Source organism: Gallibacter sp. Marseille-QA0791 (assembly GCF_965119705.1).
Taxonomy (GTDB): Bacteria; Bacillota; Clostridia; order Peptostreptococcales; family Anaerovoracaceae; genus Lentihominibacter; species Lentihominibacter excrementipullorum.
On sequence record NZ_CBCPMH010000001.1, the window covers coordinates 287246 to 344916 of the forward strand.

Annotated in this window: 54 protein-coding genes and 1 CRISPR repeat array (2 of these 55 running past the window's edge); of the genes, 49 read left to right on the plus strand and 5 right to left on the minus strand. The window is 46.7% G+C overall.

Translation table 11 applies throughout. From position 1 onward, the window contains the following. The 4 genes from clpX to hpt form a co-directional block, all read left to right on the plus strand. Positions 1–313 carry the 3' end of an ATP-dependent Clp protease ATP-binding subunit ClpX gene (clpX, locus tag ACQY69_RS01410; protein ID WP_428257996.1) on the plus strand. Its footprint begins 977 nt before the window's first position, so only the last 313 of its 1290 coding nucleotides appear in the window; the start codon falls outside the window, past its left edge; the stop codon is at positions 311–313. A 67-nt stretch (positions 314–380) separates the two neighbouring features. Beyond that, the gene (gene lon, locus ACQY69_RS01415; protein ID WP_428257998.1) at positions 381–2831 is read left to right on the plus strand and encodes an endopeptidase La; all 2451 of its coding nucleotides are present in this window, start codon (positions 381–383) and stop codon (positions 2829–2831) included. Continuing rightward, positions 2812–3399 (plus strand): ribosome biogenesis GTP-binding protein YihA/YsxC, encoded by a 588-nt coding sequence (yihA, locus tag ACQY69_RS01420; protein WP_428257999.1) that lies wholly within the window; start codon positions 2812–2814, stop codon positions 3397–3399. Before lon ends, yihA begins: the two co-directional genes overlap by 20 nt. A 6-nt stretch (positions 3400–3405) precedes the next feature. Next, positions 3406–4296 (plus strand): hypoxanthine phosphoribosyltransferase, encoded by an 891-nt coding sequence (hpt, locus tag ACQY69_RS01425; protein WP_428258001.1) that lies wholly within the window; start codon positions 3406–3408, stop codon positions 4294–4296. A gap of 445 nt (positions 4297–4741) precedes the next feature. Here the strand turns inward: hpt and ACQY69_RS01430 are convergent, their stop codons facing one another. Beyond that, complete coding sequence (locus tag ACQY69_RS01430) at positions 4742–5233, minus strand: stage V sporulation T C-terminal domain-containing protein (protein WP_428258002.1); 492 nt, start codon at positions 5231–5233, stop codon at positions 4742–4744. Between the two features lie 176 nt (positions 5234–5409). On the opposite strand from ACQY69_RS01430, the gene cls reads away from it, so the two are divergent. From cls to ACQY69_RS01460, 6 genes are all read left to right on the plus strand, one after another. Beyond that, entirely contained in the window at positions 5410–6960 is a 1551-nt protein-coding gene (gene cls, locus ACQY69_RS01435; RefSeq protein WP_428258004.1) for a cardiolipin synthase, read from the plus strand. Between the two features lie 60 nt (positions 6961–7020). Next, on the plus strand, positions 7021–8310 hold the full coding sequence (locus ACQY69_RS01440) for an amidohydrolase (protein WP_428258006.1): 1290 nt from the start codon (positions 7021–7023) through the stop codon (positions 8308–8310). A 2-nt stretch (positions 8311–8312) separates the two neighbouring features. Next, positions 8313–9941 carry a putative polysaccharide biosynthesis protein gene (locus ACQY69_RS01445; protein WP_428258007.1) on the plus strand — a complete coding sequence of 543 codons (1629 nt, stop codon included), beginning with the start codon at positions 8313–8315 and terminating at the stop codon, positions 9939–9941. A 180-nt stretch (positions 9942–10121) separates the two neighbouring features. After that, positions 10122–10400: an HU family DNA-binding protein gene (locus ACQY69_RS01450; protein WP_428258009.1), complete on the plus strand. Its 279-nt coding sequence runs from the start codon at positions 10122–10124 to the stop codon at positions 10398–10400. A gap of 95 nt (positions 10401–10495) precedes the next feature. Continuing rightward, positions 10496–10738 (plus strand): RNA-binding S4 domain-containing protein, encoded by a 243-nt coding sequence (locus ACQY69_RS01455; RefSeq protein WP_428260988.1) that lies wholly within the window; start codon positions 10496–10498, stop codon positions 10736–10738. 73 nt (positions 10739–10811) lie between these two features. Then, positions 10812–11258, plus strand: coding sequence for a PaaI family thioesterase (locus ACQY69_RS01460; RefSeq protein WP_428258011.1), 447 nt, complete (start codon positions 10812–10814; stop codon positions 11256–11258). A gap of 9 nt (positions 11259–11267) precedes the next feature. Here the strand turns inward: ACQY69_RS01460 and ACQY69_RS01465 are convergent, their stop codons facing one another. Beyond that, on the minus strand, positions 11268–12653 hold the full coding sequence (locus ACQY69_RS01465) for a hypothetical protein (protein ID WP_428258013.1): 1386 nt from the start codon (positions 12651–12653) through the stop codon (positions 11268–11270). A 122-nt stretch (positions 12654–12775) separates the two neighbouring features. Here ACQY69_RS01465 and ACQY69_RS01470 point away from each other — a divergent pair, with 122 nt between their 5' ends. The 4 genes from ACQY69_RS01470 (at position 12776) to rpmB (ending at position 16845) form a co-directional block, all read left to right on the plus strand. After that, positions 12776–13309, plus strand: coding sequence for a GNAT family N-acetyltransferase (locus ACQY69_RS01470; protein ID WP_428258015.1), 534 nt, complete (start codon positions 12776–12778; stop codon positions 13307–13309). Between the two features lie 259 nt (positions 13310–13568). Continuing rightward, a complete protein-coding gene (locus tag ACQY69_RS01475; RefSeq protein ID WP_428258016.1) occupies positions 13569–15926 on the plus strand; it encodes an anaerobic ribonucleoside triphosphate reductase in 2358 nt (785 codons plus the stop codon). After that, positions 15923–16456 (plus strand): anaerobic ribonucleoside-triphosphate reductase activating protein, encoded by a 534-nt coding sequence (gene nrdG / locus ACQY69_RS01480; RefSeq protein WP_428258017.1) that lies wholly within the window; start codon positions 15923–15925, stop codon positions 16454–16456. The genes ACQY69_RS01475 and nrdG overlap by 4 nt, the downstream gene beginning before the upstream one ends. 197 nt (positions 16457–16653) lie before the next feature. Further along, positions 16654–16845 (plus strand): 50S ribosomal protein L28, encoded by a 192-nt coding sequence (rpmB, locus tag ACQY69_RS01485; RefSeq protein WP_428258019.1) that lies wholly within the window; start codon positions 16654–16656, stop codon positions 16843–16845. Positions 16846–16883: 38 nt separating this feature from the next. On the opposite strand, the gene ACQY69_RS01490 is transcribed toward rpmB, so the two are convergent. Continuing rightward, positions 16884–17090 (minus strand): hypothetical protein, encoded by a 207-nt coding sequence (locus ACQY69_RS01490; RefSeq protein WP_428258020.1) that lies wholly within the window; start codon positions 17088–17090, stop codon positions 16884–16886. A 94-nt stretch (positions 17091–17184) separates the two neighbouring features. Between ACQY69_RS01490 and ACQY69_RS01495 the strand changes: the two genes are divergently transcribed. From ACQY69_RS01495 to ACQY69_RS01555, 13 genes are all read left to right on the plus strand, one after another. Then, positions 17185–17586 (plus strand): Asp23/Gls24 family envelope stress response protein, encoded by a 402-nt coding sequence (locus ACQY69_RS01495; protein ID WP_428258022.1) that lies wholly within the window; start codon positions 17185–17187, stop codon positions 17584–17586. Further along, positions 17587–19626 (plus strand): ATP-dependent DNA helicase RecG, encoded by a 2040-nt coding sequence (gene recG, locus ACQY69_RS01500; RefSeq protein ID WP_428258023.1) that lies wholly within the window; start codon positions 17587–17589, stop codon positions 19624–19626. A gap of 88 nt (positions 19627–19714) precedes the next feature. Next, positions 19715–19915 (plus strand): small, acid-soluble spore protein, alpha/beta type, encoded by a 201-nt coding sequence (locus ACQY69_RS01505; RefSeq protein ID WP_428258025.1) that lies wholly within the window; start codon positions 19715–19717, stop codon positions 19913–19915. Between the two features lie 139 nt (positions 19916–20054). Further along, complete coding sequence (rsmD, locus tag ACQY69_RS01510) at positions 20055–20591, plus strand: 16S rRNA (guanine(966)-N(2))-methyltransferase RsmD (RefSeq protein ID WP_428258026.1); 537 nt, start codon at positions 20055–20057, stop codon at positions 20589–20591. 53 nt (positions 20592–20644) lie between these two features. Further along, positions 20645–21133 (plus strand): pantetheine-phosphate adenylyltransferase, encoded by a 489-nt coding sequence (gene coaD / locus ACQY69_RS01515; protein WP_428258028.1) that lies wholly within the window; start codon positions 20645–20647, stop codon positions 21131–21133. 9 nt (positions 21134–21142) lie between these two features. Beyond that, entirely contained in the window at positions 21143–21712 is a 570-nt protein-coding gene (locus tag ACQY69_RS01520; protein WP_428258030.1) for a hypothetical protein, read from the plus strand. A gap of 57 nt (positions 21713–21769) precedes the next feature. Continuing rightward, the gene (locus tag ACQY69_RS01525; RefSeq protein WP_428258032.1) at positions 21770–22699 is read left to right on the plus strand and encodes a hypothetical protein; all 930 of its coding nucleotides are present in this window, start codon (positions 21770–21772) and stop codon (positions 22697–22699) included. 7 nt (positions 22700–22706) lie between these two features. Then, positions 22707–23912, plus strand: coding sequence for a nucleotidyltransferase (locus ACQY69_RS01530; protein WP_428258034.1), 1206 nt, complete (start codon positions 22707–22709; stop codon positions 23910–23912). A 112-nt stretch (positions 23913–24024) separates the two neighbouring features. After that, positions 24025–25227, plus strand: coding sequence for an acetate/propionate family kinase (locus ACQY69_RS01535; protein WP_428258036.1), 1203 nt, complete (start codon positions 24025–24027; stop codon positions 25225–25227). Positions 25228–25433: 206 nt separating this feature from the next. Continuing rightward, entirely contained in the window at positions 25434–25619 is a 186-nt protein-coding gene (rpmF, locus tag ACQY69_RS01540) for a 50S ribosomal protein L32 (protein WP_428258038.1), read from the plus strand. Positions 25620–25731: 112 nt separating this feature from the next. Further along, complete coding sequence (locus tag ACQY69_RS01545; RefSeq protein ID WP_428258039.1) at positions 25732–26073, plus strand: arsenate reductase family protein; 342 nt, start codon at positions 25732–25734, stop codon at positions 26071–26073. A gap of 3 nt (positions 26074–26076) precedes the next feature. Beyond that, on the plus strand, positions 26077–27057 hold the full coding sequence (locus ACQY69_RS01550) for a DMT family transporter (RefSeq protein WP_428258041.1): 981 nt from the start codon (positions 26077–26079) through the stop codon (positions 27055–27057). A gap of 568 nt (positions 27058–27625) precedes the next feature. Beyond that, the gene (locus tag ACQY69_RS01555) at positions 27626–30289 is read left to right on the plus strand and encodes a cation-translocating P-type ATPase (RefSeq protein WP_428258042.1); all 2664 of its coding nucleotides are present in this window, start codon (positions 27626–27628) and stop codon (positions 30287–30289) included. Between the two features lie 323 nt (positions 30290–30612). Here ACQY69_RS01555 and ACQY69_RS01560 read toward each other — a convergent pair whose 3' ends face one another. Further along, complete coding sequence (locus tag ACQY69_RS01560; protein ID WP_428258044.1) at positions 30613–31620, minus strand: aspartate-semialdehyde dehydrogenase; 1008 nt, start codon at positions 31618–31620, stop codon at positions 30613–30615. 264 nt (positions 31621–31884) lie between these two features. Here ACQY69_RS01560 and uppP point away from each other — a divergent pair, with 264 nt between their 5' ends. The 6 genes from uppP (at position 31885) to recA (ending at position 40362) form a co-directional block, all read left to right on the plus strand. Next, entirely contained in the window at positions 31885–32721 is an 837-nt protein-coding gene (gene uppP, locus ACQY69_RS01565) for an undecaprenyl-diphosphatase UppP (RefSeq protein ID WP_428258046.1), read from the plus strand. A gap of 37 nt (positions 32722–32758) precedes the next feature. Further along, entirely contained in the window at positions 32759–35383 is a 2625-nt protein-coding gene (locus ACQY69_RS01570; RefSeq protein WP_428258047.1) for a DNA translocase FtsK 4TM domain-containing protein, read from the plus strand. Continuing rightward, positions 35380–36741 (plus strand): 30S ribosomal protein S12 methylthiotransferase RimO, encoded by a 1362-nt coding sequence (gene rimO, locus ACQY69_RS01575; RefSeq protein ID WP_428258049.1) that lies wholly within the window; start codon positions 35380–35382, stop codon positions 36739–36741. Before ACQY69_RS01570 ends, rimO begins: the two co-directional genes overlap by 4 nt. A gap of 1 nt (position 36742) precedes the next feature. Further along, positions 36743–37276 (plus strand): CDP-diacylglycerol--glycerol-3-phosphate 3-phosphatidyltransferase, encoded by a 534-nt coding sequence (pgsA, locus tag ACQY69_RS01580; RefSeq protein ID WP_428258051.1) that lies wholly within the window; start codon positions 36743–36745, stop codon positions 37274–37276. 11 nt (positions 37277–37287) lie between these two features. Continuing rightward, positions 37288–38517, plus strand: coding sequence for a competence/damage-inducible protein A (locus ACQY69_RS01585; RefSeq protein WP_428258053.1), 1230 nt, complete (start codon positions 37288–37290; stop codon positions 38515–38517). Between the two features lie 681 nt (positions 38518–39198). Continuing rightward, positions 39199–40362 carry a recombinase RecA gene (gene recA, locus ACQY69_RS01590; protein WP_428258055.1) on the plus strand — a complete coding sequence of 388 codons (1164 nt, stop codon included), beginning with the start codon at positions 39199–39201 and terminating at the stop codon, positions 40360–40362. A 68-nt stretch (positions 40363–40430) separates the two neighbouring features. On the opposite strand, the gene ACQY69_RS01595 is transcribed toward recA, so the two are convergent. Then, complete coding sequence (locus ACQY69_RS01595; protein WP_428258056.1) at positions 40431–40643, minus strand: helix-turn-helix domain-containing protein; 213 nt, start codon at positions 40641–40643, stop codon at positions 40431–40433. 453 nt (positions 40644–41096) lie between these two features. On the opposite strand from ACQY69_RS01595, the gene ACQY69_RS01600 reads away from it, so the two are divergent. From ACQY69_RS01600 to ACQY69_RS01675, 16 genes are all read left to right on the plus strand, one after another. Beyond that, the gene (locus ACQY69_RS01600) at positions 41097–41903 is read left to right on the plus strand and encodes an ABC transporter permease (protein ID WP_428258058.1); all 807 of its coding nucleotides are present in this window, start codon (positions 41097–41099) and stop codon (positions 41901–41903) included. Beyond that, entirely contained in the window at positions 41792–42802 is a 1011-nt protein-coding gene (locus ACQY69_RS01605; RefSeq protein ID WP_428258060.1) for an ABC transporter ATP-binding protein, read from the plus strand. Before ACQY69_RS01600 ends, ACQY69_RS01605 begins: the two co-directional genes overlap by 112 nt. Then, positions 42799–43194: a glycerol-3-phosphate cytidylyltransferase gene (tagD, locus tag ACQY69_RS01610; protein WP_428258063.1), complete on the plus strand. Its 396-nt coding sequence runs from the start codon at positions 42799–42801 to the stop codon at positions 43192–43194. The genes ACQY69_RS01605 and tagD overlap by 4 nt, the downstream gene beginning before the upstream one ends. Before the next feature lie 16 nt (positions 43195–43210). Then, positions 43211–44341 carry a CDP-glycerol glycerophosphotransferase family protein gene (locus ACQY69_RS01615; protein ID WP_428258064.1) on the plus strand — a complete coding sequence of 377 codons (1131 nt, stop codon included), beginning with the start codon at positions 43211–43213 and terminating at the stop codon, positions 44339–44341. 56 nt (positions 44342–44397) lie between these two features. After that, positions 44398–45591 (plus strand): CDP-glycerol glycerophosphotransferase family protein, encoded by a 1194-nt coding sequence (locus ACQY69_RS01620; RefSeq protein ID WP_428258066.1) that lies wholly within the window; start codon positions 44398–44400, stop codon positions 45589–45591. Further along, complete coding sequence (locus ACQY69_RS01625; RefSeq protein WP_428258067.1) at positions 45588–46340, plus strand: glycosyltransferase family 2 protein; 753 nt, start codon at positions 45588–45590, stop codon at positions 46338–46340. The genes ACQY69_RS01620 and ACQY69_RS01625 overlap by 4 nt, the downstream gene beginning before the upstream one ends. A gap of 470 nt (positions 46341–46810) precedes the next feature. Beyond that, positions 46811–47944 carry a CDP-glycerol glycerophosphotransferase family protein gene (locus ACQY69_RS01630; protein ID WP_428258069.1) on the plus strand — a complete coding sequence of 378 codons (1134 nt, stop codon included), beginning with the start codon at positions 46811–46813 and terminating at the stop codon, positions 47942–47944. Beyond that, a complete protein-coding gene (locus ACQY69_RS01635; protein WP_428258071.1) occupies positions 47941–48660 on the plus strand; it encodes a 2-C-methyl-D-erythritol 4-phosphate cytidylyltransferase in 720 nt (239 codons plus the stop codon). The genes ACQY69_RS01630 and ACQY69_RS01635 overlap by 4 nt, the downstream gene beginning before the upstream one ends. Before the next feature lie 20 nt (positions 48661–48680). Next, positions 48681–50006, plus strand: a complete 1326-nt coding sequence (locus ACQY69_RS01640) for a class II D-tagatose-bisphosphate aldolase, non-catalytic subunit (RefSeq protein WP_428258073.1) — start codon at positions 48681–48683, stop codon at positions 50004–50006. Between the two features lie 17 nt (positions 50007–50023). Then, positions 50024–51073 carry a galactitol-1-phosphate 5-dehydrogenase gene (locus tag ACQY69_RS01645; protein WP_428258075.1) on the plus strand — a complete coding sequence of 350 codons (1050 nt, stop codon included), beginning with the start codon at positions 50024–50026 and terminating at the stop codon, positions 51071–51073. A 12-nt stretch (positions 51074–51085) separates the two neighbouring features. Further along, complete coding sequence (locus ACQY69_RS01650; protein ID WP_428258077.1) at positions 51086–51889, plus strand: acyltransferase; 804 nt, start codon at positions 51086–51088, stop codon at positions 51887–51889. 320 nt (positions 51890–52209) lie between these two features. Continuing rightward, positions 52210–53103, plus strand: a complete 894-nt coding sequence (locus ACQY69_RS01655) for an immunoglobulin-like domain-containing protein (RefSeq protein WP_428258078.1) — start codon at positions 52210–52212, stop codon at positions 53101–53103. Positions 53104–53165: 62 nt separating this feature from the next. Beyond that, positions 53166–54611 (plus strand): LCP family protein, encoded by a 1446-nt coding sequence (locus ACQY69_RS01660; RefSeq protein ID WP_428258080.1) that lies wholly within the window; start codon positions 53166–53168, stop codon positions 54609–54611. A gap of 29 nt (positions 54612–54640) precedes the next feature. Then, positions 54641–55594: a hypothetical protein gene (locus ACQY69_RS01665; RefSeq protein WP_428258081.1), complete on the plus strand. Its 954-nt coding sequence runs from the start codon at positions 54641–54643 to the stop codon at positions 55592–55594. An 11-nt stretch (positions 55595–55605) separates the two neighbouring features. Beyond that, positions 55606–56088, plus strand: a complete 483-nt coding sequence (locus tag ACQY69_RS01670) for an HTH domain-containing protein (RefSeq protein WP_428258083.1) — start codon at positions 55606–55608, stop codon at positions 56086–56088. A 304-nt stretch (positions 56089–56392) separates the two neighbouring features. Beyond that, positions 56393–56950: direct repeats of the CRISPR family, unit length 31 nt; unit sequence GGAATAGCAATAACAGAAGCTGTATTTAAAT. 680 nt (positions 56951–57630) lie between these two features. Beyond that, positions 57631–57671 carry the beginning of a CRISPR-associated endoribonuclease Cas6 gene (locus ACQY69_RS01675; RefSeq protein WP_428258084.1) on the plus strand. Its footprint extends 655 nt past the window's final position, so only the first 41 of its 696 coding nucleotides appear in the window; it begins with the start codon at positions 57631–57633; the stop codon falls past the right edge of the window.

A 57671-nucleotide genomic window follows, 5' to 3' on the forward strand; every position in this document is an offset into this window, starting at 1 on the left:
CACGGAACCTAAGAACGCTCTCATCAAGCAGTATAACAAGCTGTTTTCCATGGACGGAGTCGAGCTGGAGGTGAGGGACGACGCGGTGGAGGCCATCGCGGAAAAGGCTCTTGAAAGAAAGACGGGAGCCAGAGGCCTGAGAGGCATCATGGAGAAGATCATGAACAATATAATGTACGAACTGCCGTCAAGAGACGATGTCAGCAAGTGCATAATAACCAGGGAGACCGTGGAAGCGGAGAAGGATCCCGAACTTGTGCTGGCCGAGCCTAAGCGCGCTAAAGCAAATAAAGCTACGGCAGAAACGGCGTAACAGATATGGGCGGCTTTTTAAGTCGCCTTTTGCATAAAAAGTAAAAGAAAGACGGAGGTCATATGATATGGATGACAATAAACGATCTGTTGACATAGATAACAACAAAGACGAAGAACGAATGGAAAATGATTTTTTAGACGATGAAATGATGGAGCTGCCGATGATACCGCTGCGGGGGTTATCGGTATTCCCGAACATGGTGCTCCATTTTGACATAGGGCGGGAGAAGTCTATCAACGCGCTGGAAAAGGCTATGGTGATGAACCAGCATATATTCCTGGCGTCTCAGAAGGACGACAATACGGATCTGCCTACCCCTGATGATTTCTATCACATAGGGACCGTGGGAAAGATAAAGCAGATGCTCAAGCTGCCGGGCGATTCCATCAGGGTGCTGGTGGAAGGCGTATGCAGAGGCGAGATAGAAGAGGTGATGTTCGAGGTCCCTTACTTCAAGTGCAGGATAAGAAAGATAGAGGAGCCCGTATATCCGGCTGACGATGCCGAAGCCGAGGCTCTGATGAGGACTGTACTCTCCAATTTTGACGAGTATATCAATATCAACAGGAATCTGGCTCCGGAGATATTCGCCACGGTTGTGACCATAGAAGATCCGGGCAGGATGGCTGACATGATCGCATCTCATTTGGAGATAAAGCTGGAAGACAAACAGATCCTGCTGGAGACCCTTGACCCCAAGGAGAGGCTGGAGAAGCTCAATTCCATATTGACCAAGGAGATAGAGATACTCAACATCGAACAGGATATTTCCAGCAAGGTCAAGTCTCAGATAAACAAGAATCAGCGTGAGTACTATCTGCGTGAACAGATGAGGGCTATCCAGGAAGAGCTGGGCGTAGCGGAAGACGTAGAAGACGAGGTGGCCGGCTTCATGGAAAAGCTGGATTCTCTTGAGCTGGAGGAGAAGACCAGGGACAAGGTGGAAAAGGAGATAAACAGGTTCTCCAAGATGCAGCCATCCTCGGCTGAAGCCAACGTAAGCAGGAATTACATCGAGACTATTTTATCGCTGCCGTGGAACACGGAAAGTGAAGACAATATAGATCTGAACAAGGCTGAAGAGATCCTCAACGAGGACCATTACGGCCTGGACAAGGTAAAGGAGCGAGTGCTTGAATATCTGGCCGTGATGCAGCTTTCCAGAGGACTCAAAGGCCCTATACTCTGTCTGGTGGGACCTCCGGGAGTAGGTAAGACATCCATCGCCAGAAGTATCGCCAGATCCATAGGAAGGGAATTCGTCAGGATGTCCCTGGGCGGGGTGAGAGACGAGGCCGAGATAAGAGGTCACAGGAGGACCTATATCGGAGCTATCCCGGGAAGGATAATCAACGCTATAAAGGATAGCGGGACCAAGAACCCTGTATTCCTCTTCGACGAAGTGGATAAGATAGGTGCCGACTATAAAGGCGATCCCGCGTCTGCGCTGCTGGAAGTGCTGGATCCCGAACAGAACAAGGATTTCACCGATCACTATCTGGAAGTGCCTTTCGATCTGTCAAAGGTGATGTTCATAACCACTGCCAACACTACCAGTACCATACCGAGGCCGCTGCTGGACAGGATGGAAGTCATCGAGGTCAGCGGATATACTGAGGAAGACAAGCTGAACATCGCGGAAAGGTATCTGGTGCCTAAGCAGGTGAAGGAAAATGGCCTCACCAGCAGGAACATCTCCTTCACGGAGAAGGGACTGAGGACCATAATAAATTATTATACGCGGGAATCGGGTGTGAGAAACCTGGAACGTGAGATCGGCAACCTTTGCAGGAAGGTAGCTAAAAATGTGGTCTGCGGAGAGACGAAGAAGGTCAGCATCACCGGTAAGAAAGTGGAGGAGATGCTGGGTAAGAAGAGATTCAGGTTTGATATCATAAAGGGTGAGAAGGAAGTTGGCGTGACCACCGGACTGGCATGGACTGTAGTAGGCGGAGATACTCTCTTCATAGAGACTACAGCGGTTCCCGGCAGCGGGAAGCTGGTGCTGACAGGCCAGATGGGAGATGTGATGCAGGAGTCAGCCAAAGCAGGAGTCAGCTATATAAGATCGGTAAGCAGGAAGCTGAAGATAGATGAAGACTTTTACAAGAAGTATGACTTGCATATACACATTCCTGAAGGGGCTATCCCAAAAGACGGTCCGTCAGCCGGCGTGACCATGTGCACCGCCATAATTTCCACACTTACAGGTATACCGGCAAGAAAGGATATCGCAATGACCGGTGAGATCACGCTGCGAGGCAAGGTGCTCCCGGTGGGAGGGATCAGGGAAAAGGTGATGGCCGCTCATAGGGCAGGCATCAGAAAGGTACTGCTCCCTAAGGACAACGATGTGGATATACAGGATATACCTGAGGTGGTACGAAACGATATGGAATTCGTGCTGCTGAGAAATGTAGACGATGCTCTCAGGGAAGTACTGGTGAAGGATTCCGGGAAACCTTCGAAGCGAAATGTGAAAAAGGATACAGCCAATGATGATAAAAAAAGCTGAGATAGAAGCGGTGGCTGTGAAGCCATCTCAATATCCTCAGGGAGATATGAAGGAGATAGCATTTGCCGGACGTTCCAATGTCGGCAAATCATCTCTTCTCAATTTGCTGACCGGACGCCGGAACCTGGCCAGAGTCAGCGGGAGCCCGGGGAAGACCAGGACTATAAACTTCTATCGGATAAACGATGGATTCAGGATCGTGGATCTGCCCGGGTATGGCTATGCAAAAGTGTCGAGGTCGGTCTCTGAAAGCTGGGGCGATATGATGGAGACCTATCTTGAGAAGCGTGGTAATCTGGCCTGTGTCATCCAGCTGGTGGATATCAGGCACGCCCCTTCCAGACAGGATGTGGAGATGCAGGCGTATCTGCGGCATTACGGGCTGAACGGACCTGTGGTGGCTACCAAGGCTGATAAGATCTCCGTCAATCAGCGGGCGAAGCAGATAAAGCTCATAAGACAGACGCTGGGTCTGGAGCCGGATACGGTGGTGATACCAGTGTCTTCATTGAAAAAAACAGGCCATGAAGCGCTTCTTGAGGAGATGGAAAGGATATTGAAAGGATAGCGACAGATGCAGTATTTTGGACTCAGGGTGATCATCAAGAGGATCAAGGCCATCAAGTTCATGATGGCCGACAGATCTGTGCCCAAGAGGAAGAAAGCTCTCATCGTGTTCGGTATCATTTATCTGTTCCTGCCTATTGATCTGATACCGCCCATACTCTTTCCTATCGCCTGGGTAGATGACCTGATAATCTGGCTGTGCATTCTCTGGTATCTGAGAAACGAGCTGGACAAGTATTGGATGGGAGGCAAGACAAAGGATTATTCAAAAAAATATCGGGGAAAGACTTTCGTCGACGACGTGGAATATGAAGTGAAGGAAGACGAAAAGAAAAAAGAGGAGAATAAGGGAATGGCAAATGGAACCATCGGCAGCGTGATGATAACTCAACAGCAGATAGAGGAGAGAGCAGCGGAGATAGCCAGGCAGATAGAGAAGGATTTTGAAGGTCAGCCGATATTGCTGGTAGGAATTCTCAAGGGCGCCGTCATGTGGATGGTCGATATGATGAAAAATATCCAGCTTGAGATGACTATCGACTTCATGGCGGTCAGCAGCTACGGTTCGTCCACCAGATCATCAGGTGTGGTCAAGATAGTGAAAGATCTGGATACGGGAATAGAGGGGCGGAACGTGATAATAGTCGAAGATATCGTCGATTCGGGAAGGACTCTCAGCTATCTGAAGTGTTATCTCTTCAATAAAGGCGCGAAGGCAGTGAAGATATGCACGCTGCTGGACAAGCCCGAGGGAAGGACGGTCGATATAGACGCAGACTACATAGGCTTTACGGTGGATGACAGATTTATCGTAGGCTACGGACTGGACTACGCCCAGAAGTACAGGAACCTTCCTTACATTACATATCTGGCAGAGAGCGACAGAATGATGGACTGACGAGATGATGGGATGACAGACGACATGCCGGGGAATCGCGCTTTTGACGGTGATTTCCCGGCATTTTCCATTCATGCAATCATTGAAAAAGTGAATTTACAGTATTTGGAATTTGACTTATCCTTTTTAGAAGACATTTCGACATTTTCCGTATAAGGAGGTACCGGCATTTTGCGGATTTTTTCGCTGAAATTGTACGGTGTCCACTGGTGCATAGCCAAAACAGTATAAATTCAGCGGGTTTTAGGGGGAAGAGAGGATGGATTTTTATACGGGAAAGCTGCGAAGCTCGCATTTGCAGTATAAATATCGTTGCTGAATATGGCAGATTATCCTTCCTCGCATAAGGAAAACCCTGTGTCCAACACAGGGTTCCGTGAATGCTATTAACTGAATGACATTTGTATACCTCGAGGGCTTTGAGCCTGGGACTTACGCCGGGGCTTCAGCTTTCCATCTGTTTGGCCAGAAAGCCTGCTCCCAGCTCTGCTGTCTTTATCTCCAGATCGCTCAGATCTCTGCCTTCCGGTGGCAGCACTGTCACCGAGCCGATAGGATCTCCATTGGAAAGGATAGGGATCACCACCCGGGAGGTGGTCTCATATTTGTCCTTGCTCTGTATTATATCGTCCAGGTCTGCGTCGATGGCCTTGTTTATATAGTCCTTCTGCTTGAGACCTGAAACGGCGACAAAGCGATCCGTGTCGGAGACCAGGACCGGCAGTCCCAGGATGGAAGAGGCTGATTCGGCAAAGCCTTCCGCGATTTGCCCCAGCTCGCTGATAGGAGAGTATTTCTTCAGTATTACTTCTCCTGTGGTGCCGGTATATATCTCCAGCGGATCGCCTTCGCGTATCCTCAGTACTCTCCGTATTTCCTTGGGTACCACCACCCGTCCCAGGTCGTCTATTCTCCTTACTATTCCGGTTGCTTTCATTATAACTTCCTCCGTCGTGTTTTTCGTTTTTTCTAAAAGTATTGTCTGTAAAAGCTGTTTAAATATACATGTGAAAGTCTTTGACTTTTTTCAGCGCATGAAGTAACATTTTATATAGTTATGATTTTCGAGAGATATGCGGCGCGGGCCGGGTATCGACAGGGACAGGAGAATTTATGAGAAGACTCAGAGGTCTGTGGAAGATAATATTCGGACGGACGACGATACTGGTGCTGCTGTTGTTCATCCAGGTGATGATACTCTTCGGCGGGTTCATGATACTGGACAGGCAGATATTGGTTTTCAACTACATGTGTGGTTTTCTGGCCGTCATCATACTGATGTATCTGTTGAATGTAAGGCAGAACAGCAGCTTCAAGCTGATGTGGATAATATTCATACTGGCTGTTCCGGTGGCAGGCGTTACATTTTACATATATACCAGGCTACAGCCGGGCACCAGGTTCATATCCAGGAGGGTCCGGGAGCTGGTGGAGGAAGAGAGGCCGTTTTTGCTTCCAGACAGGGCCATGATGGAAAAGGTCTATGAGACGTCAAAGCCGGAGGCAGGTCTTTTCAGATATATCCACGATAAAGGAAAATATCCGGCCTATGGCAACGCCAGCATCAAGTATTTTCCTCTGGGAGAGGATAAATTCAAGGAGATGATCTATCAATTGGAGAGGGCCAGGGATTTCATATTCCTGGAGTATTTTATCGTGGAACGGGGGCATATGTGGAACACTATCCTGGACATCCTGGTCAGAAAGGCCAGAGAAGGTGTCGAAGTCAGGTTTATGTACGACGGCACATGTACGCTGTCCCTGCTTCCGAAGAACTATAACAGGAGGATGGAAGCGCTGGGCATAAAGTGCAAGATATTTTCTCCTATGATGCCGTTTCTGGCCACACACCAGAATAACAGGGATCACAGAAAGATACTGGTGATAGATGGTCACACGGCCTTTACGGGCGGGGTGAACCTGGCGGACGAATATATCAATGAGAAAGTACGCTTCGGTCACTGGAAGGACACGGCTATCATGGTCAAGGGCAAAGCAGTCAATAACTTCACGCTGATGTTTTTGCAAATGTGGAACATCGAGGAGAAGCGGAAGGAAAATTACGGGAGATATATGTACACCGGCGAAGAACGTTACGACGCGTCCATGAGGAACGGCGGATATGTGGTGCCTTACGGTGACAGCCCTTTTGATGGTGAGAACGTAGGTGAGAACGTATATCTGGATATACTAAACACGGCTAATGAATACGTCCATATCATGACGCCTTATCTGATACTGGATGAGGAGCTGCTCAATGCCATCACCTTTGCCGCCCAGCGGGGAGTAGACGTGAAGATAATACTGCCACATATCCCTGATAAAAAATATGCGTACTGGCTGGCCAGGACTCACTATAAGGAGCTGATAACGGAAGGCGTCCGGCTTTATGAGTATACACCGGGCTTCATCCACGCCAAGGTCTTTACCAGTGATGATGAAAAGGCTGTCGTCGGGACCATAAATCTGGATTTCAGAAGTTTGTACCTGCATTTCGAGTGCGCGGCATATATATGGAAAAATCCGGTCATAGGCGATATCGAGAATGACTTCCAGATGACTCTGGAAAAATGTCAGAAGGTGACTATGGAGAACTGTAATCAATATAATATCATATACAGGATAATCGGCAGGGCGTTGAGGCTCATCGCTCCCCTCATGTAGGCGAAAGGGAAAGATCGGTCTCAGTCAGGCGGCGGATACAAAAGGAAAGAGGAGGAAGATATGCTCTTTAAGGATATAACCATATTGAATGAGGATATGGAGATAGAAGAACACAGGTATGTATCGATAACGGGAGATCATATATCATATATCGGGAATGAACCTCCCGCAGAGAGCCATGACAGGGAGATAGACGGCCGGGGCCGCCTGCTGATGAGCGGTTTCTTCAACGCTCACGCTCATTCTCCTATGACGCTGATGCGCGGGTACGGTGAAAACATGGCGCTGCAGGACTGGCTTACGAAGAAGATATTCCCTTTTGAGGATAAGCTGTATCCGCAGGCAGTATATTGGGCTACCATGCTGGCTATGGCTGAGTCGCTGAAGTTTGGCATAGTCTCCAGCAGCGACATGTATTATTTCTGCGAGGATATGGCGAAGGCCGTTATCGACAGCGGGGCAAAGGACAATATTTCCAGGTCTGTGGTCAATCCTGCGGGCATTCGGCCTGAAAGTCTGGAAAGCTTCCGGGAAATGAAGGATTTTTACCGTGAATTTCATGGCGCTGCAGAGGGAAGGATAAAAGTGGATATGAGCCTTCACGCCGAATATACATCAGATCTTGCGACTGCCGAGGCATTGGCGGATCACGCCCGCTCTCTGGGAGATGTCAACATGCAGGTCCATGTGTCGGAGACGGCGACGGAGCACCGGGAATGTCTGGAACGCCATGGACTTACTCCGGCGGCCTATCTGGAAAAGGCAGGTATATTCGACGTGCCGACAGTGGCGGCTCACTGCGTGTGGTCCACGGAGGAGGATCTGGACATATTCAGGAAGAAAGGCGTTACTGTGGCTGCCAATCCTGTCAGCAATATGAAACTGGCCAGCGGTATATGCGATGTGAAGAAGGTGCTGGAAAAAGGCGTCGATCTGGCCATCGGCACCGACAGTGTGGCCAGCAACAACAGCCTTGATTTTATCGAGGAGATAAAGACGATGATGATAGGCTGTAAGGTCGCGACAGGAGATCCTACGGCTGTATCGGCCAAAGACGCGTTGAGAGCGGCCACCGCGGGGGGAGCGAAAGCACAGGGCCGGTATGACAGCGGGTCGCTGAAAGAGGGATATAAGGCAGATGTGATAATGTTGGATATTTCAGGAGCGAATATGCATCCTGTTCACAGTCTCATCAACAATCTGGTATATTCTAGTTCAGGAAGCGATGTGGTGATGACCTTGGTGGACGGTAAAGTCCTCTGGGAAAAAGGGGAGTACACCACCATAGACATCGAGAAGACCATATACCAGGTCGAGAAGGCGACCGAAAATATACTTGAAAGGCTTTGATCATGGGTAAAAAATCACTGTTAAAAGGCGCGGCGGTCATGGCTGCCGCGGGTATCATCGTTAAACTGCTGGGAGCTGTGTTCAGGATACCGCTGGCCAATATGATAGGATCCATAGGGATGGCTAATTATTCTCCGGCATATTCGCTGTACAGTTTTCTCCTGGTGTTCGCTACGGCAGGCTTGCCCGTAGCCATTTCCAAGATGGTTTCGGAGAGGTATGCCGTAGGCCAGTTCAGGGAAGCGGAGCGTGTGTTCAGGCTTTCCAGGACGCTGATGATGATAATCGGCATCATAGGGTTCATCGTGCTGTTCTTCTGCAATGAGCTGATAGCGGAGCTGATAAACCTGCCAGGCTCGGCTCTTTCCATGAGGGCGACGGCCATAGCCTTGCTCCTGGTTCCGATAATGTCGTCATACAGAGGATATTTCCAGGGGATGCAGGAGATGAGGCCGACGGCTATATCGGAGGTTGCGGAACAGCTCTTCAGGGTGGTTTTCGGACTTCTTCTGGCTCATCTGATGCTGAGCAGTCAGTTCGAGATGCTGGGATATACAGCTGAGCAGCGAGGAGCGGCAGGAGGCTGCTTCGGAGCCAGCGCAGGCTCCATAGGAGGCCTGGCTGTCATGCTCATCGTCTACATGGTGTCCAGAAGGAAGATAAAGCTGAGGATAAAGAGAGACAGGACCCGGGAGCACGAGTCTTCCAAAACCATTCTGAAAAAGATAGCGGCAATAGCTATTCCAATAACTATCGGAGCGGCCATAATGCCTATCGTCAACCTGATAGACGCGGGTATCGTGCAGACCAGACTTCTGTCCTCGGGGTGGGACGCGACCGCTGCCGAGAGCCTTTACGGACAGCTGACGGGTTTCGCGTCGCCGGTGATACAGTTTCCGCAGGTGTTCATGACGGCCATAGTGATGAGTCTTGTGCCTATGGTCTCGGCCGCCCACAGACTGGGGAACAGAAAGGAGCTGCATGAACATATATCGCTGGGCATGCGGACGACTACCATCATAGCTTTCCCGGCAGCAGTGGGGATGTTCGTGCTGGCTGAGCCTATACTGACGCTTCTCTATTCATCTCAGAAAGCAAGCGCGATCGGGGCGGCGCCGTGTCTTCAGATTTATTCGATAGGATTCGTATTTCTGGCTATAATAACTACTATGACAGGCGCACTGCAGGGGATAGGAAAGCAGCATCTGCCTGTGATAAACCTGTGCATCGGAGTGGCGGCCAAGTTTATCGTCACATGGACGCTTACGGCAGTCCCGTTCATCAATGTGAAGGGAGCGGCCATCGGTTCGGCAACGGCATATCTGATAGCTATGATACTGGATATCATCGTTATCAGAAAGTACAGCGGTGTCAGATTCCCGGTGGGGCTTACGGTCATCAAGCCGTTGGTATCAGCTCTGGTGATGGGTGCTGTCGTGATATTGGTATATATGGGCCTCGACAGTCTCCTGGGAAGCAGCGGTACAGCTACGCTGATAGCTATATTTATCGGCGTGGTCGTATACGGTCTGATGGTTCTCAGGACGAAAACCATCAGAAGAGAGGAGCTGATGGATATCTCTTTCGGAAGAAAGATAGTATCCATATGCGACAAACTGAGATTATGGTAAGCGTGTGAAAACGTTGATATTTACACAAAAAACAGCGGTCTTTGACCTAAAACAGCTTGACAAACAACTTGAAAGATGGGAAAATAGTGCATAGGCAAAGTGCAATGGTAGTGATGCCGGGTGTCAAATGGGTATTTGGCGCAAATACATGAGGTTATTATTTTTAAGGAGGATTTATTGATGAATAAAGCGGAATTAGTAGCTGCAGTTGCAGAAAAGACTGGTTTTACAAAGAAAGACGCCGAATTGGCTGTTAATGCTTTCGTTTCAAGCGTAGAAAACTCTCTGGTAAAGGGCGAGAAGGTACAGCTCATAGGATTCGGAACCTTCGAGGTTCGTCAGAGAAAAGCAAGACAGGGAAGAAATCCTAGAAAACCGGGAGAAGTCATCAAGATCGCTGCTTCAAAAGCTCCTGTATTCAAGGCTGGCAAGGCTCTGAAGGATGCTGTGAACAAATAAGCGGCGGACAACGATAAAGAATGGAAAACAAAGGGTAACTCGTTTACCCTTTTCTTTTTTAGCGGAGGACGATGAAGAGCGGGAGAGGAGGATATATGAGGATAGATAAATTCCTGAAGAACTCCCGGATAATCAAGCGGCGTACCGTCGCCAAGGAAGCGTGCGAACAAGGCAGGATAACGGTGAACGGGAAGGTCGCCAAACCGGGGAATGAGGTGGACACGGGCGACGATATATATATAAGCTTCGGGAACGGGAGCCTTCGGGTCAGGGTATTGGAATTGAAGGATCCGTGCCGGAAGGAAGACGCGGCGTCCATGTATGAAGTTATAGAATAAGCAGGGCCTCTTTGTCAGAGTCATCGATGACATCCGGCAGGAGGCTCTTATCATGTAGGAAACAGAGGTATTTATGGTGAAGAAGACGAGAAAAGAGATAGAGGCGCGGATGAGTGCTATTTCAGAGGAAATAGAAAACAACCCTAAGGAAAACATGAATACGCTGCTGGCACCGGAGTTGTATGGCTTCGATGAGGAGCGTATGACAGCGGAGATCGGATTCAGACGGTACGGATGGGAAACCAATGAAAGAGGAGAGATACATGGCGGGGCCATATCGGCCATGTTCGATACGGCCATGGGGATGACAGTGCTGGCTTTTTCCGATTCGGAAAACATCTCTACGGCAGATCTGAGTGTCAGCTTCATAAGGCCGTTTCTGGGAGAATCATATCTGTTCAAAACAGAGATAGTCCATCCGGGGAGAACGATAGTAAGGGTGAGAGCTATTGCCTACGACGAAAAAAGCGGCAAGCCGCTGGCTTCGGCTACCGCTAATTTTTTCCGTTTGGACAGGTGAGGGACATCATCATGGATTCAGGCTGTCGATGAAATTCAGTATATTGGTCAGCGCCGCGTCCATGTGGTTGATATTGCACTGATATGAGATGATATTCAGGTCATCGGCTTTTGATGAAAAGATACCGCATTCGCTGCTCTTCACGGTGGAGTCGATGATGGATTCCTCGGAGCCGAGGGCATCGGTGAGGAATGGTCCGGCGCCGTTTTTACTGTCAGAGCTCCATGTCATGAATGGATCTGTCGCTGAATAGGATATGTTGCACAGTCCCGATGTGGTGAGAAATTCCTGTGACATCTCATCCATGACGCTGCTGTCTGTGCTCCTGGATACCATGGTGAGGGTGAAAGCTCCGCCCGATGTAGTGACAGATGATATACCTGCGGCGGCAATGATGTCGCCGCTATTTTCATCCTGACGATATATGCCTGTCTGGAGGGTGTACATCAGGCTTATGATGTTATCGCTGCTCTGACTGCTCATCACTGTTTCCGGTATAGTCGTTTCCGTAAGAGTATATACGAAATTGTCGTTGAGGTTCTCGAACCTGTCCTTCATGTTGTTGTAGGATGAATTGAACCTTCTGGTAAAACTGTCTACATCGTTGCTGTCCACGATGACCACAGCAGTTGCGGAGGTAGGCGTGTATCCATCGGCAGATTCACACTCGAATGAAGCCAGGTTGAAAAGCTGACCGGAGCTTTTTTCCGTAGCAAGAAGACTCCCTATGGTCTCGACAGGGTTCGGATAGCGCTGGTCGAAATCGAAAGGGTCGTGATAGCCGGATATGGACATGGTTATGGCAAAGGCATGAGAATATGCCGGCTCGGCCGTTTCCACAGGAGTAGTCATAGTGCTGGTCATCTCGTAGGCTCCGGAGGTCACCAGGCTCACATCGTTGTTGAAATCCAGGTTTATGAAATTGTCGCACTGATAGTATTTTGAATCGACGGAAGATGCTCCGATAAGCTGACCGTCGTCTATCTCGGTTATTATCAGTGTGATGTCGCCGTGCTCCTCAGGCCCCAAAAGCGATGTAAGGGCTATGGCGAGGGGCTGCATGGAATTGTTGAAATCGTTGGTCCTGACAGGGCACTGGAGGACTGTGGACTGGCTGCTTTCACAGCCGGCCGTGGCAGAGTTGGTCAGTACCATGTAGTGATCCTGATTTTCCGCAACGTCCATTTCGTTCTTATTGGCCCATGATTTGAGGTACTCCGTAACCAGGGAGAATTGTCCCGATTCGCCGGAAAATGTGGAACTAAGCTCATCGTATGTAGCCTCGGCGGCGGCGTTCAGCTCGCTGTCCCTTGACATTTCTTCCAGAGAGCAGCTGCTCAAAACCATGGTGAATATCAGTATAAGTGGTGTTATCAGTAGCAAATATCTCTTCATGCCGATATTTCTCCTTGTCTGTTATTATCATTTTTTATATAATAATATAATAACACATGCGGAAAATAAATTGTAGAGATTGTATGAATCTTTATCGAAACGGGAATTATTAAGGAGAAGATATGGAGACTCAGAGATTTCTCATAAGGGAGCCGGAGTTCGGCGATTACGAATATTTCGTCAGATGGGAAAATGACCCGATGGTCACGAAGTATCTCACATATGATGAGGAGAGAAGCTACGAAGAAGTGGTGACTGAAGCCATATACAATAAATTCAGCAAGGACAGGATGGATTTCACTATCGTCGAGCGGGAAACGTACAGACCGGTAGGAAGGGTGTTTGTTTCCAGGGTCGACACTCAGAGCGACAGCCTGGACATCACCAAGTTTTATATAGGCGAGACGGAGCTGTGGGGACAGGGGATCGCCAGGGAGATAATCAATGAGCTGCTGGAATATTTCTTCACGTTCCTCCATATGGAGAGGGTGACTATAGACCACTATGTGGGAAACAAGAGGGCCCATACGCTGTACGAGAGCATCGGCTTCAGACAGGAGGGGACAGGTCGTCACGCCACTAAGAAAAATGGCCAGTATTACGATCTGGTATTCATGTCCATACTCCGTTCGGAGTTTTTCGGAGAGAAGGACTGACCGGAAGATTTGTGATCAGGCACACGTGCCTAAAGGAGACCTAAAACTATATTATGTAAATATAAGAGCCTTCGGAAAATCCGGAGGCTCTTTCGATGCAACAGCTTTCGCATGGAAGGGGAAAAAGCGAAAAATGACAGAGGAAAAAAGTACAATAAAATACATTGCTTTAGTATTGACTGTGTCTGCATTTTGTGTATAATTTAATCTTGTAAATCAAAAGGTAACAATATGTAGTGGTCAGTTAGAGGTGAAGAGTATGGAACAGATAAAACAGATAATAAAGCGTGACGGAAGAACGGTGGACTTCGATATCGATAAGATAGCGGACGCCATATATAAGGCGGCTCAGGTCCTGGGGGGAAAGGATTACGATATGGCCAGATACCTGGCCAGACAGGTAGAGGTGTATCTGCTGGAGATCTGCCACAACGAGATACCTACTGTAGAGCAGATACAGGACGCGGTGGAGAAGGTACTTATAGAGAACGGACATGCGAGGACAGCCAAGGAGTATATCCTCTACAGGGCGGAGAGGACCAGAGTGAGAGATATGAACACCAGGCTCATGAAGATATATGAGGACCTGACGTTCAAGGAAGCAAAGGACAACGATACCAAGCGTGAAAACGCCAATATAGATGGCGATACGGCCATGGGGACCATGCTCAAGTACGGTTCAGAGGGCGCGAAGCAGTTCTATGAGATGTTCGTGCTGAAACCGGAGCATGCCAAAGCTCACAGAGAGGGAGACATCCATATCCACGACATGGATTTCCTCACTCTGACTACCACATGTTGTCAGATAGATATAGAAAAGCTCTTCAAAGGCGGATTTTCTACCGGACACGGATTTCTCAGGGAGCCTAATGACATCCAGAGCTACGCGGCTCTGGCGTGTATAGCGATACAGTCCAATCAGAACGACCAGCACGGTGGTCAGAGCATACCTGATTTTGATTATGGCATGGCCAACGGTGTCAAGAAGACGTACAGGAAGCTGTACTGGACAAATCTGGGGAAAATGCTCAACCTGCTTTTTGATATAGATGATGGTGTGGAAAAGACCAAGGATATCGGCGCCAGGATAATGGAGGAGCGCGATATTTATCCTATACTTGCTGACGACAACGGGTATAAGGACATAGAGCGAGAGTACCTGAAAGAGATAATAGATGAAAAGTTCATTGACAAGCTCCAGAAGAAGGCGACCAAGTATGCCAATGAAGAGGTGAGGAGAGCCACATATCAGGCCATGGAGGCATTTGTCCACAACCTCAACACTATGCATTCCAGAGCCGGAGCGCAGATACCATTCTCGTCCATCAACTACGGTACCGATACGTCTCCTGAAGGAAGGATGATAATCGAGAACATACTGCTGGCCACGGAGGCCGGTCTGGGGAACGGCGAGACTGCCATTTTCCCGATACATATATTCAAAATAAAGGATGGGATCAACTACAACCCGGGCGAACCCAACTATGATATGTTCAAGCTGGCGTGCCGGGTCTCGGCCAAGAGGCTCTTCCCCAACTTTTCCTTCATAGACGCTCCGTTTAATCTCCAGTATTATCATGAGGGTGATCCTAACACGGAGGTGGCATACATGGGATGCAGGACGAGAGTGATAGGTAACGTATATGATCCCAGCAGACAGGTAGTGGGAGGCAGAGGAAACCTCAGCTTCACGTCAGTCAATCTGCCGAGGATAGCCATCAAGGCTCATGGAGATGTGGACTGGTTTTTCGAGGAGCTGGAGAGGAAGGTTGATCTCTGCATAGACCAGCTGATGGAGCGATACAAGATACAGGCGTCCAAGAAGGTGAAGAACTATCCGTTCCTGATGGGCCAGGGGATATGGCTGGATTCTGATAAACTGAAGCCGGAGGATTCGGTGGCGGAGGTGCTGAAACACGGTACGCTGACTGTAGGATTCATAGGCCTGGCGGAGTGTCTCAAAGCATTGATAGGTGTTCATCACGGCGAAAGTCCGGAGGCTCAGGCGCTGGGGCTGGAGATAGTAGGTTTCATGAGACAGAAGATGGATGAGCAGTCCAGGAAAACGGGCTTCAATTACACGTTGATAGCGACGCCGGCGGAAGGGCTTTCCGGAAGATTCGTCAGGATAGACAGAGAGAAATACGGAGTGATAGAAGGTGTCACTGACAGAGAATACTATACGAACTCTTTCCATATCCCTGTATATTTCAATATCAACGCCTTTGACAAGATAAAGCTGGAGGCTCCGTATCACGCGCTCACCAACGCAGGCCATATAACGTACGTCGAGCTGGACGGCGATCCGTGCAAGAACCTGGACGCCTTCGAGCAGGTAGTAAGGTGTATGAAGGAGAGCGGAGTGGGCTACGGATCGATCAACCATCCTGTGGACAGAGACCCTGTCTGCGGTTACACGGGAATAATCGACAACGAGTGTCCGCATTGCCACAGGACTGAAGATGACGGAGACCAGGGCTTTGAGAGGATAAGGCGTATCACCGGATATCTGGTAGGGACCATGGACAAGTGGAACGACGCCAAGACGGCGGAGGAAAAGGACAGGGTAAAACACAGCGTCGAAAATCTCAGCACTGAAATGGAGACACTGCAATGAGCGGCGGAGAGGTCCTGAGACTGGCAGGGATCGTGAGAGAGTCTATCGTGGATGGCCCGGGGATACGGTTCACTGTATTCTGTCAGGGCTGTCCCCACGGTTGTCCGGGATGTCACAATCCTGAGACTCACGATTTTAAGGGAGGCTCTGACTGTTCCGTAGACAGATTGATGGAGGAAATAGACAAGGATCCCATTCTGTCCGGAGTGACCTTTTCCGGCGGCGAACCCTTTTGCCAGGCAGAAGCCTTCGAGAACATGGGAAGGAAAGTGAAGGACAGAGGTCTTTCACTGACTGTGTTCAGCGGATTTACTTATGAAGAGCTGATGAAGATGGCCGAGAAGGATATCCATGTCAAAGGGCTGCTGGAGCTGACGGATCTGCTGATAGACGGTCCTTTCGAGGAAAGTCTGCGCGATCTTACGCTTCAGTTCAGAGGAAGTTCCAATCAGCGGCTCATCGATATGAACCGTACCAGGGAGTCGGGCGATATCGTCATATGGGAACAGGACACAGGTGTCAGACATTGAAAATCAACGTGAAATCAACGCGAAACGTGAAAGCGGTCTAAAAAGTTCTTGTGTTTGTGTTTTTGCTGTGATATAATGTCATGTGTTCGAGTCCGAACTGAGGCTGAAATGGCCCGGGCGGCGCGAAAGAACAGATTTTTGTCGAGAGAAAAAGTTGAAAGAACTTTTGATACCGGATATACAAGGAGGTGCGCCAGATGTCGAGAAAGTGCGAAATTTGCGGAAAGGGACAGGTTTCCGGCAACAATGTATCACATTCCAACAGACACACTAGAAGAAAGTGGAATGCGAACATACAGAACGTGAAGATCGAAGAAAACGGAACGGTCAGAAAAGCCAAGGTATGTACGAGATGCCTCAGATCAGGCAAAGTAAACCGTGCCATCTAGCTTAAAAGTCAACGCTCACTTATGTGGGCGTTATTTTTTTAGCTTTTTCGCAACAATGCGATGCCGAAGACTATGAGGGCAACGCTCAGAAGCAGCACCCAGTATCTGAGCGGCAACACCAGCAGGAAAACGGTAAAGGCGCCCAGCAGCAGCATGGCGAGTCCTATCTTCCCGTCTTTGCCGCGACAGCCTCTTTTTTTTCGCTTCCTTTTCGGTACGCAGCACTTGTGATTTTGTCTGTTCATATCATCCACCCTGCTTCATGTTATGAAGCCGCTGTTCACATTGTGCATGTATTATTCGCGTCATTGTGATAAAATAACGACAGAGGAGGCTGTTATGTTGAACATGGAGACAAAGCTGGGAGATATACGGTTTTCTCCCGGTATAATAGGCGTACTCGTCGCTGATTCTATCGAGCCTTTCAGCGGCAAAGTCGAGCTGCTGAACTACAGAGGCAGGTACCAGAGCGTCGCTTCGGGGCTGGCGTCGAGGATGAATCTCTGTGATGAAGACGCCGGCAGCGTGCGGGTGGAAGACACGGATGAGGGTGTGGATATCACGGTGTATATCACCGTCCGTTTTGGCGTCAGCATCAAAAAAATCACGGAGGGGATAATAGATAATATATATGAGAATGTGGAGAAAACCATGGGCCGGAAACCGGCCAAAGTGACGGTGATAGTCACAGGGACGGTGGCCAGGAATATCGTGAAGAGACATATAGAGGTGAGCAGATAGATGGAGCTGAAGGATAAGGTGACTCAGCTGAAGGGAGTGGGTCCAAAGAAGGCGCAGGCTTTGGAAAAACTCAATATAAGGACATTGGAGGACATGGTGTTCTTCCTTCCGAGAGATTACGAAGACAGGAGGAACAGGCTCAGGATAGGGCAGCTGGCGGAAGATATGACCGGAGCCGTGGAAGCTCGTGTTACCATGATAGTCCCAGACGGATACAGGCGTGGCGGGAAGCAGCTGCTGCGGCTTCTGGTGAGCGACGATACAGGCTCCATGGAAGTGATATTTTTCAATGCCAGATATCTGAAAAACGTCTTCAAGCAAGGAGAATCATATCTCTTCTTCGGTAAAGTCTCGAGAAACTTCGGGAAGCTGCAGATGGTGCATCCGGAATTCGAACGGGCCTCGGAAGCCGGAAGCGGTATTCTCGCAGTGTATCCTCTGACCAAAGGTATAAGCCAGCGGGAAATGAGAAACTGGCAGGAGGCTGTCAGGCCTCTGTATGAGAAAGCCGAAGATTTCCTCAGCGATGAGATGAAGTCGGCCAACAGGCTGTGCAGTCTGCGGTACGCGCTGGAAAACGTCCATTTTCCTGAAGAGAAGCAGTCGCTGCTGGAAGCCAAGTACAGGCTTATATTCGACGAGCTCCTGGTATTGCAGACGGGAATGATGGCCGCGCGTGCCGCCGCTAAGGAGGGAAAGGATGGCATAGCTTTTTCCCGTGACGCAGACATATCTGAATACATAGATTCGCTGCCTTATAGTCTTACAGAGGCTCAGAGCCGGTGTGTCAGAGAAATAGAAGAGGATCTGGAAAGTGAAAAGGCCATGAACAGGCTGGTGCAGGGAGATGTGGGCTCCGGGAAGACGGCGGTAGCCGAGATTGCGTTGTATAAGGCTGTGAAAAGCGGATGGCAGGCGGTGCTTATGGCACCCACAGAGATATTGGCAAGACAGCATTTCGACGGGATAGGAAGCGCCTTCCGGGCGCATGGTATAAGAGTTGGGTTCCTGTCAAGCTCCGTCGGAGCTGCCGAAAAGAGGGAGACTCTGGAGAAGATAAAGACAGGGCAAGTCCAGGTGGTCATCGGCACTCACGCGGTGATACAGCCGGAGGTGGAGTTTGCGGCGCTGGGGCTGGTCATAACAGACGAGCAGCACAGGTTTGGGGTCAGACAGAGGGTAAAGCTCAGGGAAAAGGGCAGGAATCCCAACGTGCTGGTGATGACAGCGACGCCTATCCCAAGGACTCTGTCGGTAGTCCTTTACGGAGATATGGACGTGTCGGTGATAGACCAGCTCCCTCCTGGAAGACAGCCGGTGAGGACCAGGAGCATCGGGCAGGAGAAAAGGGATCTGTGTTACGATTTCGTGAAAAAACAGCTGGAGATGGGGCGGCAGGCTTATGTGGTGACACCTCTAATAGAGGGATCCGAGTCTGTGGATGCCAGATCGGCGCTCCAGGTATCGGAGGAGCTGCGGAAGCGTTTCTCAGGATATCGTGTGTCGCTCATACATGGAGCAATGAAACAGGCGGAAAAGGATGAGATAATGGATGCGTTCCACCGTGGAAGCATCGATGTGCTGGTGGCCACAGTAGTCATAGAAGTGGGGATAAATGTCCCGAACGCCACCGTGATGGTAGTGGAGAACGCCGAGAGATTCGGCCTGGCTCAGCTCCATCAGCTTCGTGGCCGTGTAGGCAGAGGCAGGGAAAAGTCATACTGCTTCCTCATATTCGAGGGTCAGTCGGAAATCGCAAAAAAACGCGGTGAGATAATGGAACGCTCGTCGGATGGATTTTTCATCGCTGAAGAAGACCTGAAGCTGCGGGGGCCGGGCGAGATATTCGGTACCAGACAGCACGGACTCCCGGATCTGAACATAGCGGATCTTTCAAGGCATTTGAAAATAATGAATCATGCCAGAGGTGAAGCGAAGGTCATACTGGAAAAGGATCCGAAGCTGGAATCGGCGGAGAACAGCGGTCTGAAGCGGCGAATAACCAGGCTTTTCGGAGAGGATCTGAATCTTGATCTTTAGCATGGGAAATGGCGGAAGCGCATGAAATAATTGCATGTAATACTTTTTTCACCCCGGGTTAAATTATTACTACAGGAGGTGAGAACAAATGGCATTACAGAACAAGATGAATGTGAATGCGAAGCCCGCACTTAAGAACCTCAAGACAGAGGTTGCCAATGAGCTGGGCATGGCCAATTATGAACAGGCGGACAAGGGAAACCTTACAGCCAGAGAAAATGGTTATGTCGGCGGCTATATGACTAAGAAGTTAGTCGAAATGGCTGAACAGCAGCTGGCCGGAAAATAAGCGCGGCTCGAGACATTAAGAGAACAGACTAATGAGAAAGGGAGATATTTGCCTCAATGTAAATATCTCTTTTTCAATTCCGGTGGATAAGGAAGGTGTTTGGTGGTAAAATGAAAAAAACGACATGCAGGAGGAAGATATGAGGGTAATAGCGGGAGATTACAAGGGGAGAAAATTGCAGACACCGTCCGACTATTCCATAAGGCCGACTACTGACAAGGTCAAGGAGGCTCTGTTCAGCATACTGGCGGAAGAGATATATGGCAGCAGGGTGCTGGATCTGTTCTCGGGGACGGGCAATCTGGGGATAGAGGCTCTCAGCAGGGGCGCCGACGAGTGTGTATTCGGAGATAACTCGCGGGAAAGCATAAGACTGATAAAGGAGAACATAGCCCATTGCGGAGCTGAGGACGGCGCGGTAGTGATGCCTGGAGATTTCAGAAAGCTGCTTATGAATGTCCGGGGGACTTTCGATATAATATTGCTGGATCCTCCCTATGGCAAAGGGTTGATGGAGCCATGTTTCGAGTTGATACGTGAGAGAGGATTGCTGAGCGACGGCGGCGTTATCGTGGCGGAACATCGAAAGGAGGAACGGTTCCCGGATGAGCTCCAGGGTTATCGTAAGGTAAAGGAACGAAAGTACGGGATAGTCATGCTGTCAATATATTGTTGAACCGGGCTGGAATCCATGATATAATTAACAGTAATTTCTGGGAGGACTTACATATGAAGACAAAGGCATTGTATACCGGCTCGTTCGATCCGCTCACTAACGGGCATCTCAATATCATAGAGAGGGCGGCCAAGCTGTACGATGAACTTACAATAGGAATAATAGTCAACCCTTCCAAAAAATGTGTTTTTTCTCTCGATGAGAGGAAGGATATGATAGAGGAATCGCTGAGACATCTGAAAAATGTCAGAGTCGATTGCTTTTCAGGACTTCTGGCCAGATACGTCAACGCCAATGGCTTCAACGTCGTCGTTAGAGGCCTCAGGGCGACCATGGATTTTGAATACGAGATACAGATGGCGCAGATGAACGCCAGGCTGTTTGACGAAACCGTTGAAACCGTCTTTCTCATGACTGATCCCAAGTACTCTTTTATAAGCTCCAGCATGATAAAGGAGGTACATTCATTGGGAGGTTCTATAGAAGGGCTGGTACCCGGTGAGATAATACGGAAGATGGATGAGTTGATTGGTGATAAATAGGAGGATATTATGAGAGTTTTGGAACTTTTGGAAGAAATCGAAGAAATAGTTGATACCGCGGCAGGATTTCCTCTTACGGGAAAGATCATGGTCGACTCTCAGGAACTGCTGGAGATAGTTCGAGAGATAAGGGCTGAGCTCCCGGATGAGATACAGCAGGCTCAGTGGATAAAGAACGAGAGAGAACGCATCATAGCTGAAGCAAGGACTCAGTATGAAGCGGTCATTGAAGACGCTCAGAAGCAGGCTGACGCTCTGGTTGAGAATAATGATATTACGGTAAAAGCCAAGATGCGGGCTGACGAGCTGATGAGAGTGACGGAGAACACTGCCAAGCAGCTTAAGATAGGCACCTACGATTATCTGGACAGCATTCTGTTCAGCTTCCAGGGGAAGATGGAGCATCTCAGCTCCATATATTTCGGCGAGATGTTCACCAGTATCGAGAAAGCCTTTGAGGATATAAATTCGGCGCTGGCCGCTAACAGAGACGAGCTGAAGGACATGGCTTACAGGACACAGATGGATGCGGAAGATATCACCCAGCCGCCTGCCGAAGAGGAGGAAGGACAGGAATAACGACGAGAATCGATGAGGAATACACATAATACCCGTGGTCGGTCAATATGATAGACCATGGGTATTTTTAAATTTGGTAAAAAGCGTATATTGATAGCGGGGTCCGTGACGATGGCTTGTTGTGTCCTCATGGTGGCCTTCCCGTCCATCGCGCTGGCCTCCGCCAGGAGAGGAATATCGCTGTGGGCCAGCGATGTGCTGCCGGCGCTGCTCCCTTTTTTCATCTGCGCTAATTTTTTGCAGAATATCGGTATAATAAGGATGTTAAGATCAGGAGCTTTTCCCTTTGCCATGAGTGTGCTGTCAGGATATCCTATGGGCGCCAAGATCGTTGGCGATCTGCGGCGGGGAGGAGAGATATCTCTGACGGAGGCCAAGCGGCTCATGAGCTTCTGCAGCACTTCAGGTCCGGCATTCATGGTAGGAGCAGTGGGAGCGGGTATGCTGGGATCGGGGACGCTGGGCGGGATAATCGCCGCCGCTCATTATATCGGAGCATTGGTCAACGGGATCCTGTACACGAGACTGCTGGGAAGAGAAAGCGGAGGACCTCCGGCGCCGATCAGTGACAGCAAACGTGGAGGAAGAGGGATGCAGGAATCTTTCACCGATGCCATATTGATGTCTTTCCGTTCTCTGGCCATCGTGCTGGCATATATAGTCCTGTTCATGTTCCTTACAGACCTGTTCCATATGAGCGGCCTCTTTTCCATGACAGACGATCAGGCCGTGCGGGCGCTCATAAAAGGGTTCTTTGAGATGACAGTGGGCTGTGAGGCTGTGGCGGAGGGCATTTCTGTCACCAGCTCGGTCAAATGTGTCCTGTGTGCGTTCATATTGTCCTGGGGAGGGCTTTCGGTGATGGGGCAGTCTATGAGCATGCTTTCCGGTACAGGAGTGACGCTGGGGTACCTTATGGTGAGCAAGCTGACTCATGGGATCTTTGCGGCGGCTGCCGCTTTCCTTATCACGCTCTTTGTGTTATGATTTCATTATGAAAGTATTAGGAATAACTGCGGAATACAACCCGTTCCACAACGGGCACGGATATCATCTCAGAAGATCCGTGGAACAGACAGGGGCCGATCGCGTGGTGGTCGTCATGAGTGGTGATTTCACTCAGCGGGGAGAAGCGGCTGTCATGGACAAGTGGACCAGGAGCAGGCTGGCGGTGGAAAACGGAGCCGACCTGGTGCTGGAGCTGCCTTTTGTCTTCGCCTGCTCACGGGGAAGCATATTCGCTTCAGGCGCTGTGGATATATTGAAGGGTGCAGGTGTCACAGATATCGCTTTCGGGAGCGAGACGGGACAGCTGGAGCAGCTGGAGGAGCTGGTCACGGCGCTGGACCAGCGCAGCAGGGAGATAGATGAGCTGAGGGCATTGGAGATGAAAAGAGGCGACTCTTTCGTCAGGGCTTACCGTCAGGCCGTGGCCCGCGTGATCGGCGAAAAGACGGCGGCTCTTATGGACAAGCCTAACAACATACTGGCTATGGAGTATCTGAGGCGTATAAGATACTGGCGCGGACAAGGAACGACGATACAAGCTCATGCGGTCAGGCGTTTCGGTTCGGGATATGGAGATGTGAACAGAAAGGAGGGCTTTGCGGGAGCATCGGCTCTCAGGAAGATGATGATGGCCAGCGACAGGGAACTGGCGGCGGACTATGTCCCGGACAACGTGGTCTCGGATCTTTGGGCTGCCGAGGATCCTCGCAGGGCAGAGGAACGGGCCTTCCTGCTGCTGCAAAGCGAGCTGATGAGGAACAGCGCGGGGCAGCTGGCTGAGATATACTGTATGGGAGAAGGACTGGAAAACAAAATGAAGAAGGAGATAGTCAGAGCCGGTTCTATGGAGGAATTCGTATCGTCGATAGTATCCAGGAGGTACACGGAGGCGACTGTCAGAAGACTGGTGATCTACATCCTGATGGGAATGAAGGTGTACGAGCCGCCGAGGCAGATCTATGGAAGGGTGCTGGCGGCGGGAGAAAAGGGCAGAGCGCTGCTGTCGCAGCTGAAAAAGGACGGAGCGGTATCCATGCCTGTCATCACCAATATAAATAAGGAGAGGGAGCTATGGAGCCCTGTGGCTGACACGCTGAAGTATGATCTGCTGGCTGCCGATATGTACAATGTGTTGAAGGGGCGGGATCTGTATCAGTTCTCTGACAGGGTCATGGGCCCGGCCATGCTGTAAGGCCCGGACGGACAGCAAAAATTTTTGAAAATAGCTAAGGGTATTGAAATACGGCCTTTTAAAGGGTATAATGATATAGTTGTTTTAGTAATTAAAAAATGGAGGAATAGAAATGAAAGTTTTAGTAATCAACTGTGGTAGTTCTTCACTGAAATATCAGGTTCTGGATATGACCAACGAGGCTTTGCTGTGCAAGGGCCTGGTGGAGAGGATAGGTATCGAAGGTTCGGTCATCACCCACACGAAGATAGGGATGGACGAGAAGTTCCAGCTGATCGTTCCTATGGAGGATCACAAGGATGCTATTTCCCATGTCCTCATGGCTATCCAGGATGAGAACCACGGCGTTGTAAAGAATATGAGCGAGATCGGAGCGGTAGGCCATCGTGTGGTACACGCGGGAGAAAAGTTCGCTCATTCAGTGCTCATCGACGATCTTGTGATCGAAGCGCTGGAAGAGTGTGTAGAGCTGGCTCCTCTTCACAATCCGCCTAATCTGCTGGGTATCGCGGCATGCAAGGAACTGATGCCGGACACACCGATGGTCGCTGTATTCGATACGGCTTTCCATCAGACGATGCCTCCTGAATCATATATTTATGCGATCCCTTATGAGTACTATGAGAAGTATGGTATCAGAAGATACGGATTCCACGGAACGAGCCATAAGTATGTCGCTGAAAGAGCGTCGGATATACTTAACGTGAACCTGGACGATCTGAAACTGATAACGTGCCATCTGGGTAACGGAGCGTCGGTAACGGCTATAAAGAGAGGTAAGTGCATAGATACTTCAATGGGATTCACTCCGCTGGAGGGACTCGTAATGGGTACCAGAAGCGGAGATATCGACCCGGCTATCGTGACATACATCAGGGAGAAGGAAGGCTTCGACCAGGGCGTTGTAAACGAAATCCTCAATAAAAAGTCCGGTGTGCTGGGTATATCGGGAGTTTCAAGCGATTTCAGAGATCTGGAAGCTGCCGCCGAGGAAGGTAACGAAAGAGCTATGCTGGCCCTGAAAGTATTTGCTCATAAGGTAAGATTCTATATCGGAGCGTACATCGCCGAGATGAACGGTGTAGATGCTATCGTATTCACGGCCGGCGTAGGTGAGAACGATATCGCCATGAGGGATATAATCTGTAATGACCTGGGTAATCTGGGAATCAAGCTGGATGTGGTGAAGAACAAGGTAAGAGGAAAGGAAATGATCATTTCCAGAGAGGATTCCAAGGTAGCCATCATCCTGATACCTACCAATGAAGAGCTGATGATCGCAAGGGATACTTATAAGATCGTAACGGGCAGATAAGCGGGAGACGATTGTGTCCGCAGGTGGCGGAATGATGCCGGATGATGCTTTTCGCATCTTTTCCGCGATATATTCGCCAGGCGGTAAAATAAGTATTGACAAGGTATGCTAAAGGAAGGTATACTTTAGAAGTTGCGAATTATTTGATAGACATTTATTCAAGTGCATTTATCATATAGATAACGGCGCAAAAGGAGGTGTAAAACATGGCAGTACCTAAGAGAAAAACTTCAAAGGCTAGAAGAGACAAGAGAAAATCGGCTAACATGAAGATGAAGGCACCGGGACTTTCCATCTGCCCGCAGTGTCACGAGCCAAAGCTTCCACACAGAGTTTGCCCTAACTGTAACTATTACGACGGCAGGAATGTTGTGGAATCCGCTGAAGCGTAAGGAACGCGTTACGGATTGTTATAGGAAGAATGAAGCGGTATCGCGTAGCGATACCGCTTTTTGCGCGAGAGGCGGCGAATAAAAGCAGCCGCCCGGTCGAAAGGAGGAAACGATGCTTTTTATAGAATATCCTAAGTGTTCTACATGTAAAAAGGCGAAAAAGCACCTGGAGGATCTGGGAGTTCAGTTCGAGGACAGGAATATAGTGGAGGAGAACCCTACTGCTGAGGAATTGAGAACGTGGATAGGCAGGAGCGGTTATCCTGTCAAGAAATTCTTCAATACCAGCGGTATGAAATACAGGGAACTGGGACTCAAGGATAAACTGCCGCAGATGAGCGACGAGGAGAAGATCGAGCTGCTTTCCACTGATGGTATGCTGGTCAAAAGGCCGATCCTGATAGACGGGGACAGGATCCTGGTGGGATTCCGGGAGAAGGAGTGGACGTTTTAGGAGATGAGACACAGTGCTAAAGGGAACGCATATCTATTCATGGCGGCTATCGTGTGGGGCTTCTCTCTGGCGGCTCAGAAGGAGGGACTGAAATATATAGACCCGTTGTTTTTCACAGCCATCAGATGTTTGCTGGGCGGACTGGTGATGATCCCTGTAGTCTGCATGAGAATGCGGGCGATCAGGCGGGAAAATGAGGCGATGGAGGCCGGGGACAAAGACGAAGGCGGTGCGGTGAACACCGGGAAACCTGAAATCGCGGCAGTGATCAAGTGCGCCCTCTGCTGCGGTCTTCTGATTGGGACGACCATATTGCTGCAGCAGATAGGTCTGCCGTATACGTCGGTGGGGAAAGCCGGCTTCATAACGGCCCTGTATATTTTCATAACACCCATATTAGGCCTTTTTATGGGGAAAAAGACGACGCGTAATCTCTGGACAGGTGTGATCATAGGTCTGGCGGGTCTTTACCTGCTGTGTCTGTTCGGTGGCATCGAAGCCATAACTTTTGGTGATCTGATGATGTTCATCGCGGCCTTCCTGTGTGCCTTCCACATCCATGCCATAGATCATTTCGTGAAAAAGGTGGATCCGGCCCTGCTGACGTGCAGTCAGTTCATCGTGGCCGGATTGCTGGGGCTGATACCTGCGTTTCTGATGGCGGATATCACATGGGACGCGCTGCGGTCGGCGCTCTTTCCCGTGGTATATGCCGGGGTGATAGCTTGTGCTGTAGGATATACCTTCCAGACCATAGGGCAGAAGCTCACCAATCCCAATCTGGCGTGTCTGATAATGGCTATGGAGACGGTGTTCACGCTGTTTTCGGGATGGATATTTTTCGGAGAAGTGTTAGCGGTCCATGAATACATAGGGTGCGGTCTGATGTTTGCGGCTATCGTGGTATCCCAGCTTCCCGACGATGTTCTAAGTGTTGGAACGGTGAAAACTGTTCCTGAGGCGAAAGAAAATATTGACATGTAGGGAAAATAAAGATATCATAACATCAATGAATCCAGGCTTTCTGATGTCGTACTCCGTACGACGGACAGAGGTCGCTGGATAACCTATATGTCCGGCGCTGCCGGACAACGATCAATGAAGCCCAGCTTCCTGATGTCGTACTTCGTACGACGGACAGAGGTCGCTGGATAACCTATATGTCCGGCGTTGCCGGACAACGATCAATGAAGCCCAGCTTCCTGATGTCGTACTTCGTACGACGGACAGAGGTCGCTGGATAACCTATATGTCCGGCGTTGCCGGACAACGATCAATGAAGCCCAGCTTCCTGATGTCGTACTTCGTACGACGGACAGAGGTCGCTGGATAACCTATATGTCCGGCGCTGCCGGACAACGATCAATGAAAGGGAGTAGCATACACGGAAGTGTTTACGCTGCCGTCAGCGCGATGAGTTATCATCCGGTGCGTAATGAAATTGCGAGACTTTTATTGCATAGCTCATATGCGGTAAAGGTCTTTTTTTATGGCGTGGCAAATATTATCGCCGGGCGCATATGGACATAATAATAACCGGGAGGAGAACAGGATGAACGAGTTTTATAAAATGACCGGAGAAGAGGTAATGATGGAGGTCAATGGCAGCACTGAGCCTCTTAGTGATGGGCAGATAGCTGCCAACAGGGAAAAGTACGGACCGAATGAGCTGGCGGAAGGAAAGAAAAAGTCCACGGTCAGGATATTTTTCGAGCAGTTCAAGGATTTTCTCGTGATAATCCTGATATTCGCAGCGATAATATCAGGGATCCTGGGCGATGTGGAAAGTACCGTAGTCATATTGGTGGTGATAACCATAAATGCCATACTGGGGACGGTCCAGACAGTGAAGGCGGAACAGTCGCTGGACAGCCTGAAGAAGATGTCGGCTCCAGAAGCCAAGGTGTTCAGAGGAGGAACGTTTATCAAGATACCGGCTTCAGAGATAACGGTGGGGGATCTGGTCAGCCTGGAGGCCGGAGATTTCGTACCGGCTGACGGCAGGATCATCACCAATGCAGGAATGAAAATAGATGAGAGCGCTCTTACGGGAGAGAGCCTGGGAGTAGAAAAGGATGCGGCTGTCATCGAAGATACTGTACCGCTGGGCGACAGACTCAATATGGTATATTCAGGAAGCTTTGTCACTTACGGACGTGGAGAATTCCTGGTGACATCCATAGGTATGGAGACTGAGGTTGGTAAAATAGCCACACTTCTCAAGACTACATCTGAAAAGAAGACTCCGCTTCAGGTCAATCTGGACAACTTCGGCAAGAAGCTTTCCATATTGATATTGATATTCTGCGGGATCCTGTTTGGTATCAGCGTATTCAGAGGAGAAGCGATCGGAGACGCCTTCCTGTTCGCTGTGGCGCTGGCTGTGGCTGCCATACCGGAAGCGCTGAGCTCTATAGTGACCATCGTCCTTTCCTTCGGGACACAGAAGATGGCGCAGGAACACGCGATAATAAGAAAGCTGCAGGCTGTTGAAGGGCTGGGAAGCGTATCGGTCATTTGTTCCGATAAGACGGGGACACTTACTCAGAACAAGATGACGGTGGAGGATTATTATGTCCACGGACGCCGCATATCGGCTCATGATATAGACCTTTCCGGAAGCGAAGAAAGGGAGCTGCTGGCCGCCAGCATGCTGTGCAACGATTCGACTATAGCGGAAGGCAAGGAGATCGGTGATCCGACAGAGACGGCATTGATAAATGTGGGGGCGAAGCTGGGAGCACCTTACGATGTGGAGCGCGATCGATGTCCAAGGACAGCGGAGATCCCTTTTGACAGCGACAGGAAGCTCATGTCTACGTGCCATAAGCTTGGAGACAAATACGCTGAGCTTTTCGGCGGAGCTGAAAATGTGATGATAACCAAGGGCGCTGTAGACGTGTTGCTGAAGAGAGTGACGGAGATACAGACGCCGGAAGGTGTGAGAGCCATAAACGCGGAAGATATGAAGGCTATAGAAGAGTGCAACGGCCAGTTTTCCAGAAATGGCCTGAGAGTGCTGGCTTTCGCGTATAAAAAGACAGAAAATGGTTTTGAACCGGGGACAGAGGATGAAGACGGAATGATATTCCTGGGCCTCATCTCAATGATGGATCCTCCGAGAGAGGAATCGATGGCGGCGGTGGCTGAATGTATCAGCGCCGGGATAAAGCCTGTGATGATAACGGGCGACCATAAGATAACGGCTGCTGCCATAGCGAAAAAGATAGGTATACTGAAGGATGAATCGGAAGCTTGCGAAGGCTCTTCCATAGACAGTATGGACGACGAGGAGCTTAAGGATTACGTGGAGGGTATTTCCGTGTACGCCAGAGTTTCTCCTGAGCATAAGATAAGGATCGTCAGAGCATGGCAGGACAAGGGCAATATCGTGGCAATGACGGGAGACGGCGTCAATGACGCACCGGCTCTCAAACAGGCTGATATCGGAGTGGCTATGGGCATAACGGGAAGCGAGGTCTCTAAGGACGCGGCTGCCATGGTGCTGACGGACGACAACTTTGCCACTATCGTGAAAGCCGTGGAAAACGGAAGGAATATCTATAAGAACATAAAGCATTCGATACAGTTCCTGCTTTCCGGTAACTTCGGCGCCATATTGACAGTGCTGTTCGCGTCTGTATGCGCGCTGCCTGTGCCTTTCGCGCCGGTCCATCTGCTGTTCATAAACCTGCTGACGGACAGTCTGCCGGCCATCGCGCTGGGGCTCGAACCTCACAGCAAAGAGCTGATGAAGGAAAAACCACGTCCTGCCAATGAATCCATCCTGACTAAGGAGTTTTTGGCCAAGATCGGGATAGGCGGAGTTTCCATATGTGTGATGACAGTATTGGCCTTCCTCATAGGGCTCAACGGCTGGTTCACCGCTTCGGAGCTGGGCGGAAGTGCTCTCTTGGGAAGCACCATGGCTTTCGGCACGCTGTGTACCAGCAGGCTTTTCCACGGATTCAACTGTAAATCCGACAGGCCGGTGATTTTCACTAAGAGATTCTGGAATAACAAGTATCTCATCGGCGCGTTCCTGCTGGGGTTCGTGCTGATAACGGTGGCCATAGCAGTCCCTGCTTTGAGCAGTGTCTTCAAAGTGCAGACTCTGGGTCTCCCGCAGCTTCTGACGGTATACGGGCTGGCTTTCCTCAATCTTCCTGTGATACAGCTTATCAAGCTGATACAGACTAAGGTATCGGGGAAATAGAGCGATATAAGATCGGGCCGGACTTATACGGGAATCGGTTAAGTTGAAGGGATCCCGTATATGAGATGAGATGAAAAACGGGGCTGAAGGGTTGATTTTTATACGGGTTTCATGATGCTGATGTAAATCACGTATAGATCTTCCGCTAAAATCGCGATTTGGCAGGCAGCTTGTTATACTGGAATTGAAAGAAAATCATCAGAAGAGTACAAATCAAATGGAAAAAATGAAAAATAGCGGAATAAAAAACGTGTCTGTCCGGAAAGTCCGGAGCGGACACGTTTTTAGAATTATCGGTTTGTCAGTGTTGTCTGCCGGATGACTCAGTCGTCCATTTCTTTCAGGAGCTGTTCGGCTATCTGGACAGCGTTGGTGGCAGCGCCTTTCCTGATGTTATCGGCTACTACCCAGATATTGAGGCCGTTATCGATGGAGAAGTCTCTCCTGATCCTTCCTATGTAGACTTCATCGGTACCGGCGGCGTCTCTGGCCAGCGGATATACGTTGTTTTCCACATCGTCCTGAACGATGATCCCCGGCGAGTTCTTGAAAAGCTCAATTACGTCGTTCAGTTCGAATGGTTTTTCCAGCTCGATGTTTATGGATTCGCTGTGGGAGTCGAATACAGGGACTCTTACGGTAGTCGCCGTCACTTTAATATCGTCGTCGCCCAAGATCTTGTGGGTTTCATTTATCATCTTCATCTCTTCCTTGGTATAGCCGTTTTCGGTGAAGACGTCGATATGAGGCAGACAGTTGCCGGCGATCGGGTGAGGATAGGCCTGAAGGTCGTCATCCTTTCCCGCAAGGCCGTTTTTCAGGTCGTTGATGCCTTTGACTCCGGAGCCGGAAACAGCCTGGTAGGTAGAGTATATCACTCTCTTTATACCGTATTTATCCTGGAGCGGTTTTAACGCGACCATAGCCTGGATGGTGGAGCAGTTAGGGTTGGCGATGATGCCCTTGTTCCATTTGATGTCCTCAGGATTCACTTCGGGAACGACCAGAGGAACGTTTTCATCCATTCTCCACTGGCTGCTGTTGTCGACTACCACGACGCCTTTGGAGGCGGCGATAGGTGCGAATTTAGCACTGGTGGAGCCGCCTGCCGAAAACAGAGCTATGTCAATCGGTTTATCGAAGGAATGCTCTGTCAGCTCCTCAACAGTGTATTCTTTTCCCTTGAAGGTCAATTTTTTCCCAGCCGACTTGGCCGATGCCATCATGTAGATGTTGTCAAAAGGAAAATCCCTTTCCTCGAGGACTTTCAAAAATGTGGAGCCTACCACTCCCGTGGCCCCCACGACTGCGATATTTGGTTTTCTTTTCATAAAAATGACCTCCTGGTTTATATAGTTGATTGTTATATTATATTCTTATTCTCAGAATTCTCCATTGTTTAAAAATTTCGCTACTATTCCTTATACTACTCTAAATGCTACGAAATGTAAAGGGATGGGGCGGATTTTGGAGGAGAATTTCTCGTTGATGTACAGCAAGATAACGACTGAGTGGAAAAGGCAAATTTTCATATTAATCAACGGGATATTATGGTATAATCGAGTGAGTATGAAAAAAGTCAGGAGGATCGAAACATGACGTATATTCAAGCGATAATTTTGGGACTGGCACAGGGCCTTTCGGAGTTTCTGCCTATAAGCAGTTCAGGCCATTTAGCGCTTTTACAATACTTTTTCGGGATAGATGCAGAGAACGTGTTGCCTTTTGCGGTGCTGCTCCATCTGGGTACGCTGATATCAGTATTCATCGTGTATTGGAAGGATATCGTGGATCTGATCAAGGAACTGGGGGCTGTTATCAAGGACATCTGTACGGGAAAGGGCCTCAGAGTCAATGCGAATCCTACCAGGAGGCTGGGATTCATGATAATCGTGGCAACCATACCGACAGCCATAATAGGACTGCTTTTCAATGATTTGTTCAATGCTCTCTATCTTTCGCTGATAGCTATAGGGACAGGCCTTCTCATCACAGGTACTATCCTGGTCATCGCTGAAAGGATGGGAAAAAGCAATAAGGGAATAAAGGAAATGAAGTTCAGACACGCTTTCTTCGTGGGATTGATGCAGGGTGTGGCTATATGTCCGGGGATCTCCAGGTCCGGATCGACTTTGTTTGGTGGCCTGATAACGGGGCTCAACAGGGAGTTCGCGGTAAAGTTCGCGTTCCTGATCTCTATACCGTCTATCCTTGGATCGGTGATAGTGGAGGCTCCGGATGCTTTTAAAGCGGGGATGGATATGTCGCTGATAGGGCCGGTATTAGTCGGTGTGATCGTTTCGGCTGTCGCGGGACTGATCGCTATCAAGGCCATGATAAAGCTGGTGTCCAATAAAAATCTGATGGGATTCTCCATCTATACATGGGCGCTGGGTATAGCAGTCATCGTTTACGCGCTGATGTTCGCATAGTGCCGGCGGCGATAAGTCATATTTTCAGAGGTAATCCATGAAGGGAAAAAAAAAGCAGCCCGCGAGATCTTCGGGCAGCAGGAGCAACAGGAAGACGACGACCAGGAAGAGTTCGTCATCAGCAAAGGCGGGAAAGAGTGCCGCGGCTCCTGATTCGAAAAAACTTAACAGCAGCGTCAGAGATGAGATCGTTGCTATCATTCTGGTGGCTGTGGGGATCTTTTTCATAATCGCGTTCCAGACAGAGGCGGCAGGCTCCATAGGACTGTCGCTGTCTCATTTCTTCAAAGGACTGTTTGGTTTTGCAGCGCATTTACTGCCGTATTATTTTATATTATACGGCGTTTTGCTGTTCATGAGAAAGACTATCCATGTAGGTGTCAAGTCGGCAGTGCTGCTGCTCATAATATTTCTGATGATCTCTCTGATAAACTCGGCGAGGTTCATAGATGAGGCGATATTGAACCAGCGGTTCTGGAACGTATCCGTTTATTACAACAACGGTATGGCTCTCGATGATGGTGGAGCCTTCGGCATGATGGTGGGCAAGATGATAGTCAGTCTGGTGGGAGTGCCGGGACTTTACATCTTTTCCATCGTGGTGATCTTCATATGCCTGTTGTTGATAATGAATACACCTGTATCCCGCTTCTTCGAGAAGGCTAAGGAAAGACGTGAGAAGCGCAGGGAGATGCAGGCGGAACGTGAAAAGGAAAAACTGGAGAGAAAGGCAGAGCAGCTGGAAAGAAGGCAGCAGCAGAAGCAGGCAGAGCGTGAGAGGATGGCCGGATACGGGCCTGAGACCGTGGAGGCGGCGGAACGGAGCCGCATGACGGCACGGCAGAAGAAGATACTGGGATATATAAGGGATGAAGGGCCTGAACAGGAAAAGGAAGACGAGATACTGGATTTTTCCCTGGGTGAAGACAGGGAGAAAAAGAACGGAATCGGCACAGGCGATAGAGACGAAGAGGCCCGCGATGATCGTTTTGGAAGAGGTCGCGGCGGAGAACGTGAAGGCGGGACCTTTGACGATGGGAACGAAGACGATATAAAAAGTGAAGGCTTTGGTACGCCTATAATAGTAGGCGGTTTTTCCCCGAAGAAGATGGAGGAAAAGCTGACTAAGGCGGAGGCTGAGAAGAGCATGCTGAAGGAGGAAGACTTCAATGTCACTGTGTCATCGTCGGAAAGCTATCGATTCCCACCTATAGATCTGCTTAACAAACCAGCCAGGAAGGGGAGAAATCCTGCCGAAGAGGAGAGCTCGCTGAGGGCCAAAGCCATGAAGCTGGAAGAGACTCTCCACAGCTTCAACATAGATGCTCAGGTCACCAATGTGACTCAGGGACCGGCTGTCACCAGATATGAGGTCCATCCTAACAGTGGTGTGAAGGTCAAGGGGATCAAGAACCTGTCCGACGATATAGCTCTCAATATGGAAGCCAAGAGCATAAGGATAGAAGCTCCTATCCCGGGAAAACCGGCGGTGGGCATAGAGATAGAGAATGAGCGGATAAATATGGTGACTATCAGAGAGATCATAGATTCGGCGGCTTTCAAGAAGTCCCAGTCCAAGATCACCTTCGCTGTCGGCAAGGACATCGCCGGCAAGGCCATCGTAGCGGATCTGAAGACTATGCCTCATCTGCTGATAGCCGGTTCTACAGGTTCGGGAAAGAGCGTGTGCATCAACAGTATAATCGCCAGCATCCTCTACAAGGCACGTCCTGACGAGGTGAAGCTGGTGCTGATAGATCCTAAGGTAGTGGAGCTGGCTAACTACAATGGTATACCGCATCTGCTGATACCGGTGGTCACTGAACCGGCCAAGGCTGCGGCGGCCCTCAACTGGGCTGTGGCTGAGATGGATGACAGATATAAAAAGTTCGCCGAGGAAGGGGTCAGGGAGCTGGCCAGCTATAACAAGAAGATGGCAGGCAAGGGCGAGGAAGAGAGCGTCATGCCGCAGGTAGTCATCATCATAGACGAGTTGGCCGACCTGATGATGGCGGCTCCGTCTCAGGTGGAGGAATCCATATGCAGATTGGCTCAGAAGGCCAGAGCGGCAGGGATGCATCTGATAGTCGCTACTCAGCGGCCATCGGTGGATGTCATAACGGGTGTGATAAAGGCTAATATCCCTTCCAGGATAGCCTTCGCGGTGTCATCCCAATTTGATTCCAGGACTATCCTGGATATGTCGGGAGCGGAGAAACTGGTAGGAAAGGGCGACATGCTTTTCAACCCGTTGGGAAGCGGCAAACCTGTGAGGGTACAGGGCGCTTTCATTTCCGACAAGGAGGTCAATGACCTGATAGAGTTCGTGAAGGACCAGGTGGAGGAAGCTGAGTATTCAGAGAATGTGATGGATTCCATAGAGCGGGCCAATATGCCTGACGCCGAAAAGGGAGACAGGGATCTGGAGGACGAATTGCTGCCCGACGCTATCGAACTGGTGGTACAGGCTCAGCAGGCATCGGTCTCCATGCTCCAGAGACGGTTCAGGATAGGATATAACAGAGCCGCCAGGATAATAGATATGATGGAAGACAGGCAGATCGTCGGTCCGTCGGATGGAAGCAGGCCGAGACAGGTTCTGATATCCGAGGAGGATCTGATGAACATGCAGGAAAACACGAAGGATATGGAAGAAGAATGAAGCTGTATATAGAGACGATGGGATGCCCGAAGAATCTCAACGATTCGGAGGGAATAGGAGGGATCTGGGAGGCCGCGGGCCATCAGCTGACTGACGACCCGGCGGAGGCCGATATCGTGTTGGTGAACACATGCGGATTCATCAACGACGCCAAGCAGGAGTCTATCGATCGCATTTTCGATATGGCAAGGCTTGTAGAGGACGCGACATCACCGGAGCAGGGAAAGCCACGGAAGCTGCTGGCAGTCTCAGGCTGTCTGTCACAGCGGTACAAGGATCAGCTTGCTGATGAGATGCCGGAGGTCGATATATTTCTCGGTGTCAACGATTACGAGAGGTTCCCGGAGATAGTGGAAAACTTCAGAGCCGGCAGCGGCAGTCAGAGCAGGAATTTCAGCTGCCAGCCGGAAACGTTCACCGAGTTTTCCGCACGCCACCTGGATGAAAACCCTTATACCGCGACCCTGAGGATAGCCGAAGGCTGTGACAACTGCTGCGCTTATTGCGTCATACCTCAGATAAGGGGCGGCTACAGGAGCAGACCTGCAGAAAACATCGTGGCCGAGGCGGAAATGCTGGCGGCGCGTGGCTGCCGGGAGCTGGTGCTGATCGCCCAGGATGTAACTGAATACGGCCGGGATCTTTATGGAAAGCTGGCATTGCCGGAGCTTTTAAGAAGTCTGTGCCGGGTGGACGGTATAAGGTGGATACGGCTCATGTATTGTTACGAGGACAAGATCACCGATGAGCTGATAGAGACAGTGGCATCGGAGGAAAAGATATGCAATTACATGGATATCCCGCTGCAGCACATCTCGGATAATGTGCTGCAGGCCATGAACAGGCGATCCACATCTGAAAGCATTCGCGGGACCATCGCCAGGCTGAGGGAGGCCATACCGGATATACATATAAGGACGACCATGATCGTCGGATTCCCAGGTGAAAGCGAGGCTGATTTCGAGGAGCTGCTGGATTTCGTGGAAGGAGCGAGGTTCGAAAGACTGGGGGTCTTCGCTTATTCCAGGGAGGAAGGCACTGTGGCCGGTGACATGGAAAATCAGATAGATGAGGACGTAAAGGCCATGAGAGCTGATGCCGTCATGAGGCGGCAGCTTGAGATTTCCAGGGAAATAAACGAGGCTAAGGTGGGAAATACTATTGAAGTCATGATAGACGACATAGATGAAGAAGGAGCGTATATCGGCAGGACGGTATATGATGCTCCGGAGATAGATGATACCGTTATTTTCAGAGCAGATGCCCTTTTGCGGCCAGGTGAGATCGTGCGGGTCCGTATAACGGACGCCTTCGACTATGATCTGGTGGGCGATTTTTTGGAAAGGATGGAGGAATAATATGAATCTGCCTAATAAATTGACAATGGGAAGGATCTTCGCCATACCGGTGTTTATCGTCGTGTTTCTGCTGGACTACAGATATGCGGCAGCCGTGATCTTCATACTGGCGGCGTTGACGGATATGCTGGACGGACACATCGCCAGGAAGAACAACCTGGTGACCAACTTCGGCAAGCTGATGGATCCGCTGGCCGATAAGCTGCTTGTCATGTCGGCGTTGATATGTCTTTCTCAGGTGGGCGACGTACCGGGATGGATGGTCATCGTCATATTGGGTCGCGAGTTCATCATTACAGGAATGAGGCAGGTGGCGGCAGCCCAGGGGATCGTCATCGCCGCGGGGACCACAGGTAAGATAAAGACTATAACCCAGATGATAGCCATACCACTGCTGATACTTGAAAACTGGCCTTTCAGCCTTTTCAGCTTCGATCTGCCGATGGATCAGATATTCCTGTGGATCGCTCTGGTGATGACAGTGGTTTCGGGAACAGAATACATAGTGAAGAACAAGAAACTGTTTTCCATGTAGGAGGTAAATAAATGAAGACTGCTATCTTGAGTATAGGCACCGAATTGCTGTTTGGTCAGATAACCAATACTAACACGGTCTATCTGTCTCAGAAACTCAATATGTTGGGTTATGACGTGATGTACCATTATACGGTAGGTGATAATCCCGAAAGAGTCAGAGATATGATACGGCTGGCTTTCCAGGATTGCGACCTGGTGATAACAACGGGAGGTCTGGGACCTACTCAGGACGATCTGACCAAGGAGATGGTATGCCAGGTCATGGGCGATGAGCTGGTGATGATGGACGAAGTCATGTCAGAGCTGGAAAGTTATTTTGAGAAGCTGGGAAGGCCCATGACAGAGAACAATAAGAAGCAGGCTTATGTGCCGTCCAGGGCCGAGGTGTTCATCAATCACGAGGGCTCTGCGCCGGGATTCGCTCTGGAAAAGGATGGGAAATATGTCATCTGTATGCCGGGACCGCCGAGGGAAATGACCTCCATGTTCGAAGAAAGCGTGATGCCGTACCTTCAATCCATGTCGGAAGACGTGATATATTACAGGATGTTAAGGGCTTTCGGTATAGGAGAATCAGCCTTGGAGACCAAGCTGCTGGACCTGATAGATGGACAGACCGACCCGACCTTAGCCACGTACGCCAAGGAAGGGGAATGTTCCCTTCGCATAGCTTCCAAGAGAAAGACGGAAGAAGAAGCCAGGGCAGCCGTGGACGAGATGGTGGAAAAGGTGAAGGATCGGGTAGGAGAGTTTATCTACAGCTGCGATGACGAGGAACTGGTTCAGGTGGTCTGCCGCAAGCTGATGGAAAAAGGACTGACCCTGTCGTCAGCCGAATCGTGTACAGGCGGGAAGTTCGCCGCTGCGGTTACCGATATACCGGGGATTTCTTCCGTGTTCCAGCGGGGGCTGGTGACCTACAGCAATCAGGCCAAGATGGACGAGCTGGGGGTTAGCTTTGAGACGCTGGAAAAATATGGGGCTGTCAGCGAAGAGACTGCCATGGAAATGGCGGAAGGGCTCCGCAGAGTCAGCGGCAGCGATGTCTGCGTATCAGTGACAGGGATAGCCGGGCCGGGCGGCGGCAGCGAGGCCAAGCCGGTGGGGCTGGTCTATATCGGTTTCGTCTATGGGGATAAGAAGTTGTGCAGGAAGCTACAGACAGGCTACGACAGCAGGCAGTGGAACAGGCAGTATTCGCTGCTGAGCATGCTGGATATCATCAATAAAAATATATGAGTTTATGAGTTGAGTTGATGCGCGACACCGGGCTGTTTGTGGCTGCTCTTTGGGTGGAGCGCTGCCGGTTGCCGGCCGTGCCGGATCCTGAAGTGGAGAGTTGTTGGCCGTGCCGGGTCCTGAAGTGGATAGTTGTTGGCCGTGCCGGATTTTTAGCTTTTGCACGGAATTCGGCAGCGTGAACACGACTGTTTGCCGGATTTTCAACTTTTGGGAAGAATTCGGCAGCGTCGACAAGGATTCTTGCCGGATTTCAGGGCTTTTGCTTGAATTCGGCAGCGGGATGGATAAAAATGGAAAATAGTAAAGGCGTTTATCCGTCGATGTTCGGAAAGCTTGCCGGATTTTGCTGTTATGGGTAAAATTCGGCACAAGACCTGATGGGGCTGTGCCGGATTTTTAATAGAACGTGAAAACGCGGCAACTGTTCGTGTCGACCGTGCCGGATTTGTAAGATTTTCATGAGATCCGGCAGCGATGGGCGGGTGAGGTGTTGTTCTCAGCCGTCTGGAGCGGTGGGAGAAAAAGCTTCGATGACTTTGATGTAAAATATTGACATGCAGCAACGTATAATGTAAAATAATTCCAATAAAAGTAAAGTTGAAGAAAGTTTTGCTTGACCTGATGTGGGAAATAGAGTATTATAGTTAAAGAACAAATGTTCTTGATGGAGGGATGACTATGGCGGCGAAAAACGAAATGAAGAATATGAAGACGGCCAGCAGAGAAGAGCGCGATAAGGCTTTGGATGCGGCGCTGGCGCAGATACAGAAGCAATTCGGCAAGGGCGCGGTGATGAGACTTGGCGATGACAGCGCCAGGATGAATATAGAGGCCATACCTACGGGATCCATGAGTCTGGATCTGGCTACAGGGATCGGTGGAGTCCCAAGAGGAAGGATAATAGAAGTTTTCGGACCGGAATCATCCGGAAAGACGACGCTTACACTACATATAATAGCAGAGGCTCAGAAGCAGGGCGGCAGGGCCGCTTTCATCGATGCGGAGCATGCCCTTGATCCGGAATACGCCAGGAATCTGGGCGTCGATGTAGATGAACTGCTTGTCTCACAGCCGGATTACGGTGAGCAGGCCCTCGAGATAGCAGAGATGCTGGTAAGAAGCGGAGCTGTTGAGATCGTGGTAGTTGACTCGGTAGCGGCTCTCGTGCCTAAGCACGAGATAGATGGAGCCATGGGAGACGCTACGGTAGGTCTTCAGGCTCGTCTCATGTCGCAGGCTCTGAGAAAATTGGCAGGAGTGATCAATAAGACTAATACGACTATAATATTTATCAATCAGCTCAGAGAGAAAATCGGCGTGATGTTCGGCAATCCTGAGACAACTACGGGAGGCCGCGCTCTCAAGTTCTTCGCTTCCATGCGTATAGATGTGAGGAAGGTGGAGAGCATCAAATCCGGCGATCAGATCTTGGGAAGCAGGACGAGGGCTAAGATCGTCAAGAACAAGGTCGCTCCTCCGTTCAAGCAGGCTGAATTCGATATCATGTACGGGCAGGGCATATCACGATCCGGGGATGTGCTGGATTGTGCTGTGGACGCGAAAGTCATCGAGAAGGCCGGTTCATGGTACAGCTTCGAGGGCAGCAGGATAGGACAGGGCAGAGAGAACGTGAAGAAGTTCCTGGAGGATAATCCCGATGTTATGGACAGAGTCGAAGGAAAGCTGCTGGATGGCCTGAAAAAAGATGACGGCGAGTCGGAAGAACAGCAGGAGGAGGCTGCTGCGGCTGCGGCAGGCCGTGGACGTAACGCCGGGCCGGATATGCCGGAAATGGATATCGACGATATCATCATCGACGAGGATGGCGTGATAATAGAGTGATGACAGAATAAAGCATAAGAAGAGAAAAATAAAAATGAGCTGTTTACACTTTGGTGAGCAGCTCATTTTTATTTATATCTCTTCTTGCAATCCGTCTGATCCAGCAGATAATCGATGCTGACGTTGTATATCTTTGATAATCGTATGAGTATCTCCGTGGGGATATCGTTTTCACCTGTTTCGTATTTGGAATACCCTGTCTGTGACATACCCAAGATCTCCGCCAGTTCCCGCTGAGTCATGTCGTGATCGTGCCTGAGGTCGCGAATCCGCCTGTACATGATGTTGTTTTCACCTCCGTAATTGGGTTCCCTTTTCCTGGTGCCATATGGACATTTATTTCTTGGTATGGTTGATTATAGAACAAAAAGGAAAACAATAAATGTTTACAACCTGAAACAGGTTAACGATAGAAATATAAATAGGGAAGGGGCATGGTGTGGTGAGCAGAGCGTGTAACAGGATGAGTTGGAACCCGTAATATGTTTGGCTTCTCTATTACGAAAATCCGTACATATGGTGAATGAGGATGATAATCTTGTCTTTTTGCAAAAATCGACAAGAATTTTAAGGGTGGGGGTTGACGAATGATGTTAAGGAGTAGTATTCTATATTAGACGTTTTAACCTGAAACAGGTTGAAACGAAGAGAAAAATTTTTGAAGAAAAATAACCTGAAACAGGTTGAAGATAGATGACCGATGAACATGGATAGAGTATTACAGGGAAGATGAAGTGAAGACGTTAATCAGCATAATAAAGGATCACATAGTCTGGCGTGAGCAGATACTGAAGCTGGCCAAAGCAGACATCGTGAAAACATATTCGGGCGCGGCCCTCGGATGGGCCTGGGCCATCATAAAGCCGACAGTGATGGTACTTGTACTGTGGTTCGCTTTCTCGATAGGACTCAAGGCCGATAGAGAAATGAACGGATGTCCGTATATCCTGTGGATACTGGCAGGCATGGTGCCGTGGTTTTACATGAGCGATATGATAAGTCAGGGAACGGGAGCGATACTGAGGTACAGGTATCTGGTGACAAAGATGAAATTCCCTGTGGCTACGATCCCTACCTTCGTGGGTTTGTCGAAGCTGTTCGTTCATTTTTTCATCGTGGCGCTGATGGTGATCATCTTTGTAATTCTGGGACATTTCCCCGGCGTATACATATTACAGCTACCTATATATATGATATTGATGGTGGTGTTTTTCACCTGTTGGAGCTTGTTCGCGGCGATGCTGTCATCGATGAGCAGAGATTTTAAGAATCTCGTCCAGGCATTCGTCACCCCTATATTCTGGCTGTCGGGAATAATGTACGACGTGAGCAGCATAGATGTGATATGGATACAGAAGGCGATGCTGTTCAACCCGGTGAGCTACTTCGCATCAGGCTACAGGAACACATTCATATACGAGACATGGATATGGGAAGAGAGGACAGAGTTCATATGCTTCATGGTAATGCTGGTGGTAATGGTAATGGCAGCCACGTGGGCGTACAAAAGAACCATAAGGGAAATTCCAGACATTTTGTAAAGCGGAAAAAAGCGGAAGACGTGATCTCGCTGGATCACGTGACGAAGATATACAAGCTGTTTAAAAACGACAAGAAGAGATTCCTGGCAACATTCATAAAGTCAATAACATATAAGGAAAAGATGGCCATAAATGACGTGACCTTTTCGGTAAAGAAGGGGGAAGCGGTGGCGCTCCTGGGGCGCAACGGAGCCGGCAAGTCGACGATACTGAAAATGATAACAGGCGTGTCCTATCCCACATATGGAAAGATCCACGTGGGAGGAAGGGTCGGCGCCCTTCTGGAGCTGACTTCCGGATTCGATCCGGAGTTTACCGGGCGGGAAAACATCTATCTGAAAGGCCAGCTTTCAGGAATGACCAACAAGGAGATAGAGGATGTCGAAGACGATATAGTGGAGTTCGCAGAAATCGGCGAATACATAGATCAGCCTCTCAGGACCTATTCCAGCGGAATGAAGGCAAGGCTGGGATTTGCCATAAACGTCTGCATAAGGCCCGAGATACTGATAGTTGATGAGGCCCTGAGCGTGGGGGATTCCAAATTCCAGAAGAAGTGCGTAGGGAAGATCAAGGAAATGATCAACGATTACGACACGACATTCCTGCTGGTGACCCATTCCACGGCCACAGCGAAGCAGTTCTGCGACAGAGGCATAGTCCTGAGATCCGGAAGGGTATTGTTTGACGGTGAAATAAACGACGCGATCCACTGGTACAACGAGAGCTTAAAAAGGAAGGAAGCCAGCAACATCACCAGGGAGACCAGCGAGAGTGAGAACAGGATAAAGAATCCGGTGCAACTGTCAGCGAAACAGCTGGTGCTGTTGATCGCAGTGCTGCTGGTTTTGATAACAGGATTGGGAGTTATTTTCAGCATAATGGGAGTATACATATGATCAGAGTTTTGACATATGGGACCTTTGACCTTCTTCACTATGGACATATAAGGCTTTTAAAGAGAGCGAGAGAAATGGGTGATTACCTTATCGTAGCGCTTTCAACGGATGAGTTTAACATGAAGAAAGGGAAAAAGGCCTTTCATGACTACGAGACGAGAAAAATCATGTTAGAGGCTGTAAGGTATGTGGATCTGGTGATTCCGGAGAAAAGCTGGGATCAGAAAATAGATGACATAAAGACATATAAAGTGGATATTTGTGTGATGGGGAGCGATTGGGAAGGAAGCGACAAGTTCGATTATCTTAGGGATTATTGTAAGTTGAGATTTCTCGACAGAACGGAGGGAATCTCAACAACTAAGATAAAGGAGGAATTAGGGTCTGATTAGATCTTGTGGAATATAGATGAAGATCATACTGATGCGTCTGGCAGTGATCCTTTTGAATGTAATGTATTTACCCTTTCTGCCTGTTAGACCGAAAAACAAAATAACGATATTGAGCAGGCAATCAGACAGGCCTACGGTAGATATAAGACTTTTGAAAGAAGAACTGGAGAAGCGAAGTGTGAAGACAGTTGTATTGACGAAAAGACTCAATAAAACGTTAGGAGGTGCAATAAAATATAGTTTTCACATGGCTAGGCAGATGTATCATATTGCTTCATCCAGGGTAATTGTAATAGATGGATATTGCATATTGACATCGATTTTATATAAGAAGAAGGAACAGAAAATCGTTCAGATATGGCATTCCCTGGGGGCTATAAAGAAATTTGGATACCAGAGCGTGGGAAAACCGGGAGGAAACAGAGCAGATGTGGCAAAGGTGATGAAGCTATATGCCCAGTGTGATTACGCTATCGCTCCGAGCAAGGTGACTGCCGGATACTACAGCGATGCCTTCAAACTTCCCATAGACAGGATAAAGATATATGGACTGCCGAGAATAGATTATCTTACGAAAGGTGATTCGGAGAAAGTAGAGAAAATAAAAGCCGATTATCCGCAGACGAGGAAAAGGCCAAACGTGCTCTATGCTCCTACTTTCAGGAAGAACAGGAAAATAGATATTACGGAGTTAGTCAGAAATGCCCGACTGGATAAATACAATCTGGTGGTAAGAAGGCATTGGCTTGATAAGACAGATTATTCCTGGGTGAGGGATATGGGCGTGATAGTGGACAAGCAGTACAGCTTTTTCGACTGGCTCAGAGTATGCGATAAAGTGATCACGGATTATTCGGCAGCAGCCTTTGAAGCAGCAATACTTGATAAGGAATTATATTTTTATATGGATGATGCGGAGGAATATGAAAAAAATATCGGACTGAATATAGATTTTACAAAAGAAGCTATATCGGAATCCGTATTTAATGACGCAGGCGTGCTCTGGGATTCTATGGACAAGCCTTACGATAAAAAAAAGGTGAGGGAGTTTAGGAAAAAATATATAGAAGTGGAGTTGTCAGATTGTACAAAGAGACTTGCCGATTTCTTTGAAGAAATGATTGAGGCGAGGGGGATCACGAGATGAGAATGATATCTAGAGTGAAGACCCCCGCCAGGGCTTTGGCCAAGCGTATTCCGGCATTGAGAAAGATACTCAGGAAGCTTATGTACTGCTACCGCCGGGGCGGATATATACTTCATGGAATCAGGGCCTCAACGGATGAGAAGCTGATCGTGCTGGAATCATTCAGCGGCAAGAGCTATTCGGACACACCGAAAGCTGTATATGAATATATGCTGAAGGAAGAAAAATATAATGAATATAGATTTGTGTGGATATTCAAAGAGCCGGAGAAATATGACGCGCTTCTAAAAAACAACAGGACCAAACTCGTAAAATATCGAAGTGCGGCGTGTGAAAGAGCTCTCGCAGAGGCGAAATACTGGATATTTAACTACAGGGCATTGGATTACTGGATTCCGAGAAAGGATCAGGTTTATGTGCAGTGTTGGCACGGGACTCCGTTAAAGCGTCTCGGATATGATATAGCCAACTCAGACAATGCGATGAATTCCACTGATGAAATCAGAGACAAATACTATAGAGACGCGAAGCGATTTAAATATCTTCTATCACCATGTGCTTTTGCTACGAGAGTTTTCAAAACTGCGTGGAATTTGAAAGCATTGGGAAAGGAAGACTCGATTTTGGAAGTGGGATATCCGAGAAATGATTTTCTGGTGAACCATACAGAAAAAGATGTGCAGGAGATAAAGAAGCGGCTAGGTCTTGAGAACAGTGCGAAAAAGATAATACTTTATGCCCCTACATGGCGTGACAATCAGCATAGCGCAAGTAAAGGGTATACATACAAAACGGAGATTGACTTTGAAAAGCTAAAAACAGAGCTTGGAGACGAATATGTGATACTTTTCAGAGCTCATTACCTGGTAGCCAATTCATTCGACTTTGGGCGATATGAGGGATTTGTCCGTGATGCATCAGGAGTTGATGATATAAACGAGCTTTACCTGATTTCAGATATGTTGATAACGGATTATTCGAGCGTATTTTTCGATTATGCGATATTGGAAAGGCCGATCATTTTTTACATGTACGATCTAGAAAAATACAGAGATGAGATAAGAGGGTTTTATCTGAGACTGGAGGAGCTGCCGGGAGTAATTGTGATGACAGAAGATGGATTGGTTGAATTAATAAAACTTTATAAAAACAGAAGAAACAGCGATGTGCACAGGGTATTTAACATGAAATTTAATTATTTAAATGATGGACAATCGAGCAGGCGATTTGTTGAGGATGTATTGCTATGAAAGACATATGTATTAGTGTTGTAATACCAGTATATAATTGTGAAAAAACTTTGAAAAGATGTATAGATAGCATTTTAGCGCAAACAATTATTGATAAAATTGAGATAATCATGGTAAATGATGGTAGCTCCGATAGTAGTTTCGAAGTTATGAATGATTATTATAATAAATATCCAGAAACAATCAGAATATTGAGTCAATACAATCGCGGCCAATCGGTGGCTAGAAATTTAGGAATTAACCTAGCAACAGGAAAATATGTCGGGTTTGTTGATGGGGACGATTATATCAATAATTGCTTTTACGAAAAAATGTTAGAGCTTATGGATGAAAGCACAGATCTAGTTATTTCTAAGCGATATAATATTAATCAACTTAATGAAAAATATGAAAAACGCCCTAAAGAAGAAATAAATAATTGTTCCATTAGAGATAACAAAAAGGCTTTATCAAAAACGTCAACTTTTGTGTGCGATAAATTATTTAAGCTGAGTGTAATAAAAAAGGGAAATATCTATTTCCCCGAAAAATACAGATATGCAGAGGACTTGTATTTCCTGGTAATATACAAATACTATTCTGGTAAGATGAAAATAAGTAATGAGTCGGTTTACTTTTATAGGAAAAAAAGTGATTCAATAACTAACTCATGCGATATAAGGTGGATGGATATATGTAAAGTTTTAGGTGAAATTCAACTTTTTTTGTTGAAAGGAACTGTTTTTCTGAATATGCTGAAGAACTTTTAAATATAACGATCGGGTTTTATTGTAGAAGGATTAAGGTAATGAAAGTAACAGGCAAAAAACACATACAAATCCTGTTCGTTATTAAAATGATAAATTATTTAAAAAAGAATTATCCTTCTAAATGGAGGCGGATGTTAGATGACTATCAAATAAAAACCTGTAAACGTATAAGAAAAAGTCGAATATTAATGTGTTTATACATAGTAATACCAAATGAATTTAAAAGATAATTATTGGAGAGTATTCTTAATGAGCCGTAAAAACAAAAAACAAAAAGATTAAAAAAGTTATTTTATGTAGCATTAGATTGCATATGTCAAGAAAGATTTTGGAAAGAAGTAAAAATTAAGATTTTAAAAAGCGTAAAAAATTGTTCAATAAGTATAAAGAATTACTGCAAGTTAATTAAAGTAAAGTTTCCTTATATTGTAGAAAGAACAGGGTCCACAGTTTTAAGAAAGCTAATCAGATTGTTTAATCCTGTTGAAAAAGGGAAAATTATGTTTATTACTTTCCAAGGAGATTACACCTGTAATCCGAAATATATATGCGAAGAGGTGTTAAAAAGGGATAGTTTAAAAGACGTTAAAATAATATGGTCAGCTAGAAAAAAGACATTTAAAGATAAAAAGGCCTTTCCTGAACGAATAAAAAAAGTACATGTTAATTCATATGATTTTTTTAAAGAATTAGCAAGTTCTGAATTTTGGATAGCGAATTCTGTGGAGTTTTTAAAAAAGCCAATAAAAAAAAGGAAAAAACAAATTTTCATAGAAACATGGCATGGTTCTTTAGGATTAAAAAGGTTTGATAAAGATGTTAATAGTGGGAAAACATGGGTAAAAGCGGCTGAATTATCTGGGAAATATGCAAACTACTGTGTCTCAAATAGTAAATTTGAGACACAGCTTGTGTACAAAGGAACTTTCTGGAATAATCCCGACACTCATATTTTAGAATTTGGACATCCAAGAAATGATTTGTTCTTTCCGGAATTTGATAAAAAGAGGAATGAAATATATAACGCATTTTGCGAAAAATACAAAGTAAAAACAGGAACAAAATTTATTTTATATGCACCAACTTTTAGAGATTCTCATTCATTCGATGTTTATGCCATAAATCATGAGGAGGTTATAAATGCTGTAAAAGAAAAATTTGGCGGTGAGTGGAAATTCTTACTTAGATATCATAATACGGTAAGACGACTTGAAGGAAAAAAGAACAAGTTGTTTTCGAAAAACATTATAAATGTTACAAAGGAATCAGACATGCAAGAGCTGATAGCAATTACAGACATAGCAATCACGGATTATTCTAGCTGGATTTATGATTACATATTGCTTAAACGCCCTGGATTTATATTTGCCACAGACATGAGTAGCTATAATTGCGAACGAGGATTCTATTATCCAATAGATAAAACTCCATTTTTGATTGCTGAAAATAATGATCAATTAATAGAAAATATTAAATCATTTAATAATGAAGTTTATGAGCGGAAAATTTGTGAATTTATCGCAGATAAAGGATGTGTTGAAAACGGTGATGCATCTAAACAAGTTGTGGATTTGATTGAAAAAATTATGGAGGATAGAAGATGAATATCGCTTTTCTTTTAATGGGTGGAAAAGGTGAAAGATTTGGTGGAGATGTTCCTAAGCAATTTACTTTAATAGATGATGTTCCAATATTTGCATATATTTTAAAAGCTATGGATGATACAGAAACTATAAATAAAATTATCATCGTTTGCCATGAAGATTGGATTGAATATGTCAAAAATATTGCTCACGGATTGTCTTTGAATAAGGTATACGGTGTTGTTGCAGGAGGGGAAACTAGATCGAAGTCAATTTTGAACGGATTATTGTACTCCAAAGATTTGGTTCAGTATGATGACATAGTGCTATTACATGATGTAACACATCCATATATTGATGAGGAAGGAATAAAAAAAGTAGTTCATAATGCAAAGAAATATGGCGCAGCGACGCTTGTATCAAGGGAGTATGATACCTGTTATAAAATTAATGAATGCGGTTTAATTAAAGGCGTTGAAAAAAGAGAAGAGATTGTTGTAGGTGCTTCTCCAGAAGCGTTTAAATTTGGCGAGCTTTATGATATATATTGTAGCGCAACCGATGAAGAATTAAATGAAATGACATCCGCTGGGGCCTTGGCGATCAACCACAATATAAAAATGATGTCATGTGATACAGACATTCTTAATCTTAAATTGACATACCATAGAGATTATGTTCTTCTAACTCATCTTATTCATAAATACTATTTTCCCGAAACTAAACTAGAAGATTAAATTGAAGGAAGGTTGATACAATGCAAAATTATTTATTAAACTATATGAAAAAAGCAAAAAATGAATTGCGTTATGGAGTTCCATCGTTTTGTTGTGCAAATAAAATCGTATTAGAGGCAGTACTCGAACAGGCGAAAAGATTTGATAGTAGTATTCTTATTGAAGGAACATCAAATCAAGTGAATCAATTTGGCGGATATACCGGAATGACCCCAAGACAATTCAAAGAATTTGTATATGACATAGCCGATAAAGTTGGTTTTGATTCCAATAGAATTTTGATAGGTGGGGATCACATGGGACCATTACCGTGGTGTGATTTAAAGGCAGATGAAGCGATGGAAAATGCGAAGGCATTAGTTAGAGAATGTGTTCTAGCAGGATTTCAGAAAGTACATTTAGATACAAGTATGTTACTGGCCGACGATTCCAGAGAAAGAAAACTTTCTAATGAGATAATTGCAGAACGTGGCGTAGAGTTGTATAAAGAATGCGAAGAAGCTTATAATGAATTATGCAATCAGGAGGAAGAGCCTGTAAAACCAGTATTTGTAATCGGAAGTGAAGTACCGGTTCCGGGCGGTATACGACATGATGAAAATGAGATGAACGTGACAAGCGTTCGTGATTTTGAGGATACTTTATCGGCTTATAAAAAGAAATTCAAAGAGCAAAACATGGAATATGCATGGAGCGATATTATAGCCATTGTAGTGCAAATAGGGGTAGAATTTGGGGCAGAAGGTATTATTAAATATGATCGTGTAAAGTCACGTTCATTATGTAAAGCCTTAGAAAATCATCCTAATATTGCTTTTGAAGGACATTCAACAGATTTTCAATCTCCGGTAAAATTAAAACAAATGGTTGAGGATGGGGTTGCTATAATTAAAGTAGGACCTGCTCTTACTATGGCATTACGAGAGGGATTGGTTAGTTTAGATTATATAGAAAAGCAGTTAGTTGACGATGCTTCAAAACGGTCTAATTTCATTGAAATTTTAAATCGAGTTATGTTGGAAAATCCCAAATATTGGACAAAATACTATTCTGATGAAGAATCAAAACAGAGAATGGAGAGAATATATAGTTTTTCGGATAGATGTCGCTATTATTTAACAAATCCAGAAGTAGAAAAAGCGATAGAAAAATTATTTTTTAATTTAGATAGTATTGGAATTCCGTTATGTCTGATTCATCAATACATGCCTATGCAGTACAAACAAATTAGAGATGGAAAATTAAAACCGAATGCGAAAGAGTTGGTTAAATCAGGAATTATTCGTATAGTTGAAGATTACAATTATGCAACAAAATGTAACTATATGATAAATGACACCTTATGATTATTGGAGAAAATAACATGAAAGCAGTAGTAGTACATAAAAACGGTGTAATAAAATATGAAGAGTTGGATCTTCCGTTAATGACTAAAAATACGGTTAAAGTTAAGATTAAAGCTTGTGGGGTATGCCGCAGTGACATTCCACGTATACTAAATAATTCTGCACATTTTTACCCAATTGTTTTGGGGCACGAGTTCTCGGGCATTATTGTAGATAAAGGCGAAGAAGTGAAGAATGTGGATATAGGAGACCATGTGGCAGGTATACCATTAATGCCATGTTACGAGTGTGAGAATTGCAAAAATGGCGATTTCGCACTTTGTAAAAATTATAAATTCATAGGCTCTAGTGTACAAGGAGCATTTGCTGATTATATTGTTCTTCCTCAGAATAATGTATTTAAGATTGATGTTAATATCCCGTTTGAACAAGGAACTTTATTTGAGCCGTCGACAGTTGCACTACATGCAATCTTTAAAAGTAATTTTTCAAAAGGGAAAAGAGTAGCTATTTTGGGTGGTGGCACGATTGGATTGTTTGTGCTGCAATGGGCCAAAGCACTTGGAGCGTCAGAAGCAGTTGTTGTTGGACGAGACAAAAGTCATCTACAAATCGCAAGTAAATTAGGCGCAGATAAAGTGATTAGTACATTGGACTATAATAATATTTTTGATGATGAGACATTAATAGAGGTTGGTAAATATGATTTTATATATGAGGCGTCAGGTGCAGAGGAAATGATAAGGTGGTCTTTCCTAATTGCAAATGCAAAAGCAACGATTTGTATGATAGGTACACCAACAAATGGTATCATGTTTCCTGGAAAACAGTGGGAAATTATCAACAGGAAAGAATTGAATGTTGTTGGCTCATGGATGTCGTATTCAAGTCCATTTCCTGGTATGGAATGGAAAATGACAAATGAATTTTTTATGAATAAAAAATTAAAATATATACCAGAAATGTTCTATAAAGCTTTTTCGATGAAAGATGCAGATAAAGCCTTCAATTTGTTTAATAGTGGAGAAAAAATAAAAGGTCGAGTGCTGTTAAAAAATGACATGTAGAGGAGGAAATATATGTGTACTAAAGAAGAGAACGTAGGAACAAACTGTATTATAGGAAATCCCAAATTAATAAATTCAAAAATTGAATTTGCATCGACTGCTAATAACAACATATTATATTGTGAAGATGGCGTAAAAATTAAAGATAGCAAAATTGTTTTTCAAGGAGATAATTCTCTGATTTACTTTAGCAAAGGCAAACGTCCACTATATTTTGCAGGCATAGTTATGCAACATAACAATGTATTGTATACCGGTGAGGAATTAGCCATTACGGGTCGTTGCAGAATATTACTATATGAAGGGAAGCATCTTATTATTGGAAATGATTGTTTGTTTGCAACGGATGTATATTTTAGAAACGCAGATCCACATCTTATATATGATGTTAATACAAAAAAAAGAATGAATGAAAGTAAAAGTATTTTTGTGGGAGATCATGTCTGGATGGGGCAACAAACGTTTATATTAAAGGGAAGTAAGATTGGATCAGGAGCAATAGTAGCTGGAAAAGCTGTAGTTGCCGGGAAAGAAATTTTTTCTAATTCTTGTTGGGGTGGAAATCCTGCCAAACACATTTCACAAGGAATTTTTTGGCTAAAGGATACTGTGCATAAATTCAAGGAAAAAGAGAGCGAAGAAAGTATGAAATATAAGGGGGATGACGAGTTTATTTATCAGTTTAAGAAAGAGGAAGCCTTTGATTATGAAAACTTTGAAAAGGAGCTTAATAAAATAGAAGATGTAAGAGGCAGATTAAAGTATATAGAAGAAAACATTGCAGGGAAACGAGAAAAAAATCGATTTTTTATATAGTCTTGTCTACTAGCAAAATTATTTAATGAAGCAAATAGTTTAAAAAGATAAGACAAGCAATATATCAAATAAATCGAGCAGATATAAGAACAGAAGAATATTTCCAGACTTATTGTTTCTTTCTTTTTTGCGATGCTGTGTTCAATACCCTTCCAACCCTTAGCACCATCATTATCCCGGTGGTGCTAATAGCGTTGTATTTTCCAGTATTCAAGCCCCGGACTTTCCATAAAAGCTATACAGGGCGCAATAGATGGAATTATTTGACGATAAATATAATTGAGCCAGAAGTTACAGTTAAATGATAAAAAACAGAGAAAATGAGTAAAGCGACAAAAATTATTATACTGGTGGTTATATGCGACGTATTCGTATGGTCTATCGTGGGGATTTTGTGGCATGAAAATATGAACAAAAGTCTCGACCTGAAATCGAAAAAGATAGAAGTGGAATACGGTGAGCAGATATCCCTGGATCCGACATTTTATTTGAAAAAGAGCGTTGATAGAGATGTCATAAAGCGGACGAAGGTGACGTATGAGAGCAATCTGGAAGAGGGAAAGGAATATGACAAAATAGGGCGCTATACGGTAAGACTGTCATATGAGGATGAAGTCGCGAAAGTAAAAGTCACGGTTCGCGATACCAAGAAGCCTCGATTCAACAAGATATCGGCCTTTGAGACCTTTACCGACGTGGACATCGAATGGAGCCAGTACATAAGCGCGGAAGATCTTTCCAAAACAGAAGTCAGGATAGATGATACGGACGTAGATATCAGTACGGCAGGGGAGTACACCCTTAAGGCTGAGGCGGAGGATGCCAGCGGCAACAAGGCTGAGAAGGAAATAAAAGTGACAGTAAATGCCCGACCGGCTGATATGGTCGATTATACGATAGGTGTAGATGAAAATGAAAGCCTGGTCGTAGTCACGGCCATAATAGAAAACAATGACGGAACGTACAGCAATATATCTGCAGCAGGGAGTTCATCAGGAGGCACGGGGTCGCAGACGAACAGTAACAGCGGGACATCTTCTTCGACCGGAAATGAACGGCCTGTAACAGATCCATCGGGAGGAGAACAGGATGGCACAGATGCTCCGACTGAAGGGGTCACAGAGCCTACCGAGCCGGCAGGCGGCGGTGATGAGCAGCAGGGAAGCGAGCCCCCGCCTGAAGAAAGTACAAATGGCACCGAGGGTGTGACTTGATTTTAGCAATGAGTTTATAACGGATTATTTAGTAATTAATGAAGGGAATTAAAGTGAAGAATATGAAACGTTTATTATCACAAAATGGTGTGTTCCTGGTTTTTGGCTTGATACTGCTTATCGTTGACGTGACTTTTATTTCTATGCTGTTTATCCTCAGCGTACTCCCGACCCTTTACACCATCATAATTCTGGTGGTGCTGATAGGGTTGACGCTACTGGCCTTCAAGCTTCTGGCCTGTCGCAAAGAGGTCACGAAGCAGCGGAAGATCGGCGTGGTGCTGTCGGTGATCATGATCGTTGTTTTAGCGGTGGGTTGCTACTATCTGTTCACTACATATTCGGCCTTCAGTCGCATGAGTGATGAGGACAAGCAGTATGAGGATTTTTATGTGGTAGCCCTTAAAGGTGGCAGCTACAGGAATGCAGGAGATATAGAGGGCGAGACGGTACACATCCATCAGAGCTCATCGTCTACTTATGAACAGGCTCAGGACATGCTGGCAGATGAAGCGGATGTCAGCTATGAAGAAGTCAGCGGGTACATGGATCTGAAGCCTGTGCTGATAGACGATAAGGGCGAGGAGCACGATGAGCTGATTTTCCTCAGCAGCAATTACTACGATATGATTTGCGAGTATGTCGCTGATTTTGAAGATGACACCAGAGTGATCCACACCGTTTCCGTGGAAATAGGAAGCAATGATATCGCCAGGAGGGTGGGCGTCACCAACCAGCCTTTCAACGTTTACATAAGCGGGATAGATACTTTTGGCGGCATCAGCAGGGTTTCCAGGAGTGACGTCAACATGATCATGACGGTGGATCCTGTCGATAAGGAGATACTGTTGACATCGATACCGAGAGACACTTACGTGACGCTCCATTCCTACGGGGCGCTGGATAAGCTGACCCATTCGGGAATATATGGAGTGGGCGAGACGGTGGAAACAGTAGAGGACTGGCTCGGGATCGATATCAATTACTATATCAGAGTGAATTTCACGTCTGTAGAGGACATAGTGGATGCCATAGGAGGGATAGATGTGACCTCGGAATACGCTTTTGAGACTCACGGGCGTCAGAACAGGGGGTACAGTTTTGTCGAGGGCGTGAACCATCTGGACGGAGCTGCTGCTCTGGCCTTTGCAAGGGAAAGAAAGTCCTTTGAGGAAGGTGATCAGGAGAGGATAGAAAATCAGCAGCGTGTGATGATGGCCATACTCAATAAAATCACTGGTAGCACAGCCATACTTACCAGTTATACCCAGATCATGAACACGGTAGGAGATGAGATTCAGACCAACATGAGCGAAAGCGACATATCGTCCCTCGTGAGGATGCAGCTGGCAGACCTGGGCGAATGGGATATCGAGAGGATTTCCATAAACGGGCGCGGAACCTATGCTTCCACTTACAGCATGGGTGACAGGCAGCTTTACGTGGTGATACCGGATGAGAATTCGGTAAAAGCTGCGCAAGATGCTATCAGGGAGATGATGAATTGAAGAAACATGATAGCGTTTAGGGTGACTTGATGTTTAGAAATTCAAAACCCATCCCTTTGGCTGTATCCGTTCTGGTCCTCTGCATCGCATCCTTTATAGTTTTCATTGGAAACGGAAAATTTGGGACAAATGAACCTTCTGAGCCTTCCGAATACGTGGTCAGGGACGGCGGTAAGATCGTGTACGAAGCGACAGAAGAGCAGGTAAGAGCCTGTGATTACATGAATAAGATGGCGTCTGTGCCATGGTCGATACCGGAAGGGAAATCACTGAAGTACAAATCGGGGATCTCTCTTATGGAAGGAAATTACAGAGGGTTGCCATATCCCCAGGAGTTTAGAGATTGCCCGGATTTTTCGGAGGACGTTGTTCAGAAAGGTATAGATGAAGCGATCGATGGAAAGGCCGACATAAAAGGGGTGGATTGTTCCTCAGCAGTCACTTATGCTTGGCGATTCGCCGCAGGTGTTGATGGGGACGATGACACTTTTTTGAAAGGTGGGGAAAGCGCTTACACGGTCGCATCGTTCCTTTATGACAGCATGAGTGATTCGGAGGGGACTACTTCTCGCGGTAGTATTTATAGAGATAACGTGATCAAGGTAGGAGACTATGGGAAATATGAGGATTATGGAAAAGTCGAATATACGGACAAGATCATAGAACATTTATCCGATAGAAATTGTTACTCTCAGGGAGATCTGTACGATAATGTCTATTCTCGTATGCAACCGGGTGACGCATTGTTGACTTACCGAAAAGAAAAGGAGATAGTCGGACATATAATAATGGTGACTGATGTATTTTTGGAATACGACGGCGATGGGATAGATGAGGAAAACAGCTGGGTTTACATTACTGATCAGAACAGCCCGGGAATAACTGTGACTTCTGAATACAGAAGCTCCTGGAGAGTCAGGCATCCGATTTCCTTTAAGGAATTGAAGGATAAAAATTACATTCCGGTAAGGTTGAATAAGTGAGAGGTAACAATATGGGACGGAGAAAACTTACTCCAGAGGAAATCAAGATATTGAGCAAAAATCCAAACGTGGTTTCGGTGAATGAAGACAGGATCGTATACTCCGATGCATTCAAAAAACACTTTGTGGAGCACTATTTCATGGGCGAAAAACCGGGAGCCATATTCCGTTCGGCAGGATTCGATCTGAAAATATTAGGCTCGAAGCGAGTGGAGAGAGCCAGTTATAGATGGAGAGAATCTTTCGAAGCCGGGACCCTGGGAGTTTACGCCGATACCAGTACAACGAATGAAGATGAGTCTAAAAACGACGAGATGGCTCAAGCTGGCGATGAGGAAGACGTTAACGCCTATGAAGAAATAGAAGAAAACAAGAAGCTGTTATGGAAGACTCTCGAAGAGCAGAAAAAACTTATAGTAGAGCTGCGCAGTGAGATAAAACACTTGCGAAAAATCAATGCAAGGTTAATGAAAGAGTTAGATAAAAAGCATTGAAAAATCAAGTATTTTGCCTCACTGGCGCAAATCCTCACATCATTATTTTACATGTTGTATATGGAATTTAAACAACATGTGGAGGAAATGCCAGTACATAAGTGATATTTATATGGAGTCGTGGTCATAGATTTACCAGTCGGTTGTCCGCGTGGAAAGCTTTGGAGTGTTGATTTTTAAATATATTTGCATATAATTAAAATTGAAAAATACATTTTGTCAAACACCTGGTAAAATTATTATGATATATTTGCTTTCAATGGTTGGTGCAAATGTGAGGAATTGAAAACAAGGAAATTGTAATGGAATAGCAATAACAGAAGCTGTATTTAAATCTGATGCTCCTAAGAGTGCTGGTGAATTGTTGAAAGGAATAGCAATAACAGAAGCTGTATTTAAATAGCTGGTTCCATTGTTGTCTTTGTAAAAAGGGCACTCGAATAGCAATAACAGAAGCTGTATTTAAATTCGGTCATCTCACGAAATCTGAAGCTGCTGGCCAGGAATAGCAATAACAGAAGCTGTATTTAAATTCGGCCGCCCCGATGTTTTCCGGGGTTATACCCAGGGAATAGCAATAACAGAAGCTGTATTTAAATGATTTTCTTGCCCAATAGACCTCGCTGTCCTCTCCGAATAACAATAACAGAAGCTGTATTTAAATTGGTACTTATTCGCCATAAGAACAGCACCACCATCTGAATAACAATAACAGAAGCTGTATTTAAATTAGTTTACGGCAAAGAGCTTACGCTACAGCGATCTTGAATAACAATAACAGAAGCTGTATTTAAATAGGTGTAAATAGTTACAGCAACGGGTCGGGCATCTGGAATAGCAATAACAGAAACTGTATTTAAATTTCTTCCTCCGCTCTCGTATTCCATGCTTTTATCGGAATAACAATAACGGCAGTTAATTTGTCGATATATATAATGGTAAAAAAATGAAGAGCATATATCCGTTTCGAGAGGGGAATGGTCATACTGCTCGTATTTGGCTGGATCTGATATTAAAAGTTGAGCTTTATAAAGTAATGAATCGGAGTAAAGTATATAAAGATGGTTATTTGTCGGTTTTGGAGCGCAGCCTCATCAAGGTCAGCGAATTCAAGTGTTTGCTGAAAAGCGTCTTATCTACTGATATCAATAGTTGCGAGGTCTATATGAAGGCCTAGCAACAGTTATTATGAAGGGCGCTCGTTCTTTTAAGGCGGAATAGTGGAATAGTTGTAAATTTCGATAAAAGATTTTCCATAAAGCTATTGTATAGTGTAGTTTTATGTGGTAAACTCAATTTAATTTCAACATTAATTGTATTGAAAAACATTAATTGTATTGAATGCTAGAACAGTAACAATTGTTGTGACCTGAAAATCGGACAGCAGCCAGCATCTCAACGACTCGAATGCGATACATAGCAATTCAACGATGTGATTTTCGGAAATTGCGGGTCGACTGTGGAGATTTTGGGACAGTGAAATGTGTATAATCTGCATCAGAATCAGAGCTGTTGCCGATGAATGGGAAAGGAGGAAAGGATATGCTGGTATATGAGCTGCGTTTGCGAGTCTTTCTGAAGGC

Excerpts from the sequence above, each read along its gene's own strand:
- lon (WP_428257998.1), top strand. The coding sequence starts at position 381 with ATGGATGACAATAAACGATCTGTTGACATAGATAACAACAAAGACGAA.
- yihA (WP_428257999.1), top strand. The coding sequence starts at position 2,812 with ATGATGATAAAAAAAGCTGAGATAGAAGCGGTGGCTGTGAAGCCATCT.
- hpt (WP_428258001.1), top strand. The coding sequence starts at position 3,406 with ATGCAGTATTTTGGACTCAGGGTGATCATCAAGAGGATCAAGGCCATC.
- ACQY69_RS01430 (WP_428258002.1), bottom strand. The coding sequence starts at position 5,233 with ATGAAAGCAACCGGAATAGTAAGGAGAATAGACGACCTGGGACGGGTG.
- cls (WP_428258004.1), top strand. The coding sequence starts at position 5,410 with ATGAGAAGACTCAGAGGTCTGTGGAAGATAATATTCGGACGGACGACG.
- ACQY69_RS01440 (WP_428258006.1), top strand. The coding sequence starts at position 7,021 with ATGCTCTTTAAGGATATAACCATATTGAATGAGGATATGGAGATAGAA.
- ACQY69_RS01445 (WP_428258007.1), top strand. The coding sequence starts at position 8,313 with ATGGGTAAAAAATCACTGTTAAAAGGCGCGGCGGTCATGGCTGCCGCG.
- ACQY69_RS01450 (WP_428258009.1), top strand. The coding sequence starts at position 10,122 with ATGAATAAAGCGGAATTAGTAGCTGCAGTTGCAGAAAAGACTGGTTTT.
- ACQY69_RS01455 (WP_428260988.1), top strand. The coding sequence starts at position 10,496 with ATGAGGATAGATAAATTCCTGAAGAACTCCCGGATAATCAAGCGGCGT.
- ACQY69_RS01460 (WP_428258011.1), top strand. The coding sequence starts at position 10,812 with ATGGTGAAGAAGACGAGAAAAGAGATAGAGGCGCGGATGAGTGCTATT.
- ACQY69_RS01465 (WP_428258013.1), bottom strand. The coding sequence starts at position 12,653 with ATGAAGAGATATTTGCTACTGATAACACCACTTATACTGATATTCACC.
- ACQY69_RS01470 (WP_428258015.1), top strand. The coding sequence starts at position 12,776 with ATGGAGACTCAGAGATTTCTCATAAGGGAGCCGGAGTTCGGCGATTAC.
- ACQY69_RS01475 (WP_428258016.1), top strand. The coding sequence starts at position 13,569 with ATGGAACAGATAAAACAGATAATAAAGCGTGACGGAAGAACGGTGGAC.
- nrdG (WP_428258017.1), top strand. The coding sequence starts at position 15,923 with ATGAGCGGCGGAGAGGTCCTGAGACTGGCAGGGATCGTGAGAGAGTCT.
- rpmB (WP_428258019.1), top strand. The coding sequence starts at position 16,654 with ATGTCGAGAAAGTGCGAAATTTGCGGAAAGGGACAGGTTTCCGGCAAC.
- ACQY69_RS01490 (WP_428258020.1), bottom strand. The coding sequence starts at position 17,090 with ATGAACAGACAAAATCACAAGTGCTGCGTACCGAAAAGGAAGCGAAAA.
- ACQY69_RS01495 (WP_428258022.1), top strand. The coding sequence starts at position 17,185 with ATGTTGAACATGGAGACAAAGCTGGGAGATATACGGTTTTCTCCCGGT.
- recG (WP_428258023.1), top strand. The coding sequence starts at position 17,587 with ATGGAGCTGAAGGATAAGGTGACTCAGCTGAAGGGAGTGGGTCCAAAG.
- ACQY69_RS01505 (WP_428258025.1), top strand. The coding sequence starts at position 19,715 with ATGGCATTACAGAACAAGATGAATGTGAATGCGAAGCCCGCACTTAAG.
- rsmD (WP_428258026.1), top strand. The coding sequence starts at position 20,055 with ATGAGGGTAATAGCGGGAGATTACAAGGGGAGAAAATTGCAGACACCG.
- coaD (WP_428258028.1), top strand. The coding sequence starts at position 20,645 with ATGAAGACAAAGGCATTGTATACCGGCTCGTTCGATCCGCTCACTAAC.
- ACQY69_RS01520 (WP_428258030.1), top strand. The coding sequence starts at position 21,143 with ATGAGAGTTTTGGAACTTTTGGAAGAAATCGAAGAAATAGTTGATACC.
- ACQY69_RS01525 (WP_428258032.1), top strand. The coding sequence starts at position 21,770 with ATGGGTATTTTTAAATTTGGTAAAAAGCGTATATTGATAGCGGGGTCC.
- ACQY69_RS01530 (WP_428258034.1), top strand. The coding sequence starts at position 22,707 with ATGAAAGTATTAGGAATAACTGCGGAATACAACCCGTTCCACAACGGG.
- ACQY69_RS01535 (WP_428258036.1), top strand. The coding sequence starts at position 24,025 with ATGAAAGTTTTAGTAATCAACTGTGGTAGTTCTTCACTGAAATATCAG.
- rpmF (WP_428258038.1), top strand. The coding sequence starts at position 25,434 with ATGGCAGTACCTAAGAGAAAAACTTCAAAGGCTAGAAGAGACAAGAGA.
- ACQY69_RS01545 (WP_428258039.1), top strand. The coding sequence starts at position 25,732 with ATGCTTTTTATAGAATATCCTAAGTGTTCTACATGTAAAAAGGCGAAA.
- ACQY69_RS01550 (WP_428258041.1), top strand. The coding sequence starts at position 26,077 with ATGAGACACAGTGCTAAAGGGAACGCATATCTATTCATGGCGGCTATC.
- ACQY69_RS01555 (WP_428258042.1), top strand. The coding sequence starts at position 27,626 with ATGAACGAGTTTTATAAAATGACCGGAGAAGAGGTAATGATGGAGGTC.
- ACQY69_RS01560 (WP_428258044.1), bottom strand. The coding sequence starts at position 31,620 with ATGAAAAGAAAACCAAATATCGCAGTCGTGGGGGCCACGGGAGTGGTA.
- uppP (WP_428258046.1), top strand. The coding sequence starts at position 31,885 with ATGACGTATATTCAAGCGATAATTTTGGGACTGGCACAGGGCCTTTCG.
- ACQY69_RS01570 (WP_428258047.1), top strand. The coding sequence starts at position 32,759 with ATGAAGGGAAAAAAAAAGCAGCCCGCGAGATCTTCGGGCAGCAGGAGC.
- rimO (WP_428258049.1), top strand. The coding sequence starts at position 35,380 with ATGAAGCTGTATATAGAGACGATGGGATGCCCGAAGAATCTCAACGAT.
- pgsA (WP_428258051.1), top strand. The coding sequence starts at position 36,743 with ATGAATCTGCCTAATAAATTGACAATGGGAAGGATCTTCGCCATACCG.
- ACQY69_RS01585 (WP_428258053.1), top strand. The coding sequence starts at position 37,288 with ATGAAGACTGCTATCTTGAGTATAGGCACCGAATTGCTGTTTGGTCAG.
- recA (WP_428258055.1), top strand. The coding sequence starts at position 39,199 with ATGGCGGCGAAAAACGAAATGAAGAATATGAAGACGGCCAGCAGAGAA.
- ACQY69_RS01595 (WP_428258056.1), bottom strand. The coding sequence starts at position 40,643 with ATGTACAGGCGGATTCGCGACCTCAGGCACGATCACGACATGACTCAG.
- ACQY69_RS01605 (WP_428258060.1), top strand. The coding sequence starts at position 41,792 with ATGGGAAGAGAGGACAGAGTTCATATGCTTCATGGTAATGCTGGTGGT.
- tagD (WP_428258063.1), top strand. The coding sequence starts at position 42,799 with ATGATCAGAGTTTTGACATATGGGACCTTTGACCTTCTTCACTATGGA.
- ACQY69_RS01615 (WP_428258064.1), top strand. The coding sequence starts at position 43,211 with ATGAAGATCATACTGATGCGTCTGGCAGTGATCCTTTTGAATGTAATG.
- ACQY69_RS01625 (WP_428258067.1), top strand. The coding sequence starts at position 45,588 with ATGAAAGACATATGTATTAGTGTTGTAATACCAGTATATAATTGTGAA.
- ACQY69_RS01635 (WP_428258071.1), top strand. The coding sequence starts at position 47,941 with ATGAATATCGCTTTTCTTTTAATGGGTGGAAAAGGTGAAAGATTTGGT.
- ACQY69_RS01640 (WP_428258073.1), top strand. The coding sequence starts at position 48,681 with ATGCAAAATTATTTATTAAACTATATGAAAAAAGCAAAAAATGAATTG.
- ACQY69_RS01645 (WP_428258075.1), top strand. The coding sequence starts at position 50,024 with ATGAAAGCAGTAGTAGTACATAAAAACGGTGTAATAAAATATGAAGAG.
- ACQY69_RS01650 (WP_428258077.1), top strand. The coding sequence starts at position 51,086 with ATGTGTACTAAAGAAGAGAACGTAGGAACAAACTGTATTATAGGAAAT.
- ACQY69_RS01655 (WP_428258078.1), top strand. The coding sequence starts at position 52,210 with ATGAGTAAAGCGACAAAAATTATTATACTGGTGGTTATATGCGACGTA.
- ACQY69_RS01660 (WP_428258080.1), top strand. The coding sequence starts at position 53,166 with ATGAAACGTTTATTATCACAAAATGGTGTGTTCCTGGTTTTTGGCTTG.
- ACQY69_RS01665 (WP_428258081.1), top strand. The coding sequence starts at position 54,641 with ATGTTTAGAAATTCAAAACCCATCCCTTTGGCTGTATCCGTTCTGGTC.
- ACQY69_RS01670 (WP_428258083.1), top strand. The coding sequence starts at position 55,606 with ATGGGACGGAGAAAACTTACTCCAGAGGAAATCAAGATATTGAGCAAA.